The 56,280-nt window shown below is 71.1% G+C and carries 54 protein-coding genes (1 of these 54 cut by a window edge); 18 read left to right on the top strand and 36 right to left on the bottom strand.

Annotated elements, in window-relative coordinates; translation table 11 throughout:
• Positions 1-79: 79 nt before the first annotated feature.
• A complete protein-coding gene (locus AB0C16_RS02415) occupies positions 80-910 on the top strand; it encodes a neutral zinc metallopeptidase (protein ID WP_357678031.1) in 831 nt (276 codons plus the stop codon).
• A 135-nt stretch (positions 911-1,045) separates the two neighbouring features.
• Positions 1,046-1,831 (top strand): neutral zinc metallopeptidase, encoded by a 786-nt coding sequence (locus AB0C16_RS02410; protein ID WP_357678029.1) that lies wholly within the window; start codon positions 1,046-1,048, stop codon positions 1,829-1,831.
• A gap of 3 nt (positions 1,832-1,834) precedes the next feature.
• Here the strand turns inward: AB0C16_RS02410 and AB0C16_RS02405 are convergent, their stop codons facing one another.
• From AB0C16_RS02405 to AB0C16_RS02385, 5 genes are all read right to left on the bottom strand, one after another.
• Complete coding sequence (locus AB0C16_RS02405) at positions 1,835-3,040, bottom strand: ROK family transcriptional regulator (RefSeq protein WP_357678027.1); 1,206 nt, start codon at positions 3,038-3,040, stop codon at positions 1,835-1,837.
• A 35-nt stretch (positions 3,041-3,075) separates the two neighbouring features.
• On the bottom strand, positions 3,076-4,338 hold the full coding sequence (locus AB0C16_RS02400) for an ABC transporter permease (protein WP_357678026.1): 1,263 nt from the start codon (positions 4,336-4,338) through the stop codon (positions 3,076-3,078).
• Positions 4,335-5,099, bottom strand: coding sequence for an ATP-binding cassette domain-containing protein (locus tag AB0C16_RS02395; protein WP_357678025.1), 765 nt, complete (start codon positions 5,097-5,099; stop codon positions 4,335-4,337). The genes AB0C16_RS02400 and AB0C16_RS02395 overlap by 4 nt, the downstream gene beginning before the upstream one ends.
• A gap of 63 nt (positions 5,100-5,162) precedes the next feature.
• A complete protein-coding gene (locus AB0C16_RS02390; RefSeq protein WP_357678023.1) occupies positions 5,163-6,269 on the bottom strand; it encodes a substrate-binding domain-containing protein in 1,107 nt (368 codons plus the stop codon).
• A 191-nt stretch (positions 6,270-6,460) separates the two neighbouring features.
• Complete coding sequence (locus AB0C16_RS02385; RefSeq protein WP_357678021.1) at positions 6,461-7,186, bottom strand: sulfite exporter TauE/SafE family protein; 726 nt, start codon at positions 7,184-7,186, stop codon at positions 6,461-6,463.
• Positions 7,187-7,286: 100 nt separating this feature from the next.
• Here AB0C16_RS02385 and AB0C16_RS02380 point away from each other — a divergent pair, with 100 nt between their 5' ends.
• The 3 genes from AB0C16_RS02380 to AB0C16_RS02370 all read left to right on the top strand — a co-directional run bounded on the left by AB0C16_RS02380 (position 7,287) and on the right by AB0C16_RS02370 (position 9,074).
• A complete protein-coding gene (locus AB0C16_RS02380; protein ID WP_357678019.1) occupies positions 7,287-7,607 on the top strand; it encodes a hypothetical protein in 321 nt (106 codons plus the stop codon).
• A complete protein-coding gene (locus tag AB0C16_RS02375) occupies positions 7,588-7,920 on the top strand; it encodes a type II toxin-antitoxin system PemK/MazF family toxin (protein WP_357678017.1) in 333 nt (110 codons plus the stop codon). Before AB0C16_RS02380 ends, AB0C16_RS02375 begins: the two co-directional genes overlap by 20 nt.
• Positions 7,921-8,093: 173 nt before the next feature.
• Complete coding sequence (locus AB0C16_RS02370) at positions 8,094-9,074, top strand: neutral zinc metallopeptidase (RefSeq protein WP_357678015.1); 981 nt, start codon at positions 8,094-8,096, stop codon at positions 9,072-9,074.
• 284 nt (positions 9,075-9,358) lie between these two features.
• Here AB0C16_RS02370 and AB0C16_RS02365 read toward each other — a convergent pair whose 3' ends face one another.
• Complete coding sequence (locus tag AB0C16_RS02365; RefSeq protein ID WP_357678013.1) at positions 9,359-12,127, bottom strand: aconitate hydratase; 2,769 nt, start codon at positions 12,125-12,127, stop codon at positions 9,359-9,361.
• A 145-nt stretch (positions 12,128-12,272) separates the two neighbouring features.
• A complete protein-coding gene (locus AB0C16_RS02360) occupies positions 12,273-13,001 on the bottom strand; it encodes a metal-dependent hydrolase (protein ID WP_357678011.1) in 729 nt (242 codons plus the stop codon).
• 395 nt (positions 13,002-13,396) lie between these two features.
• Here AB0C16_RS02360 and AB0C16_RS02355 point away from each other — a divergent pair, with 395 nt between their 5' ends.
• Positions 13,397-14,104 carry a PadR family transcriptional regulator gene (locus AB0C16_RS02355; protein WP_357678009.1) on the top strand — a complete coding sequence of 236 codons (708 nt, stop codon included), beginning with the start codon at positions 13,397-13,399 and terminating at the stop codon, positions 14,102-14,104.
• A gap of 55 nt (positions 14,105-14,159) precedes the next feature.
• On the top strand, positions 14,160-14,651 hold the full coding sequence (locus AB0C16_RS02350; protein ID WP_357678007.1) for a DUF1707 domain-containing protein: 492 nt from the start codon (positions 14,160-14,162) through the stop codon (positions 14,649-14,651).
• Between the two features lie 21 nt (positions 14,652-14,672).
• On the opposite strand, the gene AB0C16_RS02345 is transcribed toward AB0C16_RS02350, so the two are convergent.
• The 5 genes from AB0C16_RS02345 to AB0C16_RS02325 all read right to left on the bottom strand — a co-directional run bounded on the left by AB0C16_RS02345 (position 14,673) and on the right by AB0C16_RS02325 (position 20,023).
• Positions 14,673-16,073, bottom strand: coding sequence for a sugar porter family MFS transporter (locus tag AB0C16_RS02345; protein ID WP_357678005.1), 1,401 nt, complete (start codon positions 16,071-16,073; stop codon positions 14,673-14,675).
• 80 nt (positions 16,074-16,153) lie between these two features.
• The gene (locus AB0C16_RS02340; RefSeq protein WP_357678003.1) at positions 16,154-16,753 is read right to left on the bottom strand and encodes a response regulator transcription factor; all 600 of its coding nucleotides are present in this window, start codon (positions 16,751-16,753) and stop codon (positions 16,154-16,156) included.
• A complete protein-coding gene (locus AB0C16_RS02335; protein ID WP_357678001.1) occupies positions 16,750-17,829 on the bottom strand; it encodes a histidine kinase in 1,080 nt (359 codons plus the stop codon). Before AB0C16_RS02335 ends, AB0C16_RS02340 begins: the two co-directional genes overlap by 4 nt.
• 8 nt (positions 17,830-17,837) lie before the next feature.
• Positions 17,838-18,962 (bottom strand): histidine kinase, encoded by a 1,125-nt coding sequence (locus AB0C16_RS02330; protein WP_357677999.1) that lies wholly within the window; start codon positions 18,960-18,962, stop codon positions 17,838-17,840.
• 50 nt (positions 18,963-19,012) lie between these two features.
• Positions 19,013-20,023, bottom strand: a complete 1,011-nt coding sequence (locus AB0C16_RS02325; RefSeq protein ID WP_357677998.1) for a hypothetical protein — start codon at positions 20,021-20,023, stop codon at positions 19,013-19,015.
• Between the two features lie 97 nt (positions 20,024-20,120).
• On the opposite strand from AB0C16_RS02325, the gene AB0C16_RS02320 reads away from it, so the two are divergent.
• The 3 genes from AB0C16_RS02320 to AB0C16_RS02310 are packed head-to-tail and all read left to right on the top strand — an operon-like array spanning position 20,121 to position 25,092.
• Positions 20,121-21,035 (top strand): LLM class F420-dependent oxidoreductase, encoded by a 915-nt coding sequence (locus AB0C16_RS02320; RefSeq protein WP_357677996.1) that lies wholly within the window; start codon positions 20,121-20,123, stop codon positions 21,033-21,035.
• A 45-nt stretch (positions 21,036-21,080) separates the two neighbouring features.
• A complete protein-coding gene (locus tag AB0C16_RS02315) occupies positions 21,081-22,622 on the top strand; it encodes a 3' terminal RNA ribose 2'-O-methyltransferase Hen1 (RefSeq protein WP_357677995.1) in 1,542 nt (513 codons plus the stop codon).
• Complete coding sequence (locus AB0C16_RS02310) at positions 22,606-25,092, top strand: polynucleotide kinase-phosphatase (RefSeq protein ID WP_357677993.1); 2,487 nt, start codon at positions 22,606-22,608, stop codon at positions 25,090-25,092. Before AB0C16_RS02315 ends, AB0C16_RS02310 begins: the two co-directional genes overlap by 17 nt.
• Before the next feature lie 110 nt (positions 25,093-25,202).
• On the opposite strand, the gene AB0C16_RS02305 is transcribed toward AB0C16_RS02310, so the two are convergent.
• The 4 genes from AB0C16_RS02305 to AB0C16_RS02290 all read right to left on the bottom strand — a co-directional run bounded on the left by AB0C16_RS02305 (position 25,203) and on the right by AB0C16_RS02290 (position 28,859).
• Positions 25,203-25,661 (bottom strand): DUF732 domain-containing protein, encoded by a 459-nt coding sequence (locus AB0C16_RS02305; RefSeq protein WP_357677991.1) that lies wholly within the window; start codon positions 25,659-25,661, stop codon positions 25,203-25,205.
• A 231-nt stretch (positions 25,662-25,892) separates the two neighbouring features.
• Positions 25,893-26,780: a phosphotransferase gene (locus AB0C16_RS02300; RefSeq protein ID WP_357677989.1), complete on the bottom strand. Its 888-nt coding sequence runs from the start codon at positions 26,778-26,780 to the stop codon at positions 25,893-25,895.
• A 388-nt stretch (positions 26,781-27,168) separates the two neighbouring features.
• Positions 27,169-27,417 (bottom strand): hypothetical protein, encoded by a 249-nt coding sequence (locus AB0C16_RS02295; protein WP_357677987.1) that lies wholly within the window; start codon positions 27,415-27,417, stop codon positions 27,169-27,171.
• Between the two features lie 185 nt (positions 27,418-27,602).
• Entirely contained in the window at positions 27,603-28,859 is a 1,257-nt protein-coding gene (locus AB0C16_RS02290) for a class I SAM-dependent RNA methyltransferase (protein ID WP_357677985.1), read from the bottom strand.
• Positions 28,860-28,916: 57 nt separating this feature from the next.
• Here AB0C16_RS02290 and AB0C16_RS02285 point away from each other — a divergent pair, with 57 nt between their 5' ends.
• Complete coding sequence (locus tag AB0C16_RS02285; protein ID WP_357677983.1) at positions 28,917-30,551, top strand: alpha/beta hydrolase; 1,635 nt, start codon at positions 28,917-28,919, stop codon at positions 30,549-30,551.
• On the opposite strand, the gene AB0C16_RS02280 is transcribed toward AB0C16_RS02285, so the two are convergent.
• On the bottom strand, positions 30,523-32,565 hold the full coding sequence (locus tag AB0C16_RS02280) for an APC family permease (RefSeq protein WP_357677981.1): 2,043 nt from the start codon (positions 32,563-32,565) through the stop codon (positions 30,523-30,525). The genes AB0C16_RS02285 and AB0C16_RS02280 overlap by 29 nt on opposite strands.
• Positions 32,566-32,668: 103 nt before the next feature.
• On the opposite strand from AB0C16_RS02280, the gene AB0C16_RS02275 reads away from it, so the two are divergent.
• Positions 32,669-33,334, top strand: coding sequence for a TrkA family potassium uptake protein (locus AB0C16_RS02275; protein ID WP_357677979.1), 666 nt, complete (start codon positions 32,669-32,671; stop codon positions 33,332-33,334).
• Positions 33,334-33,993, top strand: coding sequence for a TrkA family potassium uptake protein (locus AB0C16_RS02270; RefSeq protein WP_357677977.1), 660 nt, complete (start codon positions 33,334-33,336; stop codon positions 33,991-33,993). The genes AB0C16_RS02275 and AB0C16_RS02270 overlap by 1 nt, the downstream gene beginning before the upstream one ends.
• Positions 33,994-34,089: 96 nt before the next feature.
• Here the strand turns inward: AB0C16_RS02270 and AB0C16_RS02265 are convergent, their stop codons facing one another.
• The 6 genes from AB0C16_RS02265 to AB0C16_RS02240 are packed head-to-tail and all read right to left on the bottom strand — an operon-like array spanning position 34,090 to position 38,049.
• Positions 34,090-34,761: a DUF3159 domain-containing protein gene (locus AB0C16_RS02265; protein ID WP_357677975.1), complete on the bottom strand. Its 672-nt coding sequence runs from the start codon at positions 34,759-34,761 to the stop codon at positions 34,090-34,092.
• Positions 34,762-34,765: 4 nt separating this feature from the next.
• Positions 34,766-35,152, bottom strand: coding sequence for an OB-fold nucleic acid binding domain-containing protein (locus tag AB0C16_RS02260; RefSeq protein ID WP_357677973.1), 387 nt, complete (start codon positions 35,150-35,152; stop codon positions 34,766-34,768).
• Between the two features lie 27 nt (positions 35,153-35,179).
• Positions 35,180-35,773: a DUF3710 domain-containing protein gene (locus AB0C16_RS02255; protein WP_357677971.1), complete on the bottom strand. Its 594-nt coding sequence runs from the start codon at positions 35,771-35,773 to the stop codon at positions 35,180-35,182.
• A gap of 58 nt (positions 35,774-35,831) precedes the next feature.
• Positions 35,832-36,263 carry a dUTP diphosphatase gene (gene dut / locus AB0C16_RS02250; protein ID WP_357678222.1) on the bottom strand — a complete coding sequence of 144 codons (432 nt, stop codon included), beginning with the start codon at positions 36,261-36,263 and terminating at the stop codon, positions 35,832-35,834.
• A gap of 38 nt (positions 36,264-36,301) precedes the next feature.
• Positions 36,302-36,856 carry a PaaI family thioesterase gene (locus AB0C16_RS02245; protein ID WP_357677969.1) on the bottom strand — a complete coding sequence of 185 codons (555 nt, stop codon included), beginning with the start codon at positions 36,854-36,856 and terminating at the stop codon, positions 36,302-36,304.
• Between the two features lie 11 nt (positions 36,857-36,867).
• On the bottom strand, positions 36,868-38,049 hold the full coding sequence (locus AB0C16_RS02240) for an AI-2E family transporter (protein ID WP_357677967.1): 1,182 nt from the start codon (positions 38,047-38,049) through the stop codon (positions 36,868-36,870).
• A 91-nt stretch (positions 38,050-38,140) separates the two neighbouring features.
• Between AB0C16_RS02240 and AB0C16_RS02235 the strand changes: the two genes are divergently transcribed.
• Positions 38,141-40,339, top strand: coding sequence for a DUF6351 family protein (locus AB0C16_RS02235; protein ID WP_357677965.1), 2,199 nt, complete (start codon positions 38,141-38,143; stop codon positions 40,337-40,339).
• Here the strand turns inward: AB0C16_RS02235 and valS are convergent.
• On the bottom strand, positions 40,333-42,819 hold the full coding sequence (valS, locus tag AB0C16_RS02230; RefSeq protein WP_357677963.1) for a valine--tRNA ligase: 2,487 nt from the start codon (positions 42,817-42,819) through the stop codon (positions 40,333-40,335). The two genes, AB0C16_RS02235 and valS, sit on opposite strands and share 7 nt — an antisense overlap.
• Positions 42,820-42,927: 108 nt before the next feature.
• On the opposite strand from valS, the gene AB0C16_RS02225 reads away from it, so the two are divergent.
• Complete coding sequence (locus AB0C16_RS02225) at positions 42,928-43,212, top strand: DUF4235 domain-containing protein (RefSeq protein WP_357677961.1); 285 nt, start codon at positions 42,928-42,930, stop codon at positions 43,210-43,212.
• Here the strand turns inward: AB0C16_RS02225 and AB0C16_RS02220 are convergent.
• From AB0C16_RS02220 to paaA, 8 genes are read right to left on the bottom strand one after another with little or no spacing between them, the layout of a single operon-like run.
• Positions 43,145-44,578 carry a trehalose-6-phosphate synthase gene (locus AB0C16_RS02220; RefSeq protein ID WP_357677959.1) on the bottom strand — a complete coding sequence of 478 codons (1,434 nt, stop codon included), beginning with the start codon at positions 44,576-44,578 and terminating at the stop codon, positions 43,145-43,147. The two genes, AB0C16_RS02225 and AB0C16_RS02220, sit on opposite strands and share 68 nt — an antisense overlap.
• Positions 44,575-46,161, bottom strand: a complete 1,587-nt coding sequence (locus tag AB0C16_RS02215) for an FAD-dependent monooxygenase (RefSeq protein ID WP_357678220.1) — start codon at positions 46,159-46,161, stop codon at positions 44,575-44,577. The genes AB0C16_RS02220 and AB0C16_RS02215 overlap by 4 nt, the downstream gene beginning before the upstream one ends.
• Before the next feature lie 41 nt (positions 46,162-46,202).
• Entirely contained in the window at positions 46,203-47,162 is a 960-nt protein-coding gene (locus AB0C16_RS02210) for an MBL fold metallo-hydrolase (protein WP_357677958.1), read from the bottom strand.
• An 8-nt stretch (positions 47,163-47,170) separates the two neighbouring features.
• Complete coding sequence (locus AB0C16_RS02205) at positions 47,171-48,184, bottom strand: 2Fe-2S iron-sulfur cluster-binding protein (protein ID WP_357677956.1); 1,014 nt, start codon at positions 48,182-48,184, stop codon at positions 47,171-47,173.
• Position 48,185: 1 nt separating this feature from the next.
• Positions 48,186-48,644, bottom strand: a complete 459-nt coding sequence (gene paaD / locus AB0C16_RS02200) for a 1,2-phenylacetyl-CoA epoxidase subunit PaaD (protein WP_357677955.1) — start codon at positions 48,642-48,644, stop codon at positions 48,186-48,188.
• Entirely contained in the window at positions 48,641-49,306 is a 666-nt protein-coding gene (paaC, locus tag AB0C16_RS02195) for a 1,2-phenylacetyl-CoA epoxidase subunit PaaC (protein WP_357677954.1), read from the bottom strand. Before paaC ends, paaD begins: the two co-directional genes overlap by 4 nt.
• Complete coding sequence (gene paaB, locus AB0C16_RS02190; RefSeq protein WP_357677953.1) at positions 49,303-49,575, bottom strand: 1,2-phenylacetyl-CoA epoxidase subunit PaaB; 273 nt, start codon at positions 49,573-49,575, stop codon at positions 49,303-49,305. The genes paaC and paaB overlap by 4 nt, the downstream gene beginning before the upstream one ends.
• Entirely contained in the window at positions 49,572-50,444 is an 873-nt protein-coding gene (gene paaA, locus AB0C16_RS02185; RefSeq protein WP_357678218.1) for a 1,2-phenylacetyl-CoA epoxidase subunit PaaA, read from the bottom strand. Before paaA ends, paaB begins: the two co-directional genes overlap by 4 nt.
• Before the next feature lie 198 nt (positions 50,445-50,642).
• Between paaA and paaI the strand changes: the two genes are divergently transcribed.
• Genes paaI through AB0C16_RS02170 form a run of 3 tightly spaced genes read left to right on the top strand, consistent with a single transcriptional unit; the run spans position 50,643 to position 52,907 of the window.
• Positions 50,643-51,011 carry a hydroxyphenylacetyl-CoA thioesterase PaaI gene (gene paaI, locus AB0C16_RS02180; RefSeq protein ID WP_357678216.1) on the top strand — a complete coding sequence of 123 codons (369 nt, stop codon included), beginning with the start codon at positions 50,643-50,645 and terminating at the stop codon, positions 51,009-51,011.
• Positions 51,008-52,312, top strand: a complete 1,305-nt coding sequence (paaK, locus tag AB0C16_RS02175) for a phenylacetate--CoA ligase PaaK (protein ID WP_357677952.1) — start codon at positions 51,008-51,010, stop codon at positions 52,310-52,312. The genes paaI and paaK overlap by 4 nt, the downstream gene beginning before the upstream one ends.
• Before the next feature lie 4 nt (positions 52,313-52,316).
• The gene (locus AB0C16_RS02170; RefSeq protein WP_357677950.1) at positions 52,317-52,907 is read left to right on the top strand and encodes a TetR/AcrR family transcriptional regulator; all 591 of its coding nucleotides are present in this window, start codon (positions 52,317-52,319) and stop codon (positions 52,905-52,907) included.
• Here AB0C16_RS02170 and AB0C16_RS02165 read toward each other — a convergent pair.
• The 4 genes from AB0C16_RS02165 to AB0C16_RS02150 form a co-directional block, all read right to left on the bottom strand.
• Positions 52,896-53,717, bottom strand: a complete 822-nt coding sequence (locus AB0C16_RS02165) for a hypothetical protein (RefSeq protein WP_357677948.1) — start codon at positions 53,715-53,717, stop codon at positions 52,896-52,898. The genes AB0C16_RS02170 and AB0C16_RS02165 overlap by 12 nt on opposite strands.
• 71 nt (positions 53,718-53,788) lie before the next feature.
• On the bottom strand, positions 53,789-54,088 hold the full coding sequence (locus AB0C16_RS02160; protein WP_189125196.1) for a DUF4193 domain-containing protein: 300 nt from the start codon (positions 54,086-54,088) through the stop codon (positions 53,789-53,791).
• A 286-nt stretch (positions 54,089-54,374) separates the two neighbouring features.
• Entirely contained in the window at positions 54,375-55,676 is a 1,302-nt protein-coding gene (locus tag AB0C16_RS02155) for a HAMP domain-containing sensor histidine kinase (protein ID WP_357677946.1), read from the bottom strand.
• A protein-coding gene (locus AB0C16_RS02150) for a response regulator transcription factor (protein WP_357677944.1) crosses the window boundary here: on the bottom strand, positions 55,673-56,280 show its 3' portion. It continues 46 nt past the right edge of the window; 608 of the gene's 654 nt are visible here — the last part of the coding sequence; its start codon lies beyond the right edge, outside the window; it ends in the stop codon at positions 55,673-55,675. Before AB0C16_RS02150 ends, AB0C16_RS02155 begins: the two co-directional genes overlap by 4 nt.

Below are 56,280 nucleotides of genomic sequence, written 5' to 3'. Positions count from 1 at the left end.
CGCTGACTCCATCGAGTCAAATACGCCCACATTTGCACGATCTTGACCTAGTCTTTCACTCATTATGAACACTCTCCCCATGAAGACTCTGACGACTCTCGTGGCTGCCGGCGCGGTGATCGGGCTGGCGGGCACGGGCACGGCGTCAGCCGCTACAAAGGGCGTTACGACGACCGTCAGTCAGGCTCAACAGCAGGTCACCGCCCCGCCCCGGGGCAAGGCGGCGGCGACCGCCAACCCCTTGTACAAAACCGGCCGGCTGGCCGGGTCCAACTGCGCTCCCGGCTCGCTGCCGCGCGGCAGCACCGCCGCCTACAAGCGCTTCCTGACTCGGGTGACCAGTTGCCTGAACCGGTCCTGGGCCACCCAGTTCCGCAAGGCGGGCCTGTCGTTCAGCAAGCCGCGGCTGCGCATCATCACCAAGAAGGTGCGCACGCCCTGCGGTCCCTGGAGCGCGGGCGCCGACGGCGTCTACTGCTCCGCCGACCGCACGATGTACATGCTCATCACCAAGACGCAGCTGCGTAACCCGTACCCGCTGGGCATCACCCGCCTGATGGCCCACGAGTACGGTCACCACGTCCAGCAGATGTCCGGCATCTGGAACTACTACTGGACCGCCAGGAACAGCACCGGCCGGTCGGGCCAGCTGCAGCTCTCACGCCGTTCCGAGCTCCAGGCCGAGTGCTTCTCCGCGGTCTTCATGAACACGATCACGAACACGCTCCCGATCGACCCGGTCGAGTGGGACCGCACGGTCGACTGGTTCCGCGAGAACGGCGGCAAGGCCTGGGCGCAGAACGACCACGGCAAGGGCCCGACGCAGGCCTTCTGGATGAACCGCGGCTACAACTCCGGCTCTCCCGGCTCCTGCAACACCTGGAGCGTCTCCGCGCGCTACGTCGCCTAGTCATGATCCGGTGTGGCCGCGTCACACACGGCGCATACCCGGATGTGCCACCCGGGCGCGGCCACACTGTGCATTCCATGTGAAAGCAAAGGACTGACCAACAAATCACCACGAACTGGTCTAGTATCCGCGATCGTGCGTATTCCCCTTGTCGCAGCGTCCGTCTGCATGATCGTGGGCCTGGCCTTGTCCGGTACGGCCAGCGCGGAGACCGCCAAACCCTCCGCCGTGGCCAAGAGCGCCGCACCGCCCGCCGTACTGACCAAGAACAAGATCTATCGTTCCGGCACGCCCTCACCCCAGTCATGCGCGGTCCCGGACATCACCCGGGGCAGCACCGCCTCCCTCAAGACCTTCCACCGGGCGATGGCCCGGTGCGCCGACCGCTTCTGGGCCGCCCGGTTCAAGGCCGCGGGAATGCGGTACAGCTCCCCCAAGATCGCCATCACGACCGGCAGCAACTCGGTCTGCGGCAAGATCACCAACAACGGCGCCCAGTACTGCCCCGTACAGCGGACGGTCGTGATCCGCATCATGAAGCGCGACCTGCGTGACCCGTTCCGGATGAACATCGCGCACTCCGTCGCCCATGAGTGGGGCCACCACGTGCAGGAGCTCACCGGCATCCTGGACGCGCAGAACAGGCTCTACTGGCGCGCCCGCGGCCAGGCCCGCTCCATCCTCAGCCACCGCCTCGAGATGCAGGCCGAGTGCTTCGCCGGCGTCTTCTACGGCACCACGCTCGACTCGATCAACCCCGGCATCACCTGGGACCAGTGGACCGACGCGGTGTCCAGGGCCAGCGAGAGCAAGGTCCACGGCAAGCCGCGCAACCTCGCCTACTGGCAGAACCGCGGCTACAGCGGCGGCTCGGCCCGCTACTGCAACACCTGGACCGCCTCCAACGCGCGCGTCGCCTGACGCTCAGCCGGTCACCCGGGCCAGCACCTCGAGAGGATCCGCGAGCACGTGGGCGAAGGCCAGCTCGGCCGCGCCCACGAGCGTCGCGTCGTCGGCCAGCGCGGAGGTGCGCAGCCGGAGCCGCTCCCGCTGGGGAGCCATGGCGTTGACCGCCATCCGGCTGCGCACCTGGGCCGCCGAACCCAGGTAGACCTCCCTGAGCATGCCGCCGAAGATGACCATCTCGGGATTGAAGATGTTGACCAGGTTGGCGACGCCCAGCCCGAGCCAGTCGCCGACCCTTTTCAGCGCCTCCTGGGCGACGATGTCGCCCCTGTCGGCGGCGTCCACCACGGCCCGCACCGCGTCGCGGCCGTGCCGGCCGCCGCCGAGCCCGCCCGCCTCCTCCAGCAGCGCCCGCTCGCCCACCTCGGCCTCCAGGCAGCCGTGCGAGCCACAGCCGCAGGCCCGGCCGCCGGGGTTGACGACCATGTGGCCGACCTCGCCGCCGTAGCCCTCGTGGCCGCCCAGCAGGTGGCCGCCCGCGATGATGCCGCCGCCGATGCCGACGTCGCCGTGCAGGTAGATCAGGTCACGTACGGCGACTCCGACGCCCCGGCTGTGCTCGGCCAGCGCCGCCAGGTTGGCGTCGTTGCCCACGCTGACCGGCAGCCCCAGGCCCAGCCGGCGGCCCAGCTCCTCGCCGAACGGGATCTCCTCGGCCTGCAGGTTGGGGCCGAACCTGATCACGCCGTCGCCCTTGCGCACCCCGCCCGAGACGGCCGCGGCGGCGCCCACGCACACCGTGTCGGCCCGGGTCTTGCGCCGCATCTGCCTGGCGAACCCGGCCAGCATCCCGGCCAGCTCCTCCAGCTCGAACGGGCCGCGCCGGCGTACGGCCTCTCTGCGGTCGAGGATCGTCCCGCCGAGCCCGACCCGGGCCACCGCGAGCCGGTCGGGCCCCACGTCGAAGGCGAACACGTAGACCCGCGACGACTCCGGGCGCACCACCAGCGAGGGACGCCCGGCCCGGCCGGTCTCGCGCGGCAGCTCCTCGCGCACCAGCCCGGCGGCGGTGAGATCGGAGGTGAGAGCCATGATCGTGCTGCGGTTGAGGCCCATCTTGGAGGTGAGCTCGGCCCGCGACGTCGGGCCGCCGAGGTGGACATGGCGCAGCAGCGCGCCGAGGTTGTGGCGCCTGATGTCCTCCTGCGAGGGGCCGGCACGCATCGTCTGGGAATCCTTATGAGGGTGGAAGTCGCTGATCACCTTAGACCAGCGGCAGCCGCCCGCTTACGCGCCAGGGCGTCCACACCTGCGGCGAGCAGCAGGACGAATCCGGTGACCAGGTATTTCACGCTCGCGCCGTACTGCATCAGGCCCATGCCGTTCTCGATCACGGCGATGACCGCGCCGCCGAGGATCGCGTCGAGGGCCCTGCCCTTGCCCCCGAACAGGCTGGTCCCGCCGATGACGGCCGCGCCGACGGCGTAGAGCAGCACGGAGCTGCCGCCGGTGTTCGGGTCGACCGAGCTGGCCCTGGACGCCGCGATGATGCCGCCGACCGCCGCCATCGAGGAACAGATCACGAACGCGCTGATCCGGATCCGGTCCACCGCGATGCCCGCCCTGCGGGCCGCCTCCGCGTTCCCGCCGACCGCGTACAGGTGCCGGCCGAACGCGGTGCGGCGCAGCACGAACGTCCACACCACCAGCAGCGTGAGGATGACCGGGACCACGATCGGCACGCCGGTGAGCGAGGCGAACTCCGGGTTGAAGCTGCGCTCGAGGTTGAGCACGTACACCGCGGCGCCGCCGATGACGGCCAGGGCGCCCACCCGGGCGGCGATCAGCGAGATCGGCTCGGACACCAGGCCCCGCCGGGCCCGCTTGCGGGACCGCACGATCTGGACGAGCGCGTAGGCCGCGACGCAGGCGGCGTACAGCGCCCAGCCGAGCGCCGGCGGCAGGTTCCGCTGCGCGATCGCCTTGATCACCGGGTCGTTGATCGAGATGTTCGTGCCCTCGTTCACCAGCACCAGGGCGAGCCCCTGGAAGGCGAGGAACGCGGCGAGCGTCACCACGAACGACGGGATGCCCACCTTGGCGACCAAAGTGCCGAGCATGGTGCCGATGACCACGCCGCTGACGATCGCCGCGAGCACGGCCACGTACCACGGCATGCCCATGTCGGTCAGCGTGACCGCGAGGACCGCGGCGCAGACGCCGCTGGTGAACCCGGCCGACAGGTCGATCTCGCCGAGCAGCAGGACGAACACCAGGCCCATCGCGATCACCGTGATCGCCGCGCCCTGGGTGAACAGGTTGGCGAAGTTGATCGCGGTGAGGAAGGAGGGCCGGGCCAGGGCGAAGGCCGTGCAGAGGACGACCAGCCCGAAGACCGCGGGGAGCGCGCCCATGTCGCCACCTCGGATCCGCTCCACGTAGGCGCGCGAGCTGTTGGCGATGGACGGCGAGCTGGCCGCCGTGACGAGGGCCTCGCCCGGAAGTTCCTTGACCTTGCTCATGGGGTGATCCCGTTCTTGAGGCCGAGGTCTCCGCTCCGGCCGGAGGTGATCAGTTCGACGATCTGGGCGTGGGTCACGTCGGCCGTCCTCACCTGGGCGGCCATCCTGCCCAGGTATAGAGCCGCGATCCGGTCGGAGACGGCGAACACGTCGTTCATGTTGTGCGAGATGAGCACGACGGCCAGGCCCTTGTCGGCGAGCCGGCGCACCAGCTCCAGCACCTGCGCGGTCTGCGCGACGCCGAGCGCGGCGGTCGGCTCGTCGAGGATGACGACCCTGCTGTTCCACAGCACGGCCTTGGCGATCGCGACGGTCTGCCGCTGCCCGCCCGACAGGCTGGAGACCTGCTGCCTGATCGACTTCACGGTCCGCACGGACAGGCCGTCGAGCGTCTGGCCGGCGAGCTCCTCCATCGTGGCCTCGTCGAGCACCAGACCGCTCTTGCGCTCCCTGCCGAGGAACATGTTCTGGACGATGTCCAGGTTGTCGCAGAGCGCCAGGTCCTGATAGACGATCTCGATGCCGAGGTCGCCGGCGTCGCGCGGCCCGTGCACCTGCACGGGCCTGCCCTCGAAGACGATCTCACCGGCGTCGATGGGGTAAATGCCGCCGACGCACTTGACCAGGGTCGACTTACCGGCGCCGTTGTCGCCGACCAGCGCGGTCACCTCGCCGGCGTAGGCGGAGAAGGCGACGTCGTGCAGGACCTGCACCGGGCCGAAGCTCTTGTCGATCCCGCGCACTTCGAGCAGGGGGGTCATGGGTCTCCCTAGGGGAAGGGCACGGCCCCGCTCGTGGCGAGGGCCGTACCCCGTTCCGCTCTGTTACTGGATTCCAGCTTCGGTGCACTTGGCGGCGAAGTCACCGGTGCACAGTTCCTCCTTGGTGACGTAACCGTCGGCCACCACGTCCTTGACGTTCTCGAACGTGATGGACTGCGGGTCGAGCAGCTCGGCGGGAACGTCCTGGCCGCTCTCCGGGTCCTTGACGCTGCCGCTCGCCGTCGGCTTCTCGCCCTTGGCCAGCGCGACCGCGAGCTTGGCCGCCGCGTCGGCCTCCTTCTTGACGGCCTTGTAGACGGTCATGCACTGGTCACCCGCGAGAATGTTCTGCAGGCCCTGGACGGTGGCGTCCTGGCCGGTGACCGGCACCTTGCCGTTGAGGTTGTTCTTCTTCAGCACGGTGATGGCGGCGTTGCCGAGCCCGTCGTTGGCGGCCAGCACACCGGCGATCTTGGGCTCGCTGGTGAGCATCTGCTCGAAGATCGTGCCCGCCTGGGTGTTGTCCCACTCGGGGACGGCCTGGTCGGGGCCCTTGACGTACTCGCCGGAGTCGAACTTCGGCTTGAGGACGCCGTCGTAACCGGCCTTGAACAGGGTGGCGTTGTTGTCGGTGGGCGAACCGTTGAGGTAGGCGACGATCGGCTTGTCGGCCTTCTTGTCGGCCAGGCACTTGCTCAGGCCCTCACCCTGCAGGGTGCCGACCTTGGTGTTGTCGAAGCTGACGTAGAAGGCCGCTCCGCCGCCCAGGGTCAGCCGGTCGTAGTCGATGGTCGCCACGCCCTGCGACTTGGCCTTGTCGATCACGGTCTTGCCGGTGCCGCTGTCCAGGTTGACGATCATCAGCACGGTGGCGCCGTTGGTCATCATCTGGTCGGCGATGGTCTGGAACGCGGTCTTGTCGTTCTGCGCGTTCTGGATGTCGTAGGCCACCCCTGCGGCCTTGAACGCCTCTTCCAGGTATTTACGGTCCGCCGTCTCCCAGCGGGCCGAGGACTTGCTGTCGGGCAGGATGACGCCGATCTTCCCGGTCTTCTGCGAGCTCTCCGCCGTCGACGTGGCGCCGGTCTGACCGCTGTCGCCCCCGCAGGCGGTGAGACCGAGGGCGAGCGCGGCGGCTGCGGCGGTCAGGCTGAGGATCCCCATGCGCATGGTGCAGGGTCCTTTCTTCCGGAGGCACCCGGATGAATGTTGTTTGCGGCAACGTATTCCGGTATGGCCTGCTTTGGAAGACCTCAACAAGGGGGAGTTTGTTGTTCCTGGTAACAATCCAGAAACGCGGGATCAACGCCACGGACTCACGGCGCGGGCCCGCACCGGCCCTCGCGCCGGCCCCGCGCCGGTCACGCGGCGAGGCTCTGCACGATGAGGACCACCGCCGAGATCGCGGCCACCAGCAGGATGGCGGCCCGCACCTTGCCCCCGTCGAGATACCTGCGCAGCGGCCCGGAGACCAGAAAGCCGAGGATCATCGGCACGATGAGGGTCGCGCCCGTCGTCAGCGCCCGCACCGGAAGGTGATCGACGATGGCCAGGATGATCAGCGACTGCAGGGCGCTGAGGAAGAAGAACATCGCCAGGGTCGCCCTGATCTCCGGCCCCTTGGCGCTCTGGTAGATCAACGCGATGGGCGGACCGCCGATGCCCGTGGCGGTGCCGGTGATCCCGGACAGGAACCCGGCCGCGGTGACCGTCGCCCCGTTGCGCGGCACGCTCAGCGCCCGCGCCGTCAGCCCCACGGCGATGAGCACCATGACCCCCACGAGGACGCCCAAGGTGTAGACGGATATGTAGACCACGATGACCCCGCCGATGACGCTGCCGGGCAGCCGGCCGAGCATCCCGAAGCCCACTCCGCGCCAGTCGACCCGCCGCCACTCCACGGCCAGCGTGAACACCGGCAGGGTCATGTTGACCACCTGGATCGCGCCGGGCATCACCCCCGGATCGAGCAAGGTCAGCACCGGTGCGGCGACCAGCCCCAGCCCGAACCCCACACTGCCCTGCACGACGGCTCCGACGAACACCGCCAGACCGCCAACGATCACCACTAACAGCTCATGACTCATGAAACAGAGTCAATCATCTTTACTCTAAGTTGCCGTTCATGAACACTCTGCGACCATGACGGTATAGGGTCTCCATAGACGCAGACGTAGCCTCTGGAGTATGAGCATGAAACCGAAAGCAACGACGATACGCGTCAGCGTCGCAACAAGAGATCGCATCGCCCGCATCGCCCGTCAGGAGGGCCGGACCATGACCGAGGTGCTCAACGAAGCCATCCACGACTACGAACGCAAGCGGTTCTGGGAGGAGCTCAACGAGCAGATCGAGCGGACCCAACGAGAGGATCCCGAGTCCTGGGCCGCCTACACCGCCGAACGCGAGCTCTCCATGGGCCCACCATCCCGTTCTCGCCGGATAGCACCCGAGTGGGAGGGGCTGATCACGTTCCCCGAGGAAAACGATGAAAATAACGCAAGGTGAGATCTGGTTCGCCGATTTCGGCGAACCGGCCGGCCGTGAGCAGGGCTTTCCCCGCCCCGCCCTGATCCTCAGCAACGACAACCTCAATCGCTCGAGGCTGGGGCTCGTTCTCGCGGTTCCGTTGACGACCCGAGAACACGGCTATCTCACGCACGTCAGGATCCCCTCTGACGGGACGGGCTTGGCCAAGACGAGCTGGGCGATGGTGGAGCAGCTCCGAGCCATCTCCCCGGAGCGGTTCGACTTCTACATCGGCCAGGCTCCGGATGACGTCATCAAAGACGCGATCATCGTGCTCAACCGGATGATGTGAGGTGTGGCCGCCCGGCGAAGCGGAATTTCGCCGGGCGGTCGTTCACATCGTGCCAGAGTCCGTCGCGTCCTACTGCTCTAAGCTCCTTGACCGTGCTCTTCCGCTCCCCGGCCAGGCCCGTTCCGGCTGCCGCGACCCCCGCCAGGTCCTTCCGTCGCGGGCTCCGTCACCGCATGGCGGTCCCGGCGCGGGTGCTCGCCCTGGGCGCCGCCTGCCTCGTGGCCCTGCCGCCCGGCGCCGCCGGGACGGCGCTCCGGCCTGCGGCCACGACGCCGCCCCACGCCTCCCCCCTCGCGCCGATCGGGCCACCCCGCTCCGTCGCACACTCCGGCCAAGACGACGTGGTCGCACTCACCGCCCCGCCCGGCGCGCTCGTGCCTCCTGGCCGGCCCGGCGCGCCTACCGACCGGCCCAGCACGGTCGCACGCGCCGGCCGACCGGGCCCTAACGCTCTCGCCGGGCGGGCGGGACCGGCCGCGCCCGCCCGGCTGGCTCGGAGCGGAAGGCTGGCGGCCCGGTCGTGTGCCGAGCCGCCGCTCGTGTGGGGGAACGTGCCGAGGACCCGCGAGTACCTCGAGGCGATCACGAAGTGTCTGGAAAAATCATGGTCCGCGCACTTCGCCAGGGCCGGGCTGGCGTTCGAGAAGCCCGTCGTGCGGTTCTACGAGGAGCCGGAGCAGCGGGTGTGCGGGGTCCGGTGGCCCTCCAGCGCCTCGGCCTTCTACTGCACCGAGCGCGGCACCCTGGTCTTCCTGCTCACCGGCGACTGGATCGAGGACCGTACGGACCTCTACCCGCTCAAGGTGGCCGCCCACGAGTACGGTCACCACGTGCAGAGCCTGACCGGGATCAGGCGCCACTACGAGGCCCGGATCCGCGCGGACCACGCGCACCACGCCGAGCTGGGCCGCCGCTACGAGCTCCAGGCCGACTGCCTGTCGGGGGTGTTCATCGGCAGCGTCTGGGGATCGCTGTCGCGGAGCGGAGACGACTGGGCCGCCGTGGTGGAGACGACCCGGGCGACCGGCGACGACGACGAGCGCCGCAGCCATGGCAAGGGGGCCAACCGGGCCTACTGGCTCAAACGCGGCTTCACCGCGGTCTCCCCCGCCGCCTGCGACACCTGGAAGGCGGCACCCTCCCGAGTCTCCTGACGCCCCTGACACCTGACGGACGGGGTCACCTCACAGACCGGACCGGCGTGACACACCGGACACCTGAGGGACCGGGCAACCAGGCGGGGCCGGGCGACCTGTACCGGATGCCCGGAAGCCGCCTCGCGCAAGGGTGCAGCGACGGGCGGCTTCCGGTGGTTCGGGTGGTTCCCCCGAGATGGGCGCGTGAGGATCGCGCCCTCCCGCACCGCCGGTGAGGCGGGCGGGCCCCCGCACCTACCGACCGGCTGATGGCCGGGCGGTGGGAGCGGGAAGTGTTCGGCCTACTTGGCGAGCAGCGAGCGCAGGACGTACTGCATGATGCCGCCGTGCCGGTAGTAGTCGGCCTCGCCGGGCGTGTCGATGCGCACCACCGCGTCGAACTCGACGTCGCCCGCCCTGACGTGCACCGTCCGCGGGATGCCGCCCTTGTTGAGCTCCTCGACTCCGGTGAAGTCGAACGTCTCCTCACCGGTCAGCCCGAGCGACTCGGCCGTGACGCCCTCGGGGTACTGCAGCGGCAGCACGCCCATGCCGATCAGGTTGGAGCGGTGGATGCGCTCGTAGGACTCGGCGATGACGGCGCGGACGCCGAGCAGCGCGGTGCCCTTGGCCGCCCAGTCACGCGACGAGCCCGAGCCGTACTCCTTGCCCGCCAGCACGACCAGCGGCGTGCCCGCCGAGGCGTAGTTGACCGAGGCGTCGTAGATGAACGACACCGGGCCGTCGGGCTGGGTGAAGTCGCGGGTGTAGCCGCCCTCGGTGCCCGGCGCGATCTGGTTGCGCAGGCGAATGTTGGCGAACGTGCCCCGGATCATCACCTCATGGTTGCCGCGCCGCGAGCCGTAGGAGTTGAAGTCGCGGACCTCGACCCCGTGCTCCTGGAGGTACTGGGCGGCGGGAGTGCCGACCTTGATCGAGCCGGCCGGCGAGATGTGGTCGGTGGTGACCGAGTCGCCCACCTTGACCAGCACCCGCGCGCCGGAGATGTCGGACACCGGCTCGGGGGACGACGGCATGCCCTCGAAGTAGGGGGCCTTGCGGACGTAGGTCGAGTCGGGGTCCCACTCGAAGGTGTCGCCGGTCGGGATCGGCAGCGACCGCCAGTGGTCGTCGCCCTTGAACACGTCGGCGTAGTCACGCTCGAACATGTCGCGCCCGATCGAGGAGTTGACCACGGCCGAGATCTCCTCGGGCGCCGGCCAGATGTCGCGCAGGAACACCGGCTCACCGTCGGCGCCGACGCCGAGCGGCTCGGTGTCGAGGTCGAGGTCCATGGTGCCGGCCAGCGCGTAGGCCACCACGAGCGGCGGGGAGGCCAGGTAGTTCATCTTGACGTCGGGGTTGATGCGGCCCTCGAAGTTGCGGTTGCCGGACAGCACGGCGGTGACCGCGAGGTCGTGGGCCTGGATCGCCTCGGAGATCTCCGGGATCAGCGGCCCGGAGTTGCCGATGCAGGTGGTGCAGCCGTAGCCGACGAGGTTGAAGCCGATCTTGTCGAGGTAGGGCTGGAGCCCCGAGCGCTCGAAGTAGCCGGTGACGACCTGCGAGCCGGGCGCCAGCGAGGTCTTGACCCACGGCTTGCGGGTCAGGCCCTTCTCCACGGCGTTGCGGGCCAGCAGGGCGGCGCCGAGCATGACGTACGGGTTGGAGGTGTTGGTGCACGAGGTGATCGCGGCGATGGAGACGATGCCGTGGTCGATCTCGAACGAGGTGCCGTCGGCCAGGGTGACCGGCACCTTCTTGTGCGGGCGCGCGCCGTTGAGGTGGGCGGGGTGCGGCTGGTCGCCGTTGCCGCCGTGGCTGATCGCCGGGGAGTCGGACGCCGGGAAGGACTCGGCGGACGCCTCGTCGGTCGGGCCGAGGACGGTCGGGGCGTAGTCCTTGACGGCCGCGCGCCAGGCCGGCTTGGCGTCGGAGAGCGCGATGCGGTCCTGCGGGCGCTTGGGACCGGCGATCGAGGGGACGACGGTGCCGAGGTCGAGCTCGATGTATTCGGAGAACACCGGCTCGGGCGCCGACGGGTCGAGCCAGAGGCCCTGGGCCTTGGCGTAGGCCTCGACGAGCGCGATCTGCTCCTCGGAGCGGCCGGTCAGGCGCAGGTAGTCGATGGTCTGGCCGTCGATCGGGAAGATGGCGCAGGTGGAGCCGAACTCGGGGCTCATGTTGCCGATCGTGGCCCGGTCGGCCAGCGGCACGGAGGAGACGCCCTCGCCGTAGAACTCGACGAACTTGCCGACCACGCCGTGCTTGCGCAGGATCTCGGTGATCGTCAGCACCAGGTCGGTGGCGGTGGCCCCGGCGGGCAGCTTGCCGTTGAGCTTGAAGCCGACCACGCGCGGGATCAGCATGGAGATCGGCTGGCCGAGCATCGCGGCCTCGGCCTCGATGCCGCCGACGCCCCAGCCGAGGACGCCGATGCCGTTCTCCATCGTGGTGTGGGAGTCGGTGCCGACGCAGGTGTCGGGATAGGCCTTGCCGTCGCGGGTCATCACCACGCGGGCCAGGTGCTCGATGTTGACCTGGTGGACGATGCCGGTGCCGGGCGGCACGACCTTGAACTCGTCGAAGGCCGTCTGGCCCCAGCGCAGGAACTGGTAGCGCTCGCGGTTGCGTTCGTACTCGCGCTCGACGTTGCGCTGGAAGGCGTCGGGGTGACCGAAGTAGTCGACGATGACCGAGTGGTCGATGACCATCTCGGCGGGGGCCAGCGGGTTGATGCGGGCCGGGTCGCCGCCCAGGTCGCGGACGGCCTCGCGCATGGTGGCCAGGTCGACGACGCAGGGGACGCCGGTGAAGTCCTGCATGATGACGCGGGCCGGGGTGAACTGGATCTCCACGCTCGGCGCGGCCTCGGGGTCCCAGCCGCCCACGGCGCGGATGTGGTCGGCGGTGATGTTGGCGCCGTCCTCGGTGCGGAGGAGGTTTTCCAGCAGGATCTTCAGGCTGTACGGGAGGCGGGCAGCGCCCTCGACGGCGTTCAGCCGGAAAATCTCATATGACGCGTCGCCGACGCGCAGCGTGTCACGGCTGCCGAAGCTGTTCGCGGACACGGTGATTCGCCCTCCTCCATAGACGGTTGCTCACTTGAATCCTGCCGCACGGCGGAATCGTTCAGCACGTTAGGTGAGCCTAATCCCACAGGCCGCGGCGGATGTCTCGATATCAAGATATCCCGAAAAGTATCTCGACATCAACTTAAACCGGTCCGAGACGGACGAACAGCAGGCCGACGATGGCGACGGACAACAGCGGAGCCAGGATCTTCTGCTCGAACTTCTTGCCCGTCTTGATGCCGATCTTCCACGGCAGCACGAACCTCGCCGACAGCGGCCAGAGCACCGGGCAGCCACGTTCGGTCAGGCAGTCGCCCACGACGTGGATCAGGCAGCCGATCCCCACCGCCAGGCCCAGCCAGGCGTAGCCCACCCCCTGCGAGAAGAACACCGCGTAGAGCCCGGCCGTGAGCCCGATGTTGACCAGTGCCGACCCCATCTTGTTGCCGGGGATGCCGACGCCGATCGCGCGCAGCGCCAGCCCGATGAGCAGCACGACCATGATGTCGCGGCCGAGAGGATAGGTGCTCGCCAGCCAGTGGGCGCCGAACCCCGTCGCGACCGCGAAGACCAGCGAGTGGGTGGCGCCCCGGTGCCCGCCGCTCAGCCAGTTGACCGCCTTGCTCAGCAGCCAGGTGACGGGGCCGAACGTCTGCGCGATCGTCGCGCTGGGATGGTCGAGGTCGGGCAGCATCGCCGCGCCCGCGCAGATGATCGCCCCGGCGATGAACTCGGAGGGGGTTAACGCCTCCGCCATGATGCCGGTCTCGATGAACCGGCTCGACTCCATCACGATCGGCAGCGCCGCCAGCCCCGGCGCGAGCCCCAGCCAGGCGATGGCTCCCGTCATCGCGTGCGTGTGCCCCATCATGATCCGGACTGTACGGCAAAGCCCTCGGCCACGCGCCGAGCCCCGCTTCCCGCGCCTTGACGATCGCCTGGGCCCGGTCGGCGACGCGCATCTCCAGGATCTTTGGAACCGTTCAGAGCCGTCCAGAGCCGCACGGAAAGCGTCTGGCCATGTCCGGAAAACGTCCGGAAAACGTCCCGGAAACGCAGACGAGGTCGTCTCCGCGGCGACAGCACCCCCCAGCCCTGCCGACGCGAAACGACCTCGTCTGATCTAAACAACGAGCCTGTCCCGGATCCTGTTCCCCAATTCTGCAACTTTTTCGTGATGTGTCTCACTTTGTCCAAGGCGTTGCGAACGACATGTTGGCGATATATCTTTGAAGCATCGAGAACAGTCAGAAAAGAGGAAAAATCATGACTTCTGCACAGGCAGCGGGCGGGCCTTGGCCCGAAGCCCACGAGTTCAAGCGCGCCGCGCGCGAAGCCATCAGGGCGGTGGCCGGCGCGTGGGAGCAGGCGGGGCACCGCCACCATCATCACCACCAGGGGCCGCGCGAGGAGAGACATCGCGGCAGGCGCCCGTTCCCGCCCGAGTTCGGCCGCGGGCCGTGGGGCCCCGGCGGGCCGTGGGGGCACCGGGGCGGCTGGGGCGGCCGTGGCCGCAAGGCCAAGCGGGGCGACGTGCGCGCCGCGATCCTGGCGCTGCTCGCCGAGGAGCCGCGCAACGGCTACCAGATCATCCAGGAGATCGCCGAACGCAGCGAGGGCGGCTGGAAGCCCAGCCCGGGCGCCGTCTACCCGGCGTTGCAGCAGCTCACCGACGAGGGCCTGGTCGTCGCCCAGGAGCACGAGGGCCGCAAGACCTTCCGCCTCACGGACGAGGGCCGCGCCTACATCGACGCGCATCCCGACGAGGTGCGGGCGCCGTGGGACGAGATGCGCCCCGACATCGACGAGAACACCGCGGACATGTGGGACCTCACCCGCCAGTCGGCGTTCGCGCTGATGCAGGTTCTGCAGACCGGAACCGACGCACAGATCCGCGAAGCGCGTAAGACTCTGGTTGAGACCCGGCGCAAGCTCTACCAGATCCTGGCCGACGGCGACCCGGGCGAGGAGTGACCGCATGACCGGCGCCACACCGGGAAGCCGGCTCGGAGAGAAGGAGCCACCTGTCATGGATCCCGACGATCTCCGCATCGGCGACGCCGAACGCGAGCACACCATGGCCGCCCTGCGCGAGCACTTCGCGCAGGGCCGCCTCGACCACGAGGAGCTCGACCAGCGCCTCGACCAGGCCCTGGCCGCCCGCACGGCCGGCGACCTGGCCCGGGTGACGGCCGACCTGCCCGGCTCCCGCCCGCGGCCCCACCGCGACCCCGCCATCCCGGGGCCGGACGACTGGCACGCGGCCATGAAGGCGCAGCGGGCGCAGCTGCGGTCCATGCGGCAGGCCCACAGGGACATGCGGCGTGAGTGGCACCAGCGGCCCCACCGGCCCCACCGCCACCATCACCGCGGGCCGGGGCCTTTCCTGCCGATCCTGTTCGTGGTCGCGATCGTGGGGCTGGTGTTCGGCGGCTGGGGCCTGCTCAAGGTGGTGCTCTTCGTCTGGATCGGGGCCATGATCTTCAGCGCGATCCGCCGGCACGTCCACCGCCGCTCCTGACCCCGCCGCGTCGACCTGCCGTCAGCCCATCTCCTCCAGCCTGCGGCCCTTCGTCTCCTTGACCTTCGTCGCGACGAACACGAAGGACAGCACGGCGAAGAAGGCGTACATGGCGTAGGTGAACGGCAGGTTCCACTGCGACAGCGCCGGGAACGACACGGTGATCGCCCAGTTGGCGAGCCACTGGGCGGCGGCGGCCACGCCGAGCGCGGCGGCGCGGATCCGGTTGGGGAACATCTCGCCCAGCAGCACCCAGACCACCACGCCCCAGGACAGGGCGAAGAACAGCACGAACACGTTCGCGGCCACGAGCGCGATCGCGCCCTCCGGCTGGGGCAGGGTGACCGTGCCGCCGATCTTCCGGGCGGTGCTGAACGCCCAGGCCGCGGTGCCCAGCGAGAGCGCCATGCCGGTCGAGCCGATGAGCAGCAGCGGCCTGCGCCCGATCTTGTCGACCAGCGAGATCGCGATGAACGTGCCGACGATGTTGATGACCGAGCTGGAGAAGCTGATCAGCAGCGAGGCGCTCTGCGTGATGCCCACCGACTGCCAGAGGACGGACGAGTAGTAGAAGATCACGTTGATGCCGACGAACTGCTGGAACACCGACAGGGTGATGCCGATCCACACGATCGACCGCAGGCCCAGCGTCGGGCCGCGCAGGTCCCTCATCGTCGGCCGGCGCTCGGTCTTGAGCACGTGCCGGATCTCGGCGACGCGGGTGTCCAGGTCCACACCGGCGCCCTCGACCTCGGCCAGCACCTTGCGCGCCTGCCTGGGCCGGCCCGCCATGATCAGGTATCGGGGCGACTCGGGAATCGTCGAGGCGAACAGCAGGTAGAGCAGGGCCGGCACCACGCACGCGCCCAGCATCCACTGCCAGGCCTGCAGTCCCCACAGATGGTTGTTCACGTTCCCGCCGGCCAGCCGCGCGATCGCGTAGTTGACCAGTTGCGAGACGGCGATGCCGAGCACGATCGCCAGTTGCTGGAACGAGCCGAGCCGCCCGCGGTAGGCGGGCGGCGAGACCTCGGCGATGTAGGTGGGCCCGAGCACCGAGGCCATGCCGATCGCCACGCCGGCGACGAAACGCCAGAAACCGAGGTCCCAGATGGCGAACGGCAGCATCTGCCCGATGGAGCTGACGGCGAACACCACCGCCGCCACCTGCATCGTCCTGGTGCGCCCCCACCGGTCGGCCAGCCCGCCGCCCGCCCAGGCGCCGGCGGCGGAGCCGAGCAGCGCGATGGCGACCACGATCCCGATCTCAACGGCCCCCACCGCGAAGTACTTCTGGATGCCGACGACGGCGCCGTTGATCACCGCGCTGTCATAGCCGAACAGGAACCCGCCGATCGCCGCAGCCGCCGTGATGAAGACCACGTGCCCGAGGTGCTCTTGATCGGCGCGCTGAGTTGCCATGCCGGCCCCCCTTCAGACGGGGGACGTACCCGCAGGTCAGAGAGGTACGGCCGGACTTACGCAAACTTGGCGCAACCGGGTCAAAGCCAGCCCATGCGTTGGGCGGTCCGGATGGCCTCCAGCCGGTTCTGGGCGCCCAGCTTGGTCATCGCGCTGGACAGGTAGTTGCGCACGGTGCCCTCCGTCAGGTGCAGCTCCGCCGCGATCCTGGCGATCGTGGCCCCGTCGCCGGCCAGCCGCAGGGCGTCGCGCTCCCGCTCGGTGAGCGGGCTGTCGCCGGCCGCCATGGCCGCGGCGGCCAGCTCCGCGTCGAGGTAGCGGCCGCCCGCCTGGACCTTGCGGATCGCCATGGCCAGCTCCTCGGCCGAGGCGTCCTTGCCGAGGAACCCGCTCACGCCCGCGGCCATCGCCCGGCGCAGGTAACCGGGGCGGCCGAGACTGGTCAGGATCACGATCTTGCACTGGGAGCTGATCTGCTCGGCCGCGCTCAGCCCGTCCATGCCGGGCATCTCGATGTCGAGGACCGCCACGTCGGGGCGGTGCTCGAGCACCGCGGCCAGCACCTCGTCGCCCCGGCCCACCTGGGCCACCACGTCGATGCCGTCCTCCAGGTTGAGGAGGGCGGCGAGGGCGCCGCGGATCAGGTGCTCGTCGTCGGCCAGCAGCACGCGCGTCGTCATGCCGGCACCGCCGCTCTGAGCAGGTAGGCGCCCTCCGGGGTGGGCGCGGCGGAGAGTGTGCCGCCCGCGGCGCGGACCCGCCGGGCCAGGCCGTCGAGCCCGTTGGGCGCGTGGTCGCCCACCGGGCCGGTCACCCCGTCGTTGGACATCTCCAGCACCCCATCCTTGATCGTTATCGTGCAGTGCCCGGCCTCGCTGTGCTTGAGCACGTTGGTCGCCCCCTCGCGCACGACGGTGGCCAGCAGCGTGCGGGTCCCGGCGCTCAGCGCGGCCGTGTCGGCACGCACGGTGCAGCGCACGTCCGCCGCCTCCAGAACCGCACGCACGCTGGACAGGACCTCGTCGAGATCCAGCGCCCGATAGCTCTGCACGACGGCGCGCACCTCGCGCAGCGCCTGCCTGGTCAGGTCACGGACCTCGAACATCTCGCGCTCGGCGGCCGAGGGATCGGCCTTCAGCGCCTCCCGCGCGCCCGCGGTCCTGGCGGAGATGTCCGTGAGGCTCTGCCCGAGCAGGTCGTTGAGGTCGCGGGCGAACCGCAGCCGCTCCTCCGACACGGCCAGCCTGGCCTTGGCCTCCTGACCGTCGTGCGCCTCCTTGGCCACCCGCCACAGCCACAGGTTGGCCAGGACGCCGCCCACGGTGAGCGCCGTCAGCAGGACCTGGAGCCCGAAGAGCTCCCACGACCAGCCGCTGAACAGCGCGACGTGACCGTTGACCGCCAGGATCGACGCGATCGAGGCGAGGACGGCGGTGCGCCTGCGCACGAACGGCGCCAGCATCCCCATCCACAGCGAGACCGCCCAGATGACCGGGATCACGGCGAGCACCAGCGTGATCGCACCGGAGACGGCCAGCAGGACCGTGGGACGCGGGCCGCCCCTGACCGCGATCCGGAACGGCCGGGTGGACAGCACGATGAGGGCGGCCAGCAGCAGGGCCGCGCCGCCGGCCGCCCACCCGGGGATCCCCAGGCCCCACCGGACGTACAGCTCGGCGAAGCCGAGCAGGGCCAGCAGGTGGATGAAGTCGGTGGAGTAGACGATGAGCCACCGGATCTTGTCCAGTTTGGTCACGCGCCTTCTCATCCGGGCACCGCCGCCCTCAGCAGGAACTCACCGGTCGGTGTGGGCCCCGCCGACAGCGAACCGCCCGCGGTGGCCATCCGCTCGGCCAGCCCGCGCAGCCCGGTGCCGCCCCCGGCCCCGACGCCGCGCACGCCGTCGTTGCGCATCTCCAGCACGCCACCGTCGATGGTGATCGCGCACCGGGTGGCCGCGCTGTGCTTGAGCACGTTGGTGGCGCCCTCGCGCACCGCCCACGCGAGCAGGGCACGGGTGCCGGGCGACAGGTCGTCGGCCCTGGCCTCGACCGTGCAGCGGGTGCCCGCCGCCTCGAGCGCGGCGCGCACCCCGTCGAGCTCCTCGTTCAGGTCGATCCCCTGGTAGCCGTCGACGGCCAGCTGGACCTCGGCGAGCGACTCCCCGGCCAGGCGGCGCACGTCGGCCATCTCGCGGGCCGCCCGGTCCGCGTCCTTCGTGGCGAGCTTGGCGGCCAGCTCGCTCTTCAGCGTGATGACCGACAGGCTGTGCCCGAGCAGGTCGTGCAGGTCGCGGGCGAAGCGCAGCCGCTCCTCCGCGACGGCCAGGCCCGCCTTGGCCTCCTGGCTCTCGTGCGCGTCCCTGATCGTCCACCACAGCCAGCGCCACAGCCACATGGCGAGGACCATCGTCACGGCGGTGAACGCCTGGACGGGCAGGACGACCTGCCACGGCTGCCCGGTGATCACGGTGACGACGGCGCTGGTGAGCACGATCACGACGACGCCCGTGCACACCGCCGCCCACATCGGCTGGAAGAGGACCACGGCCGACAGCCACAGGAACGCGACCATCGACCACGAGCTCTCCCCCAGGGCCTCATTCGGCGAGGAGGGCACGAGCAGCACCGCTCCGAGCGCCGCCACGCCGGACACGACCAGCCGCACGGTCGGCCGCGGCCGGTTGTCGAAGGCGGCTCTGAGCAGGAAGGGAAAAAGGCAGAAGCCGCCCAGCAGGCAGGCCTCCGCGGCCAGGGCGTGCGGCACGGAGATGCGTCCCTCGGCGACGAGGACCGCGACGAAGACGCTCAAGGAGAGCGCCAGCAGGACGATCACGCCGTCCATCCAGTAGACGAGGATCTTTCTCGCCGTCTCCGGGCGGGCCGCCACGGTCCCTCCCCCTCACCGCGATGAGCTTGTCGCTCCAGGAATCCTATAGTTCAGCCGGAAGTACGCCAGAGAGTCCGGGTCACCCCGGAGCCGGGGTCGACCCCGCGCAGGGAGAGCCAGGCCAGCTCCTGGCGGACGGCGAAGGCGGCCAGCTTGCGCGCGTCGGTCTCGCTCAGGTCGCCGTCGCCGGCCAGCACGGAAGTCAGCGCGACGCCGGGGGACTCCTGGCGCGCCGGCCCCAGCGCCCGCGCGATCTGGCCCTGCGCCGCCCGGACGGCCGCCGCGACCCGGGGCATCCTGCCCTCGGGCGCGTCCTGCGGCTCGATCGTGACCAGCAGGTTGATCGTGCCGACGCGCACGCCCTGCTCGCGGGTGAGCCGCAGCATCGCCAGGTCTCGCGCGGCCAGCCCGTACGGCCGGAGCGGGAGCGTGAAGCCGGCCCGCAGCGCGCTCTCCCGCTGCAGGGCGTGGACGGCCCGCGCCCGGCGCAGCACGGTGGCCCGGTCGGCGCCGTCGCGGACCTCGAAGTCGATGGCGCGGACGCCCAGCGCTCCGACGACCTCGCGGTAGGCGGAGGCGAGACCGCCCGGCCTGACGCAGGTGGCGGCGAGCTCCCGCCCGCCGGGACCGCCGAAGACCACGGTCGCGTCGGCCCCCGCGGCCCGCAGGCGGCCGATCGGATCGGCCGCCGGGTCGAGCCGTCCCGACCACGCGGGCGTGCACTCCTCGGCGCCCGCGACCAGGTGTCCGAGGGCGTACCAGCGCAGGCCGGTGCGGCGCGCGTCGGCGGGCAGGTCGAGGCCCGGCTCGCGGGCGGTGTCGACGAACCTCACGAACCCGGACGGCCCGTCATGACCGGCCTGCGGGACGGGCGGCGTGGCCGGCGTGGCCGGTGTGGCCTGGGCGAGAGCCTCGGGCGGGGCGGGCGAGGGACGCGGGGCGGCGTCGGCGGGGAGCAGGCTGATCGCGGCCCCGGTCGCGCCGGCCAGGGTCAGTGCCACGAGGACGGCCAGGGGGCGCGGGAGCGTGCCCGGCTCCCGCCTGTGCCGCTGACCCGACATGTGCCACTCCGAGTGCTTGACCGGCTACAAGCCGTGAAGGCTAGCAGGGGATCACGCGTCCGCGGGTGCGTTTCACCGATACCGGATAATGGGCGGTATGAAGTTGCGGATCTTCACCGAGCCCCAGCAGGGCGCCACCTACGACGACCTGCTGGCCGTCGCCCAGGCCACTGAGCGGCTGGGGTTCGACGCGTTCTTCCGGTCCGACCACTACCAGCGCATCGGGCCGGGCGACCCCGGGCCCGGCTCCACCGACGCCTGGATCACGCTGGCCGGGCTGGCCAGAGAGACCTCCACGATCAGGCTGGGCACGCTCGTGACGCCGGCCACGTTCCGGCTGCCCGGCCCGCTGGCGATCAGCGTCGCCCAGGTCGACCAGATGAGCGGCGGCCGGGTGGAGCTGGGGTTCGGCACGGGCTGGTTCGACGCCGAGCACACCGCGTACGGCATCCCCTTCCCTCCGGCGCGCGAGCGGTTCGCCCGGTTCGAGGAGCAGCTGGAGATCATCCTCGGGCTCTGGACGGCCGCCGAGCCCTACTCGTTCGAGGGCGCCCACTACCGCCTGACCGACTCGCCCGCGCTGCCCAAGCCGGTCCAGCGGCCGCACCCGCCGATCATCATCGGCGGCGTCGGCGCCAAGCGCACGCCCCGCCTCGCGGCGGCCTACGCCGACGAGTACAACGTGCCGTTCCGCACCCTGTCCGACACGGGCGAGGCTTTCGAGCGGGTCCGCCGGGCGGCCCAGGCCGAGGGCCGCCCGCTGGTGTTCTCCGCGGCCCAGACCGTCTGCGTGGGCGTCGACCAGGCCGAGCTCGAGCGCCGGGCGGCCGCCGCCGGCGCCGGGCTCGCCGATCTGCGGGCCGCCGGGCTGGCGGGCACGCCCGCGGAGGTGCTGGAGAAGATCGGCGCGCTGGCCAAGCTGGGCGCCGAGCGGGTCTACCTCCAGGTGCTGGACCTGACCGACCTCGACCATCTGGAGCTGATCGCGGCCGAGGTGCTGCCGCACGTGTGACTAATCGAGTAGCACCGCTTTGTCCTACTGGGTCACACTTGGGCCGTGCTGCTGACGATCTCCACCACCGCTCGTCCGGCGACGGACCTGGGCTTCCTCCTGCACAAGCATCCCGACCGGGTCCAGGAGTTCGGCCAGTCGTTCGGCACGGCCACGGTGTTCTACCCCGAGGCGGGCGAGCGGCGCTGCACGGCGGCGCTGCTGCTCGACGTCGACCCGATCGCCCTGGCCAGGTCGCGCGGCAAGGGTTCCCCCGACTTCAGCCTGTCGCAGTACGTCAACGACCGGCCCTACGCCGCCTCCTCACTGCTGGCGGTGGCACTGGCCGACGTGTTCCGGACGGCCCGCGCGGGCCGGTGCCAGGCCAGGCCGGACCTGCCGGACACGCCGCTGCCGCTGGAGATCGGGCTGCCCGCGCTGCCCTGCCGTGGTGGGCCCGAGCTGGCCGGACGGCTGTTCGAGCCGCTCGGCTGGACGGTGTCCGCGCAGGCCGTACCCCTCGACGAGGGGTTTCCCGAGTGGGGCGACTCGCGGTACGTCCGCCTGTCGCTCAGCGGGACCGTCCGGCTGGCCGACGCGCTCAACCACCTGTACGTGCTGCTGCCGGTGCTCGACGACGCCAAGCACTACTGGATCGCGCCCGACGAGGTCGACAAGCTGATCCGGGCGGGCGAGGGGTGGCTCTACGGGCATCCCGAGCGCGGCCTGATCAGCCGTCGCTACCTGGGCCGCCGGTGGGCGCTGGCCCGCACGGCGCTGGCCCGGCTCGCCGAGCTGGGCGACGAGCCCGAGGAGCGGCTGGAGCCCGCGGTCGCCGAGGAACCCGCCGCCGGCGAGACCGCGGCCGACGAGATGGCCGCGGCCGAGGCCGGCGCCCAGGACGGCCCGCCCGCCGGGACACCGGACGGCGCCCCTCGGCACGACGAGACGCCGGGCGGCGGGCCCGGCGACGGGCGGGAGGGCGCGACCGAGCCCAAGGCGCGCCCACTCGCCGTCCAGCGGCGCGAGGCCGTGCTGCGGACGCTGGAGGAGCTCGGCGCGGCGAGCGTGATCGACCTGGGCTGCGGGCAGGGCGCGCTGGTCGGCGCGCTGCTGGCCAAGCCCAGGTTCGCCCGGGTGGCCGGGATGGACGTGTCGGCGATGGCGCTGACCATCGCGGCCCGCAGGCTGAGGCTGGAGCGGATGCCCGACAGCAAGCGGGCCAGGCTGACCCTGTTCCAGGGCGCGCTCACCTACACCGACAAGCGGCTGTCCGGCTACGACGCGGCCGTGCTCATGGAGGTCGTCGAGCATGTCGACCCGCCGCGGCTGGCCGCGCTGGAGCGGGTCGTGTTCGGGCAGGCCAGACCGGAGCACGTGATCGTCACCACGCCCAACATCGAGTACAACCCGCGCTACGAGTTCCTGACCGGGCTGCGCCACCCCGACCACCGCTTCGAGTGGACCCGCGCCGAGTTCGCCGGCTGGGCCACGCGGGTGGCCGGCGACCACGGCTACCGCGTCACCGTCCAGCCCGTGGGCGAGGAGGACCCCGAGGTCGGCCCGCCCACCCAGATGGGAGTGTTCACCCGTGATCAGCGTCCCTGAGCTCTCCCTCGTGGTGCTCGTCGGCGTCTCGGGCAGCGGGAAGTCGACGTTCGCCGCCAAGCACTTCACGCCGACCCAGGTCATCTCCTCCGACTTCTGCCGCGGCCTGGTGTCCGACGACGTGAACGACCAGTCGGCCACCCCCGCGGCGTTCGAGCTGCTCCACCACATCGTCGGCACCCGCCTGGCACGCGGCCTGCTCACCGTGGTCGACGCCACGAACGTGCAGTATCCCGCCCGCAAGGCCCTGATCGACCTGGCCAGGCGGCACGACGTGCTGGCCGACGCCATCGTGCTCGACACGCCGGAGGAGGTGGCGATCCGGCGCAACGCCTCGCGTCCCGACCGCGACTTCGGGCCGGGCGTGGTGATCCGGCAGCGCAAGGACCTGCGCCGCTCGCTGGGGAAGATGTCCCGCGACGGGTTCCGCAAGGTCCACGTGCTGCGCGGTCTCGACGCGATCGAGAACGCCACCGTCTCCTACGAGAAGGCGTGGACCGACAAGCGTGACCTGACCGGCCCGTTCGACGTCATCGGCGACGTCCACGGCTGCCGCGCCGAGCTGGAGTCGCTGCTGGAGCGGCTCGGCTGGGCCGTCGAGCGCCCCGGCGGCGACGCGGTGTCCGCCCGCCACCCCGAGGGCAGGACGGCGGTGTTCGTCGGCGACCTGGTCGACCGCGGCCCCGACACCCCGGGCGTGCTGCGGCTGGTCATGGGCATGGTCGAGGCGGGCACCGCGATCTGCGTGGCGGGCAACCACGAGCAGAAGCTGGTGCGCGCGCTGAACGGCCGCGATGTCCGGGCCACCCACGGCCTGCGGGAGTCGCTCGACCAGCTGGGCGCCGGGCCGCCGGAGTTCGCCGAGCGGGCCCGCGCGTTCATGGACGGCCTCATCAGCCACTATCAGCTCGACGGCGGCCGGCTGGTCGTCGCGCACGCCGGGCTCAAGGAGGCCTACCACGGGCGCGCCTCCGGCCGGGTCCGCGCCTTCGCCCTGTACGGCGACACCACCGGCGAGACCGACGAGTACGGCCTGCCGGTCCGCTACCCCTGGGCCGAGGAGTACCGTGGCCGGGCCATGGTCGTCTACGGCCACACCCCCACGGTCCGCCCCGAATGGGTCAACAACACGATCTGCCTGGACACCGGCTGCGTGTTCGGCGGCTCGCTGACCGCGCTGCGCTACCCCGAGCGGGAGCTCGTCCAGGTGCCGGCCGAGAAGGTCTGGTACGAGTCGGTCAAGCCGCTCGGCGGCCCCGGCCGCGACCCCGCCATGCTGGACATCGACGACGTACGGGGTACCAGGCACGTCGAGACCCGTTTCGGCACGCGGGTCAAGGTGATGGAGGAGAACGCGGCCGCCGCGCTGGAGGTGATGAGCCGGTTCGCGGTGGACCCGCGCTGGCTCGTCTACCTGCCGCCGACCATGGCCCCGCCGGAGACGTCCCGGCTGGACGGCTACCTGGAGCACCCGTACGAGGCGTTCGAGGAGTTCGCCGCCGCGGGCGTGACCGAGGTCGTGTGCGAGGAGAAGCACATGGGCTCGCGGGCCGTGGCCGTGCTGGCCCGCGACCCGGAGGTCGCAGCGGCCCGGTTCGGCGTCACCGACGGCAGCTCGGGCACCGTCTACACGCGCACCGGGCGGCCGTTCTTCGACCACCTGGCGCCGCTGGTCGACGGGCTGCGGGAGGCGTGCAAGCCGCTGTGGGCCGAGCTCGGCTCCGACTGGGTGGCGCTCGACTGCGAGCTGCTGCCCTGGTCGGCCAAGGCGGGCGAGCTGATCAAGGCCCAGTACGCGTCGGTGGGCGCGGCGGCGCGGGCGGCGCTGCCCGAGGCGGTGTCCGCCCTGGAGGCGGCGGCCGGGCGCGGGCTGGACGTGGGCGAGCTGCTCACCCGCACCCGCCGCCGCGCCGGCAACGCGGCCCTGTTCCGCGACGCCTACGCGCGCTACTGCTGGCCGGTCGACGGTCTCGACGGCGTGCGGCTGGCTCCGTTCCAGATCCTGGCCTGCGAGGGGCGGGCGACGGCGCTGGAGCCGCACGCCTGGCACCTGTCGACGCTGGCCCTGCTGGACTCGCCGCTGATCACCCGGACCCGTCACGTGTTCGTCTCGCTGGACTCCCCGGAGTCCCGGGCCGAGGCGGTCGCCTGGTGGGAGGCGCTGACCGCGGCCGGCGGCGAGGGCATGGTGGTCAAGCCCGCCGCCCACACCCCGGGCCGCGTGCAGCCGGGCGTCAAGGTTCGGGGCCGCGAATACCTGCGCATCATCTACGGGCCCGACTACACCGAGTCGCTGGACGTGCTGCGCGGGCGTTTCCTCGGCAAGAAGCGGTCGATGGCGTTACGTGAGCACGCGCTGGGGCTGGAGGCCCTGTCCCGGCTGGCCGACGGCGACCCGGGCTGGCGCGTCCACGAGCCGGTCTTCGCGGTGCTCGCCCTGGAGTCCGAGCCGGTCGACCCCCGGCTCTGACCCCCTCCTTCCACCGGCCCGGCCGGCCCCCCTCCCTCCACCGGCCCGGCCGGTCGCCACTTCGCACCCGCCGGCCCGGCGAAGCACTCCGCAGCCGCCGGCGCGGCGCGTCAGCTTCCCCCGGCGCACCAGGCCCGGACGGCGATGACGATCTGGCCGGCCTGGTGGCGGGTCACGTCGGTGAAGCGCTCCTGGGCGTTGCTGACCACCTGGGTCTCCGGCTGCCCCTGGACGATCTCCAGGCAGGTGGCGCGGGCTCGGGTGAACGTGCGCTCCTCCTCGGCCACCAGCCACGGGGCGATGCCGTCCAGCCGGGCCAGGAACTCCGACCGCTGCTCCCCGCTCGGGTCGGGCGTCCCGCCCACCACTCCGGACGCGGCCCCCCGCGGCGACGCGGCGGGCGGCGAGCCTCCCGTCTCCGGGGACGGCCGCGAGACGTCCACAGCCAGGATCAGGGCGGCGGCCACCCCGGCCACCAGGACGCCCGCGAGGGACGCCCACACCAGCGGGCCCGGCCCGCGCCGCGGGCTCGGAGACGGGTGGTTCTCCTGCGATCGCTGGGGACACATGCTGCGCACCGTACGCCGTCATGGGCGAATCATCCGGTTCTCCCGGAGTAGGGATGCCCGAAACAACCCCATTCAGGCCAGAACTAACCTTCCTGACCCGCGCGACCGTTGATCGAGGAAGCGGTCGCGGTGGCGGCCGGTGGCCACCGCCCCTTCGGGCACCGCCCTCACATGTGTCGCCAGGGCCGGCCACGTCATGTCCACCGGACGCGCCTCTTCGCCGTGTCCGGGTCAGGCCCGGTACTCGACCCAGGCGCGGCCGGCGGCGGCCGCCCGAGCCCGCGACGCCCGGATTCCCGCGGGGCCGTTGCGGGCGACGAACTCACGGAACAGCGACCACACCGCGGCGAGGCCGGTCACCGCGTCGTCCGGGGCGCTCTTCCACACCGGCACCTCGGCGGCGAGAGCCTCGGCCCGCTCTGGAGTGTGCCCGGCCATGATCAGCCGGGGGATGAACAACGCGGTCTCGACCCATGCGGGGCCATGACAGGCGAGCCCCCAGTCGAGGGCCCGCAGCCCGTCCGCTGTGGCGAGCAGGTTGCCCTCGTGCAGGTCGGCGTGCAGCAGCGTGTCCCCCGCGAGGGCGTCGAACTCGAGCCTCGCGCGAGCGTGCCGGTAGGCGGCGACAGCTTCCAGGTCGGCGGGCGGATCGGCCAGCAGGGCGTCCGCCCGCCTCCGCAGGAACTCCACGTTGTCGTTCACAGGTGGCACATCCGCCCCAGGGTTCGGAGCGAGCGTCTCGCCCAGCACCCGCACCAGGCCGAGCGCGTCGGCCGCGTCCCGGGAACCGGGACCGAGGTCCACGCCGCGGGCGGCGGCGACGTAGTCGAAGACCAGGCAGATCCAGCCGGCGGTGTGCCCGCTCCACAAGAGTCGCGGGGCGGGCACGCTGTCAGGTAGGACGGCGCCGACGAGACGCTCACGGTGGTAGAGCCGAGCGGACGGCGACGAGTCGGGCAGCGCCTTCACGAACACCGGCCCGAACTCGGTCTCCACCCGGACGGCAAGCCCCGCGGTGAGACCTTTCGGCACAGGAATCACCTGCCGGATCGGACCGCACACCGCCGCGATGGCGTCGCGGGCGGCCGCAGGAAGATCATTCCACCGGTGCTCGGTCATGTTCCGCACCATACGCCGCTCCTGCCCGGCCATCAGGGCTCTCAGGTGCTGTCGACGCAGCCTTCGTGGCACTGGCTGCACTTCTGGTTGCACTTAGCCCCACGAGGCCACAGGTCCGGCTCGATCCGGTAGCCGGCCCTCTTCATAGCGATGATGGTGGCGGCGAGACCGCCGCTACCGCGCGCCAGGAGATGGATACCGACCCCCGGCACATGACAGCGACCACGAACGTGCTTGCGATCGGCGACTTGTTGTCCCCCACGGTTGGTTCGTCGGCGAGGTCGAGCTGGTTCACCCTCAGTGCTCCCGGTTGTGCTCGCGCTCGGCGTTGCTCCAGTCGATGTGCTCGACGGCGGCCAGGCGCTGCCGGATGTCTTCGTGGCTCAGCTCATGGCGTCGTCCGCTCGAAGGTGACGCGGCCAGCTGTGAGGTTCGGCCGGGCGACGTAGCCCGCGTCAAGCCAGACGGCCTGCGTGTGCTTGGGGTCGCTCCCCCACCAGGCGGCATGGCGGCTCGCGCTGGCCGGAAGGTCCTCGCCGACCACGCGGGCGACTCCGGCGAACGTCATCTCGATGCGGTCACGGCCGTCGTCCTGGAGGTGTCGGGCGAGCCGCTCGTACTGCTCTCGGGTGATCATCGGCCGCACCTCGGGCACTCCCGAAGTTCGCGCACTGCTCTGGCTTGGGCTCGACGATCAGCGAGCCCGACTCGGCGGCGACCTCGTGGGCGGACCATTGCACGCACCCAGTTTGGGATTCCCTGAGACATACCGAGACCCAGTGAGACGCATGCGGTTGTCCACCTGCTGGTCAAAGCCTTGACCTACTCCCTGACCAGCAGCGCGACGCATTCCACGTGGTGGGTCATGGGGAAGGCGTCGAAGGCGCGCAGATCGTCGAGCCGGTAGCCGCGCTCGGCCAGCCAGGCCAGGTCGCGGGCCAGGGTCGCCGGGTCGCAGGAGACGTAGACGAGGCGCAGGGCCTCCAGCGAGGCGACGCGGGCCACCACGTCGCGCCCCAGCCCGGCGCGCGGCGGATCGACCACCACCAGGTCGGCCCGCTCGATCTGGAAACGGTCGAGCGCCTCCTCCACCCGGCCACGCTCCACCCGCGCCTGCGGGAGGTCGCGCAGGTTGGCGCGGGCGTCGCGGACGGCCGCGGCGTCGGACTCCAGGCCGAAGACGGCACCCTGCGGGCCCACCGCCTCGGCCAGCCCGGCGGCGAACAGGCCGACCCCGCAGTAGAGGTCGAGCGCCCACTCCCCCGGCTCGGGGGCGGCATAGGCCAGGACCGCGTCGAGCAGCGTCTCGGCGGCACCTGGATGCACCTGCCAGAACCCGCTGCCCGACACCCGGAACTCGCGGTCGCCCACCCGCTCGCGCAGGACACCCGAGCCCCGGCGCGGCACCGTGTGGCCCTTGCCCTGGTCGAGCAGGATCGAGGCCGGCGCGTCGAGATCGGGCACGGCCACGCCACGCCGCGACCGGGGCCTGACCACCACGGCGCGATCCCCGCCGGAGGAGGCGATCACCTCGACCCCGGCGGCGCCCGGCCACTCGCGCAGCTCCGCGCCGACCGCCTCCACCTCGGGGTGGGCGATCAGGCAGGCGTCGACCGGCTGGATGTCGTGCGAACGGTGCTTGCGGAAACCCAGCTCGCCACCAGGGCGGGCGGCGAACTGCACACGGGTGCGCCAGCCGAGCCCGTCGGCGGCGCCGGGCACCTCCTCGACGACGATCTTCCTGTCGATGCCCGCCAGCCGGTGCAGCTGCTCGGCGACGACGTCGGCCTTGAGCCCGCGCTGCGCCTCGAGCGTGGCGTGCTGCCAGTCGCACCCACCGCAACGGCCGGGGCCCGCGAAGGGGCAGGGCGGCACCACGCGGTCGGGTGACGGCTCCAGGATCTCCACGGCGTCGGCCCGCAGGAACCGGGTCGTCTCCTCGGTGACCTCGGCGACGACCCGCTCACCCGGCAACGCGTGCCGGACGAAGACCACGCGGCCCTCGTGGCGTGCCACACACCAGCCGCCGTGCGCGACCGGACCCACTGTCAACTCCAGAGATGCCTGTTCCACACGCATACCCTATGCCCTGCCCCTACTGATCACTTTCGAGATCCGATCAACTACTGTGTGCATGTGACCAGGCGGCTCGGGTTCGGGGGCACACTGCTCGCCACACTCTTCTTCTGTGCCTCCCTGACCCCCTCGCTGTTGCCCCGCACCTGGCAGTTGCAGGGGCTGATGGGCGCGGTCACCGCGATCCTGGGCTACGCCGTGGGCGCCGGGGTGGGGGCGGTGGGCCGGGCCGTCATCGTCTACCGGCCGCCGGAGCGGGTCCGGCGCCTGGCCTGGCGGATCATGCTGGCCGGCTGCGGGCTGCTCGCCGCGGCGGCGTTGTGGTACAGCCACGACTGGCAGCGCGACCTGCGCGCCCTCATGGGCATGAGCACGCAGATCACCTGGTTCTCCCCGCTGATCCTGGTCATGAGCATCGCGCTGTTCGCGTTGTCCCTGCTCCTCGCCCGGCTCGTCCGCCTCGGGGGACGCAAGCTCGTCGACTGGCTCGACCGCTTCGTCCCCGCCTACGTGGGCCGCACCGTCGGCGTGCTGCTCGTCGCCCTGCTCGTCCTGGTCTTCGCCAACGACGTGCTGTTCTCCGCCTTCATCGCCAGGATGAACGACATCTCCTCGATCACCAACGACGCGACCCCGGCCGGCCTGCACCGCCCCGAGTCCCCCGAGCTCTCCGGCGGCCCGGGTTCGCTGGTGAGCTGGCAGTCGCTGGGCAACGAGGGACGCCGCTTCACCGGCAACGCCTCCACGGCGACCGAGTTGGAGTCGTTCTCCGGCCGGCCCGCCGCGCGGCCGATCAGGGTCTACGTGGGCCTCGACGCCGCCTCCTCACCCCGCGAGCAGGCGGCGCTGGCCGTGCGCGAGCTCGAACGGACCGGCGCCTTCGACCGCCCGGTGCTGGCGGTGCTGGGCACCACCGGCACCGGCTGGGTCGACCCGACCATCGCCGACACCCTGGAGCTCATGTACAACGGCGACTCGGCCATGGTCGCGATGCAGTATTCGTACCTGCCGAGCTGGGTGTCGTTCCTCGTCGACAAGGACAAGGCGGCGAGGGCCGGTGTCGCGCTGGCCGACGCCGTGCGAGCCCGCTGGGAGCGGCTGCCCGCCGGGCGGCGGCCCCGGCTGGTGGTCGCGGGCGAGAGCCTGGGCTCCTACGAGCTGGAGGCGGCCTTCTCCGGCCTGCCCGCCCTGGCCGCCGAGACCGAGGGGGCGCTGTTCGTCGGCCCGCCCCGCGCCAACCACATCCACAGCGCGCTCACCGCGGGTCGCGATCCCGGCTCTCCCGTGTGGCGGCCCGTCTACCAGGAGGGCGAGACGGCGCGTTTCGCGCAGTTCCCCGCCGATCTGACCCGGCCGCCGGGGCCGTGGCGGCAGCCCCGGGTGGTCTACCTGCAGAACGCCTCCGACCCGATCGTCTGGTGGTCGCCCCACCTCATCTACGACAAGCCCGACTGGCTCGACGGGCCGCGCGGGCCGGGCGTCAACCCGCAGATGAACTGGTTCCCCCTGGTGACGTTCTGGCAGGTGCTGGTCGACATGTCGGAGGCGCTGGACGTGCCGCCCGGCCACGGCCACCGCTACGGCGCGATCATCGTCGACGGCTGGGCGGCGGTCGCCGCGCCGCGGGGCTGGACGGCGGACGACACCGCGCGGCTGGCGAAGCTGGTCAGCGAATCGGGGACTGGTCGTCCTTGACGTTGCGGCGCGGGGGCCGGCGGGCCGATCCGGGAGCGGCGGGCTCGGGACGGCCCAGCAGCCGGTCGGAGGAGTGCAGCTGCCACGGCACGCTCGTCACCATCACCCCCGGCTTGAACAGCAGCCGCGCCTTCAGCCTGAGCGCGCTCTGGTTGTGCAGCAGGTGCTCCCACCAGTGGCCGACCACGTACTCGGGGATGAAGACGGTCACGACGTCGCGGGGCGAGCGGCGGCGCAGGGTCTTGACGTAGTCGAGGATCGGCTGGGTTATCTCCCGGTAGGGCGAGTCGAGCATCTTGAGCGGCACCGGGATGCCCAGCCGCTCCCAATCCTCCTGCAACTGCCGCGCCTCGGCGCCCTCGACGCCCACGGTGACCGCCTCCAGGGTGGACGGCCGGGTGGCGCGGGCGTAGGCGAGCGCGCGCATGGTCGGTTTGTGGATCTTGGAGACGAGCACGATCGCGTGGTTGCGCGCCGGCAGCGTCGCCTCGTCGTACTCCTCGGTGATCTCCAGCTCGGCCGCCACGTTGTCGTAGTGGCGCCTGATGGCCTTCATCATGAGGAACAACACGGGCATCGCGATGCACACGATCCAGGCCCCGACCAGGAACTTGGTGAGCAGCACGACCGCGAGCACCAGCCCGGTCATCACGCCGCCGAAGAAGTTGATCACCCGGGAGCGGTGCATCTGGTGGCGGATCCGCGGATCGCTCTCGGTCTTGAGGTTGCGGGTCCAGTGGATGACCATGCCGGTCTGGCTGAGCGTGAACGAGACGAAGACGCCGACGATGTAGAGGTTGAGCAGGCGGCTGACGTCGGCGTTGAAGCCCCACAGCAGCAGGCACGCCCCGAGGGCCAGGAGGACGATGCCGTTGGAGAAGGCCAGCCGGTCGCCGCGGGTGTGCAGCTGGCGCGGCAGGTAGCGGTCCTGGGCCAGGATCGAGCCGAGCACGGGGAAACCGTTGAAGGCGGTGTTGGCGGCCAGGAACAGGATGAGCGCGGTGACCGCGGAGATGATCACGAACAGCAGCGATCCGCTGCCGAAGACCGCGTCGGCCACCTGCGAGATGATCGGCTGCTGGTAGTAGCCGGGGCCGACCGGGGTGCCGTCCGGCCGGAGCAGGTCGGTGGCGACCACGGCCGGGTCGGCCACCTTCACCCCCGAGGCCAGGCCCAGCGCTATGATGCCGCTGAACATCGTGATCGCGATCAGGCCCATCAGGAGCAGCGTGTTGGCGGCGTTGCGGCTCTTGGGCTTGCGGAAGGCGGGCACGCCGTTGCTGATCGCCTCGACCCCGGTCAGCGCCGCGCAGCCGGTGGAGAAGGCCCGCAGGATCAGGAACGCGGCGGCGAAGGAGGTCAGGTTGGTCTGCTCGGGCACGATGCCGAAGTCGGCGCTGGGCGCCCGGAGCTCGTCGCCGAAGACCAGCAACCGGAAAACGCCCCAGGTGATCAGCCCGAGCACCGCGATCATGAACGCGTAGGTGGGCAGGGCGAACGCGGCGCCCGACTCGCGCAGGCCGCGCAGGTTGACCACGGTGAGCAGGATGACGATGCCGATGGCGACGGCGGGCTTGTGCTCGGCGACGAACGGGATCGTGGCTCCCACGTAGTCGACGCCGTTGGCCACCGACACCGCCACGGTCAGCACGTAGTCGACCATGAGCGCGCTGGCCACGGTGAGCCCGGCGTTCTTGCCCAGGTTGGTGGTGGCCACCTCGTAGTCGCCGCCGCCGCTGGGGTAGGCGTGGACGTTCTGCCGGTAGGACGCGACGACCGTGATCATCACGATCACGACGGCGAGCGCCACCCAGGGGCTGTAGGTGTAGAAAGAAACTCCGGCGAGCGACAGGATGACCAGGATCTCCTGCGGCGCGTAGGCGACGGAGGAGAGCGCGTCGCTGGCGAACACCGGCAGGGCGAGGCGTTTGGGCAGCAACTGCTCGTGCAGCTGCCCGCTGCGCAGCGCACGCCCCACGAGGACGCGTTTAAAGAGATCCGTTCCCTTCGCCACGTAACGAGATGCTAGTCCTATCTTCCGGGGGCGCAGCCAGGACGCTCCCGGATCGGGCCATACTGGTGTCGAGCAACCGGCCGACCGCGAATTGCGGGGGAGAATGCATATAGTGATCATGGGATGTGGCCGGGTCGGCTCGACTCTGGCGCACATCCTCGAGGACAACGGCCATTCCATCGCGATCATCGATCGGGATCCGCAGGCGTTCCGCCGCCTGCGTGCCGGGTTTCGCGGTCGCCGGGTCACCGGGATCGGCTTCGATCGCGACGTGCTCACCGAGGCGGGCATCGAGTCCGCGACCGCCTATGTCGCGGTCTCCAGCGGCGACAACTCCAACATCATCTCCGCCCGGGTGGCGCGCGAGACGTTCGGCGTCGACAACGTGGTCGCCCGCATCTACGACCCTCGCCGCGCCGAGGTCTACCAGCGGCTCGGCATCCCCACGGTGGCGACCGTGCGCTGGACCGCCGACCAGATCCTGCGCCGCATCCTGCCCGAGGGCGCCGAGCCGCTCTGGCGCGACCCGACCGGCACCGTGGTCCTGGCCGAGGTCACCGTGCATCCCTCCTGGATCGGCACTCAGGTGCACGTGCTGGAGCAGCAGGGCCGGTGCCGGGCCGCCTTCATCAACCGGATGGGCGAGGCGCTGGTCATCACCCACGACACCGTGGTGCAGGAGGACGACATCCTGCACGTCATCGCCGCCGAGAGCGACATGGACCGGATCAACAAGGTGCTCGCCGCCGCACCCGAGGAGGAGCACTGATGCGCATCGCCATCGCCGGCGCCGGGGCCGTCGGCCGGTCCATCGCCTCCGAGCTCCTGGAGAACGGCCACGAGGTCCTGCTCGTCGACATCGATCCCAAGGCCATCAAGATCGACACCGTGCCGCGGGCCGAGTGGCTGCTGGCCGACGCCTGTGAGATCGCCTCGCTGGACGAGGCGGGGTTCAACGACTGCCACGTCGTCGTCGCCTCCACCGGCGACGACAAGGTCAACCTGGTCGTGTCGCTGCTGGCCAAGACCGAGTACGGCGTGCCGCGCGTGGTGGCCCGCATCAACCACCCCAACAACGAGTGGTTGTTCAACGAGTCGTGGGGCGTCGACGTCGCGGTCTCGACCCCGCGCCTGCTGAGCGCGCTGGTCGAGGAGGCGGTGAGCGTCGGCGACCTGGTGCGGCTGATGACGTTCCGCCAGGGCCAGGCCAACCTCGTGGAGCTCACGCTGGCCGACGACGCGCCCGTGGTGGGCCAGCGGGCCGGCTCGGTGCCGTGGCCGGTCGACTCGGCGCTGGTGGCCATCCTGCGCGAGGGCCGCGTGCTGGTGCCCAGCGACGACGACCCACTGGAGGCGGGCGACGAGTTGCTGTTCGTCGCCAACCAGGAGGTCGAGCAGGAGCTCGCGCACCTGCTGTCCCAGCACTGACCTCCCAGCACTGACCTCTCGTAGCGCGGACCTCCCGTAGCGCGGACCTCTCAGCGCGCACCTCTCCGCCCGGACGGTGAGGTGCGGACGGTGAGGTCAGGTGGAGGCGACGGGCGGTTTGATCGGGGTACGGCCCCTGCCGAGCAGCCAGACCATGGCGGCCAGCGCCGCGATCTGCAGCGGCCAGCCCATCGCGATCTTGGCCAGGCCCAGCGCGGCCACGGCCTGGTCACCGCCGCCGAACAGGTAGACGGGCAGCTGCACGGCCACCCTGACCACGCACGGGAGCATGAGCAGCCAGGTCAGCTTGGTGCAGAGCCGGACGATGCCCGCGTCCTTGTGCCAGCCGGTCGGATCGCCGGTGACCGAGCCGATCAGGAACCCGACGACCGGCCAGCGGGCCACGATCGAGATGAGCATGCCGATCGAGTAGGCGCCGTTCCACAGGATGCCGGGCAGGAAGTAGTCTTTGGCCTCGCCGGTGCGGCTGGCGAAGAACGCGCCGATGGCGATGCCGATCAGGCTGTTGATCACGAACTGCGGCGTCGACCGCTGCACCAGCCGGACCACGAGCAGGAGCACCGACAGCGCGATGCTGATGATGAGCGACAGCTTCAGCTCTTCGGTGGTGATCCAGGACAGCGTGAACGCGATCGTGGGCACCGCGGCCTCGACGATGCCGCGCATGCCGCCGAACGCCCTGGCGAGCTGGGCTCGCACCGCGGCCTCCACGGTGTCGTGGGCGACCTCTCCCGCCTCAGCACTCACCTGATCAACTCCCTGGGCGCAGCTCGTATCGCGGATTGAACATCACCTTGCGCCCGTCCTGCATGCTGACCAGGCCCTCGGCCTTGACGATGCGGCCGGGCTCGATCCCCGCGATCTTGCGACGGCCGAGCCAGACCAGGTCGATCACGTCCGACCCATCGTAGAGCTCGGCCTCCAGGGCGGGCGCACCGCCCCGTGGACGCAGTGTGACGGTACGTAGCGTACCGGCCACGCAGAACCGGCGGCGTCCGCCACACGCGGCGATCGGGGTCGCGCCGGTCTGCTCGGCGTCTTCGCGCAGCTCCTGAGCCTCGATCTCGGACTGAGGCGAGGCCAGGCGGCTGAAGAACCCGCGCAGGCCCCCACGTTTGGGGGGCGGTGCCGTACTCATGGTGACCCAGCCTACGTGATGGGGCGGTCAGCGAATCTCGCTGATCTCGGGGCCGCGTTTGAACGGGTTGGGGGCCGGCCCTTCGTCGGGCTCGGCCGTCTGCTCGCTGGGCCTGCGCAGGGTGATCGGCTCCTCGCGGGCCATCGGCTCGGCGCCGCGGACGACCACGATGTCCCTGATGAAGGCGACGAACGGCGCTGCGGCCTCCTCGTCGGTGGCGGCGGTGCCGTTGACCACGGCGAGCAGGAACCAGCGCGGGCCGTCGACGCCGAGATAGCGAGCCGGACGGGTGGTGCCCTCGGTGGTGACCTGGCCGCTCAGCTCGACGCCGAACGGGCCCTGGCGCTCCTCCAGCGACGGGGTGTGCTGCAGGATCTTGGTCTTGACCTCGTCCCACAGGCTCATGGACCTGGGCGCGGCCAGCGCCTGCAGCTGGAGCGAGCTGTCGTCGTGGAGCACGACCACGCCGATGTGCTGATCTCCCACCGAAGCCAGCCTGATGTCGAAGTCGGGGTTGTGCGGCAGCCTCAGGCCGCCGAGATCGATGCGGTCATGGTCGGGGTGGGGCTCGTCGGCGTCCCACGGGCCGGAGGCGCGCATGGGGGCGGAGGTCTCCGCCACGACTTGGTCCGGCTGCTCACGACGGCGACGTCGGAACACTGGTCTCACACTCCCTGGATTAACGTCCTGTTGAACCGAAACCGCCGGCGCCGCGCGCCGAGCCGGGCAGGCCTCCCACCTCGCGGAAGGCGGCCCGCTCCACGCGCTGCAGCACGAGCTGCGCCACGCGGTCGCCGCGGCGCAGGCGGAACGGCTCCTTGGCATCGGTGTTGATCAGCGTCACCCTGATCTCGCCCCGGTAGCCCGCGTCGACGGTGCCGGGCGCGTTGACCATGGTGACACCGTGGCGGGCCGCCAGACCCGAGCGCGGGTGCACGAAGGCGGCGTAGCCCTCGGGCAACGCGATCGCGATCCCCGTCCGCACCACGGCCCGCTCGCCCGGCGACAGCTCGACGTCCTCGGCCGTGTAGAGGTCGGCCCCCGCGTCGCCCGGATGGGCGTAGGAGGGCACGGGCAGCTCGGGATCGAGCCGGTGGAGGAGGACCTCCATCGTGCCCTCGGAGGGCGCGTGCCCGTGCGGGCTGCCGGTCAAGGGTTCACCTCGTAGTCGTGGTGCTCGGCGGCGATGGCCGCGGCGTCGCCGTGGCGGGCGAAGTGCTCCATCTCCACCTCGATGAAGAGCGCCGCCGCCCGGACGGCGACCGGGCCGTCAGGGGCGCCGATGCGCCCCTCAGCCTCAAGGTACGCCTTCCGGCCCGAGATCCCGTTGCACCAGGCACGCAGGTGGAGTGTCGTGCCGACGGGAACGGGGCGAACGAAGTCGGTCTCGAGGCGGCCGGTGACGTAGGGCTTGTGGAACAGCCACACCGACATGCCGATGATCTCGTCCATCGCCGTGGCCAGCACCCCGCCGTGCGCGAGCATCGGCGCGCCCTGGTGCGCCTCCCCCACCGTGAACTCCGCCTCGACGGTGACGCCGTCGGGCGTGGAGGCCGAGATGTGCAGGCCGGTGGGGTGGTCGGTGCCACAGCCGAAGCAGCGGCTGTAGTGGACGCCGAGCGCACTGCCCGGGGGCGGTGCGTCGGGGTGCGCCTTCGGGGGTTCGGCGCCCGGAGGCGGAGTGGTCACGGGAGAACGAGTCACGGATGACGAGGTTACTCGGTGTCGGCCGGACGTGCGTCGCGACCTGGTAGGACGGGCCGGGCGGGGGGACGCTCGGACGGCCGGTCGGGGGGACGGTCGGGTGCCTGCTCCGGCTCGGCGGCCGCCGCCGAGGGCAGCTCGGGCGGGGCGTGCCGCAGCTCGGGCAGCGCCCGGTAGATCACCGCCGCGACCGGGACGGCCACGGCCGCTCCGGCGATGCCGCCGAGGATGCCTCCGACGGCCAGCACGAGGATGATGGCCAGCGGGTGGAAGTTGAGCGCCCGGCCCACGATCAGCGGCTGGAGCACATGGTTTTCGAGCTGCTGCTCGACGACCAGGATGCCGACGAAGATCAGCGCGTAGACGGGCCCGTTGGCGCCGAGCGTGACGAGGGTGGCGATCGTGCCGGCGAAGAAGATGCCGACGATCGGGATGAAGCTGGCGAAGAAGATCAGCACGGCCAGCGGCGCCCAGAGCGGCACTCCCATGCCCGCCAGCACGATGCCCATGATGACGCCGTGCACGGCGGCCACGGCCACGGTGCCCTGCACGTAGTGGGAGAGCGTGGTCCACGCGGCCCGGCCGGCCCGGTCGACCCGCGGCGACATCGCGCCGAACCCGCGCAGGAACCACGACCAGATCCGCTCGCCGTCCTTGAGCAGGAAGAACGTGACGAACAGCAGCAGCACGATGGACGCGAGCACCTCGAAGGCGACGGCTCCCGCGCTCAGCACGGTGCCGGTGATGGCCGTGCGCTGGGTGTTGACCATGTTCGCGACTTCGTCGACGTAGCCGGTGATCTGCGCCTGCTGGAGGTGCAGCGGGCCGGTGATCAGCCAGTTCTGGACGTCGCGGGCGGTCGACTGGACCTGCTGGACCAGGTTGGGGAACTCCTCGGTGGCCCGCGCGCCGACCAGCCACCCGGTGCCGATCAGCACCGCGAGCGCGACCAGCATGGTGATCCAGGTGGCGTAGATGGGCCGCATCCCGGCCTGGCGCAGGCTGTTGGTCAGCGGGAACAGCAGCGCGGTCAGCAACAGGGCGATGGCCACGGGCAGCGCGACGAAGCTGAGCCGCCCGATGCCCAGGACGAAGAAGTAGACGACCACGCCGACGAGGATCAGACACGCAGCCCACGCGGCCATCCTGGCCAGCACGGGTGGCACGAGCTTGGTGGGTCGGTCGGTCAGCACGTCCTCCAGACTGGCACGTCGCGGGCCGCGATGCGCGTGGTTAAAAGATCGGGTCTGGGCAAGGTCACCGAGGCGTGTCACCGTCATGGTCATGAAGGCTGTGGCAGTGCTTCTCAGCGTGCTCCTGACCCTGGTCCTCACCGCCGTCGCGGCCCCTCCGGCCGTCGCGGCCCCTCCGGCCGTCGCGGGCCCCGCGCGCGCCTCGGGCGGCGGCCTCGCGCTGGAGGTGCTGTCCGGCCGCGCCGACCAGGTGAGCGGCGGCGACGCCCTGATCGGGGTACGGCTGGAGCGCGGCGGTCCGGTGCGGGTGCTGCGCAACGGCGAGGACGTCACCGCGGCGTTCCGGGCCGAGCCCGGAGGGCGCTCGCTCACGGGCCTGGTGACCGGGCTGAGGCCCGGCGACAACACGATCACGGCCGTGGCCCCGCCGTTCCGGGAGACGTTGAAGGTGCGCGACCACCCGATCTCGGGACCGATCTTCTCCGGGCCGCACCAGTACCCGTTCGTGTGCAAGACCGAACGCAGCGGGCTCGGCCCGCCGGTGGTGGACAACCAGGACGGGCAGGGCATGCGGGTGCCGGGCGGCTGGAGCAGGGACTGCTTCGCGCCGACCGTGAGCGACCGGATCTACCGGGCGGCCGACGGCGCCTTCAAGCCGATGCCCGCCGAGCGGCCGGCCGACATGACGACCACCACGCTGCTCGACGGGCGCACGGTGGACTTCGTGGTGACGCGCGAGCGCGGCGTGATCAACCGGTTCCTCTACTCGATCGCGATGATCGAGGGCGGCTGGAACGGCCGGGCGATCTACCGCTTCGACGGCGGCGTGGCGATCGGCCACGACCAGGGCACGCTGGGCGGCGGCGCGCTCGACCCGTACGGGCTGGGCAAGGGCTACGCGATCCTGCACTCGTCGGGCACCCGCACCTCGACGCACTACAACCTGATCCTGGGCGGCGAGACGGCGCTGATGGTGAAGGAGAGGTTCATCGAGCGGCACGGCCGGCCGCTCTACACGGTGGGGGTGGGCGCCTCCGGCGGCGCCATCCAGCAGTACGTCTACGGCCAGAACTACGCCGACCGGGTGATCGACGCGGCCATCCCGCAGTATTCGTATCCGGACATGGTCACCCAGACCATCCACGTGGGCGACTGCGAGCTGCTCGAACGTTACATGGACCACAACCCGCGCTGGGCGAACTGGGACTCGCGGACCGCGCTCATCGGGATGAACGCCAGCGACACCGTGGCCAACCCCTACACCGGCAGGGCCGGCTCCGACGAGTGCGTCGAGGGCTGGCGCGGGCTGACCCCGCTGACCATGAACCCCCTCTGGACCTCCAACAACTCGCCCGAGTGGCAGCAGATGGACCCGCCGGGCGTCAAGGACACGGTCCAGTGGACGCACTGGGACGACCTGCGCACGGTCTACGGCGTCGGCCCCGACGGCTACGCCCGCTCCACCTGGGACAACGTCGGCGTCCAGTACGGGCTGAAGGCGCTGGTCGACGGCACCATCACGGCCGAGGAGTTCCTCGACGTCAACGCCAGGGCGGGCTCGTGGAAGGAGGCCCGGGACATGGTCCAGGAGGGCTGCCCGTTCACGCCCTCGCTCTGCCCGGCCGAGTTCGACCCGTGGAGCTCGCGCAACATGCGCCTGGGCGACCCGGCGCCGCGGCGATCCGGCGATCCGGTGGCGATCAGGAACGTCGAGCGCAGCGGGCTGGTCTTCCGGGGCGACATCGACATCCCGGTCATCGACTGGCGCCACTACCTGGAAGACGAGCTCGACATGCACAACTCGCACCAGTCGTTCGCCTCGCGGAAGCGGATGCTGGACCACGACGGCGACGCCGGCAACCAGGTCATCTGGTTCACCGACGCCCGCCCCGACGGCCCGCGGTTCGACCAGACGCCCGAGGCGCTCCAGGTGATGGACGCGTGGATGGCGAACCTCCGGGAGCACCCGCGGCGCGGGGTGGCGGGCAACAGGCCCGCGGCGGCGGTGGACCGCTGCTTCGCGACGGACGGCACCCAGATCGCCGCCGGCCCGCGCGTCTGGGACGGCATCCTGAACCGGCGCGCCGCCGGGGCCTGCACGGAGAGGTTCCCGCTCTACTCGACCTCGCGCGTCGTCGCGGGCGGGCCGATCGAGGGCGGGGTGTACAAGTGCCGGTTGCAGCCGGTGGCCCGCGCCATCGCACGCGGGCTCTACGGCGGCTGGCGCCCCTCCCCCGCCGAGCGGAGCCGCCTGGAGGCGATCTTCCCGACGGGGGTGTGCGACTACTGACCTTCGACCAGTGAGACCTCGACGGCCTGCTCGGGGCCGTCGAGGAGGACGAACTCCTCGACGTTGCCGGCGCCGCACAGGTCGTCCTGGGCGAGACGTACGAGCTCGATCTCGGGGCCGGTGACGGTCAGGCGGGAGACCTCGGCGCGCATCGACAGCCTCGCCTCGGACTTGGCCTTGCGGACCTGCCGGAGCACCTCGGAGGCGACCGCCAGCACGGCGGGGTCGCCGGTGCCGCGCTCGGCCACGGGCCAGGGGGCGAGGTGCACGCTGCCCTCGCGCCACCACGACCAGACCTCCTCCGTGACGAACGGCAGGAAGGGGGCGAACAGCCGCAGCTGCACGTCGAGAGCCCGGCGCAGCGCCGTGTGGGCCGAGGCCGCCGCCGCGCCGGACTCGTAGGCCCGCGCCTTCACCAGCTCCAGGTAGTCGTCGCAGAACGACCAGAAGAACCGCTCGACGGCCTCCAGCGCCCGGGTGTGCTCGTAGCCGTCGAACGCCTCGGTCGCCTCGCGGACCACGTCGGCGAGGGCGGCCAGCATCGACAGGTCGATCGGCTCGGTGACGTCGCCGCCGCCCTCGCCCAGGCCGAGCACGAACCTGGAGGCGTTGAGGATCTTGATCGCGAGCCGCCGCCCGACCTTGAGCTGACCGGCGTCGAAGGCGGTGTCGACGCCGTAGCGGCCGCCCGCCGCCCAGTAGCGGACCGCGTCGGAGCCGTGCCGCTCCAACAGGTCCATCGGGGTGACCACGTTGCCCTTGGACTTGGACATCTTCTTGCGGTCGGGGTCGAGGATCCAGCCCGAGATCGCGACGTCGCTCCACGGGGCGCCGCCGAACTCCAGGTGCGATCTGACCACGGTGGCGAACAGCCAGGTGCGGATGATCTCGTGGGACTGCGGGCGCAGGTCGGCCGGGAAGACCCGCCGGAACAGGTCGTCGTCGGTCTCCCAGCGGCCCGCGATCTGCGGCGTGAGCGACGAGGTGGCCCAGGTGTCCATCACGTCGGGATCGGCCGTGAACCCGCCGGGCACGCCCCGCCGGTCCGCTGAGTAGCCGGGCGGCGTGTCGGAGGACGGGTCGATCGGCAGCAGCTCCTCGGGCGGCGTGATCGGCTCGTCGTAGACCGGCCGGCCGGACTCGTCGAGCGGATACCACACCGGGAACGGCACGCCGAAGAACCGCTGCCGGGAGATCAGCCAGTCACCGGCCAGCCCCTGCACCCAGTTGTCGTATCTCACCCGCATGTGCGGCGGGTGCCACCTCAGCTCGGCGCCCCGCTCCAGCAGCCGCTCGCGCAGCGCCGCGTCGCGCCCGCCGTTGCGGATGTACCACTGCCGGGTGGTGACGATCTCCAGCGGCTTGTCGCCGCGTTCGTAGAACTTCACCGTGCGCTGGACCGGCCGCGGCTCGCCGTCGAGGTCGCCGGACTCGCGCAGCAGCTCCACGATCCGCTCGCGGGCGCTGTGGACGGTCTTGCCCGCCAGCTCTTTGTACGGCTCCTCGTCGACGCCCGCCGGCGGCTCGGGCAGCAGCCGGCCGTCCCAGCCGATGACCGGTCGCGTCTCCAGGTCGAGCTCGCGCCACCACGTCACGTCGGTGATGTCGCCGAACGTACAGATCATGGCGATGCCGGAGCCCTTGTCCGGCTCGGCCAGGTGGTGGGGCAGGACCGGCACCTCGACGCCGAACAGCGGCGTGAGCACCGACGTGCCGAACAGCGGCCGGTAGCGCTCGTCGTCGGGGTGGGCGACCAGGGCCACGCAGGCCGGGATCAGCTCGGGCCGGGTGGTCTCGATCCAGACCGGACCGTCCTGGCCGTAGAACGAGATCCGGTGGAACGCCCCGGGCCACTCGCGGTCCTCCAGCTCGGCCTGGGCGACGGCCGTGCGGTAGGTGACGTCCCACAGCGTCGGCGCCTCGGCCAGGTAGGCCTCTCCGCGCCTGAGGTTGCGCAGGAACGCGCGCTGCGACACCCGGCGGGAGTCGTCGCTGATCGTGGTGTAGAGCAGGGACCAGTCGACCGACAGGCCGACCCGGCGCCACATGTCCTCGAACGCCCGCTCGTCGATGGCCGTCAGCTTGTGGCAGAGCTCCACGAAGTTGCGCCGTGAAATGGAGATCTCACGTTTGCCGGGCTTCTCCGGTGGCACGAACCCGGGGTCATAGGGCAGCGACGGATCGCAGCGCACGCCGTAGACGCTCTGCACGCGCCGCTCGGTGGGCAGGCCGTTGTCGTCCCAGCCGATCGGGTAGAACACCGACTTGCCCAGCATGCGCTGGTAGCGGGCCATGATGTCGGTGTGGGTGAAGGAGAAGACGTGACCCACGTGGAGAGAGCCGGAGACGGTGGGGGGCGGGGTGTCGATCGAGTAGATCTGCTCACGTGTCCGGGACCGGTCGAACCGGTAGGTGCCCTCGCTCTCCCAGCGGCCTACCCATACCTGCTCCAAGCCGTCGAGAGTGGGTTTCTCCGGCATAGGCGCATGGCGTGGTCGCTGTTGAGTCATGCCTCCTTATGGTACGGCTTCGCGGGCGAGGGCAGCGTTAGAGACTAGGGTTCGTTATCTAGGGGAAGGAGACGCCGAATGGCAGAGGATAAGCCGGATCTGGCCTGGCGGGTCATCGGCGGACTGGTCGGTCTGGCGACCGCGTGGGCGGCCCGCAAGCTCCTCGGGTTCGCCTGGGTGAAGGCGACCGGGAAGGAGCCGCCCATCGACGCGGACTCACCCGAGGTCAGCATGGGTGAGGCGATCGGTTACGCGGTCGTGATGGGTGTGGGCATGTCCGTGGCGCAGATCGTGGTCAACCGGACCGCCAAGAAGCGGTATGAGGCGTGGAAGTCTGTGAAACAGGTGACTCCAGGGCATTGAGAAACTCGTTCGCCCATCGGTCCACGTCGTAGGTGGTGATCCGGCGGCGCATCGTGCGCATGCGCCGGGTCAGCTCGTGCGGCGTGGCCCGCATCGCCGCCAGGATCTGGCGCTTGACGTCCTCTATGTCATACGGGTTGACCAGATACGACTGCCGGAGCTCGTCGGCCGCCCCGGCGAACTCACTGAGCACGAGCGCCCCGTCGAGGGCGTGGCGGCAGGAGACGTACTCCTTGGCGACCAGGTTCATCCCGTCCCGCAGCGGCGTCACGACCATCACGTCGGCGGCCAGGTAGAGCGCGGCCAGCTCCCTGCGGCCGTATGACTGGTGGAAATACTGGATCGGCTGCAGCCCGAGCATCGCGTGCTCGCCGTTGATCCGGCCGACCTGCAGCTCGATGTCGTCACGCAGCCGGCGATACTCGTCCACCCGTTCCCGGCTGGGCGTGGCGATCTGCACGAACACCGCCTCGTTGGGCGCGAGGCTGCCGTCCTTGAGCAGCTCGCCGAAGGCCTCCAGCCGCTGCCCGATGCCCTTGGTGTAGTCGAGCCGGTCGACGCCGAGCAGCAGGTGGGCGGGGTCGCCCAGCTCCGACCTGATCTCCTTGGCCCGCGTGATGACCTGCGGTTCGCGCACCAGGGTGTCGAGCTCGCCGAAGTCGACGGAGATCGGGAAGGCCTGCGTGGTGACGATCCGGTCGTCGAGGAAGATCTCGTTCCCCTTGTACGGCAGGCCGAGCAGCCTGCGGCAGAGCCGGCGGAAGTTGGAGGCGCCGCCGGACAGCTGGAACCCGACCAGGTCGGCCCCGAGCAGCCCCTCGACCAGCTCCTTGCGCCACGGCAGCCGCCAGAACAGCTCGACCGGCGGGAACGGGATGTGCAGGAAGAACCCGATGCGCAGGTCGGGCCGGAGCTTGCGGAGCATGGCGGGCACCAGTTGCAGCTGGTAGTCCTGCACCCAGACGACGGCCCCGTGCTCGGCCACCTCGGCCGCGGCGTTGGCGAAGCGCTGGTTGACGAGGCGGTAGGCGTCCCACATGTCCCGCTCGAACACGGGCGGCGCGACCACGTCGTGATAGAGCGGCCAGAGCGTGGCGTTGGAGAACCCCTCGTAGTAGAGCTCCACCTCCTCGGCGGACAGCGGCACCGAGATGAGGCTCATGCCGTCCTGCTCGAACGGCTCCAGCTTCTCGTCGGCGGCGCCGTGCCAGCCGAGCCAGGCGCCGTGGCGGCGCTGCATGACCGGTGCGATGGCGGTGACGAGCCCACCCGGGCTCCTGCGCCATGAGGCCGTTCCGTCCGGCTCGACCGTCCGATCCACCGGCAAGCGGTTGGCAACGATCAGAAACGAGCTACGGCCACTCACTCAAGTCCTCCTACGACTCCGTCCAGCGTGAACCGCGACGCGCGGCTCACGGCAGCCGCCACCGACTCCGGCCCCGCTTGGGGAATGATCGCGGCGATATGAGCGTCGGGCCTGATCAGCCACACTTCGTCCGGCCTGGCGCCGAGTTCGTCGGCGAGGCCACCGGTGCCATCCATCGTCGCGAACTCGCGAACGGCGAGCGGCGCCTTAGTGACCTTGCCCAAGACCTGGGCAAACAAACGCGAATCGCTCATATCGCCCACAAGTAGCAGGAAGCCGTCCCGGCAGTGCTCACGCAGCCGTCCGCCGGGCAGGGGCACGTCGGGGACGATCACGCCGGGCGCGGGCGGCGGGCTCGTGCCCTTCGGCGGCCGGCCGGTGAACGGCCGGCCCGGCTCCGGCGTGGTGAGCGGGGAGTCGACATACCAGTACGGCTCCGCGAACCGGCCCGAGTCGACCTCGGCCACGTCACCCCGCTCCAGCACGGCCCGCCTGCGCTCCCGATCGGCCTCGGTCGACGGGGCGAGGAAGCGCATGGTGGCCATGGTGACCTCCAGGTTCTCCAGCGCGGCCGCGTGACGTTCGGCGTGGTAGGTCTCCAGGAGCTCCTCGGGGGCCCAGCCGCGCAGCACGAAGGCCAGTTTCCAGGCCGCGTTCTCCGCGTCGGGCACGCCGGAGTTGAGGCCCCGGGCGCCGAACGGCGCCATCAGGTGGGCGAAGTCCCCGGCGAGCAGCACCCGGCCGACGCGCATGCGCGAGACGACGCGGGAGTGGAAACGGTAGGTCGTCCGCCAGATCAGCTCGTAGTCGCGGTCGCCGACGACCTGCCTGATCCGGCGCGCGACGTCGTCCGCCGCGGGGACGCCGTCGGGCGGGAGCTGCCAGTCGATGCGGAACGTCGAGCCGGGGCAGGGGTGGATGAGCACCTGCCTGCCGGGGTTCCAGGCCGGATCGAAGTAGAAGCGCCGCTCGTGCTCCCAGCCGGGCAGGTCGGCGCGGATGTCGCAGATGAGGAACCGGTCGTCGAACGTGCTCCCGTCGAAGCCGACGCCGAGCGCCTCCCGCAGCCGCCGCTCCCGCGCTCCGGCGCAGGCCAGCACATAGGAGGCGCGCAGCGACCGCTCGCCGCAACGGACGGTGACGCCGTCGTCGTCCTGCTCCAGGCCGGTCACCTCGTGCTCCCAGCGGACCTCGATGAGCGGCTGGGCGGCGATGGCGTCGTCGAGGATCTCCTCGGTGCGCGACTGCGAGATGTTCACGAACGGCGGCAGCGGGCCGCCGGCCTCGAACCGCCAGGAGGACAGCTCCCGGTCACGGTGGTAGGTGCGGGCGGTCGTCCAGGTCAGGCCCTCCTCGGCGATCCGGCCCGCGCCGAGCGCCGACCAGACGTCCAGCACGTCGCGTTGCTGGCAGATGGACCTCGACCCCACCGGCTCGCGCCCGCTCCGCCGGTCGAGGACGAGCACGGGCACGCCCCAGCGGGCCAGCAGCAGCGCCGCGGTCTGCCCGACCGGGCCCGCGCCGACCACGACGACCCGCGCCCCCGTGCTCAAAGGCGCCGTGGTCGAAGGCGCCGTGGTCATGGCCGCTTTGGGCATGGCCGCTTTGGGCAGGGGCGTCCCGGTCATGACTGGAGCTGGTCCCAGACCTCGCGGTCGCGTTCGGCCGTCCAGATCCGGGGCCGCTCGATGCCGTCGAGCTCGTCCCACAGGCGGGAGACGTTGAACGGCAGGCAGTGCTCGAAGATGGGCCAGCCGCCGTAGCGGGGTTCGAGCGCCCGGTGGGTGCTCTCGAACGCCTGCCTGAGCGTGCCGCCCCGCTCGCGGGTCCGGCCCACCTCGGTGAGCATCACGGTCAGGAAGTCGCGGGTCTGGGCGATGGCCGCGGCGGCCTCCGCCCCGCCCCTGGCCACCGCTCCCCTGCCGCCGACCAGGGTCTCCGCGCCGAAGGCGGCCACCCGGTCGAGGGTGTCGGTGGCCCAGTCGCGGTGGAAGGCGTCGCCGGTGTAGAGGGCGGCCCGCGACTCGACCAGGTCGCCAGCGAACATGATCTTCTGCTTGGGCAGCCAGGCGACCAGGTCGCCCTCGGTGTGGCCGCGCCCGCAGTGGGCCAGCACCAGGTCGCCGCGCCCCCCGCCGAGGTCGATCGTGAACCTGTCGCCGAACGTCGCGGTGGGCCAGGTCAGGCCGGGGATGGAGGCGGGCTCCTTGAACAGGCGGGGCATCCGGGCGTACTCGCTGGCCCAGTCCTGCTCGCCGCGCTCGGCGATCAGCTCGCGGGTCCGCTCGTGCGTGACGATGACGTCGGCGCCGAACGCCGAGGCGCCGAGCACCCTGACCGCGTGGTAGTGCGACAGGACCAGGTATCTGATCGGCTTGTCCGTGTGCTCCCTGAGCCGGGCCAGCCATTCGCGGGCGGCCACGGGGGTGGCCAGGGCCTCGAAGCAGACCAGGAAGTCCTCGCCCTCGATCGCGCCGACGTTGGGGTCGCCCTCCGCCGTGAGCGCGTAGACGCCGTCGGCCAGCACCTCCAGGGACTGCCGCTTGGCGTCGAGATCGGCGGACGAGGCGAACGGCTTGGCCATCGTTCCTCCTAAGCGTCGAAGTCGATCGTCACCCGGGCCGAGACCGGACGACTCTGGCAGGCAAGGACATACCCCGCGGCGACCTCGTCCGGTTCCAGCGCGTGGTTGCGGTCCATGGCGACCTCGCCGGTGACCAGTCTGGCCCGGCAGGTGCCGCACACCCCGCCCCGGCACGCGTAGGGCGCGTCGGGGCGCACGCCGAGCGCGGCGCCGAGCAGGCTCTCGCCGCCGTCCAGCGCCACCTCGGTGGTGCGGCCGTCGAGCCGGAAGGTCAGCGACGCCCCCGGCGGCGCCTGCCCTGGCCGGGAGACCGGCTCGCCCGCGTAGAACAGCTCGTGGTGCAGGCGCTGCCGGCCGACGCCGCGCAGCACCTCGCGGGCCGCCTCGACCAGCCCGGCCGGGCCGCACAGGTAGTAGTGGGCGGCCTCGCCCAGCAGGGGCAGCAGCGTGCGCAGCCGGGCGGCGTCGATCCGGCCCGAGGCGATCGGGGCCTCCAGGGGCTCACGGCTGAGGACGTGCAGCAGGTTGAGCCGCGGCCCGTAGCGGTCCTTGAGGTCGGCCAGCTCCTCGGCGAACATCACCTCGCGCGCGGTCCGGTTGCCGTAGACGAGCGAGAACCTGCTGCGCGGCTCGGCGGCCAGGGTGGTGGCCAGCAGGGACAGGACCGGGGTGATGCCGCTGCCCGCGGCGATCGCCACGTGGTGCCTCGGTCTGTCCGGGCGGAGCGGGGTGTTGAAGCGGCCGGCGGGCGCCATCGCCTCCAGGACGTCGCCGGGCCTGAGGGCGTTGTTGGCGTACTCGCTGAACGCGCCGCCGGGGAGCCGCTTCACGCCGATCCGCAGCGGGCCGCCCGCCGGGGAGCAGATCGAGTAGCTCCGGCGCACCTCGATCCCGTCGAGGCGGGTCCGCACGGTGAGGTGCTGGCCCTGGACGAACGGGACGCGCTCGGCGAACGTCACGGCCACCGCGTCGTCGGTCAGCCGGTCCACGGCCGCGACCGTCAGCGGCTGGAAGCGGCTCACGCTAGATCTCCTTGACGTGGTCGAACGGTTCGAGGCAGTCGGAGCACGCGTACATCGCCTTGCAGGCCGTGGAGCCGTACCCGCTGACCAGGCGGGTGCGGGGCGAGCGGCAGCGCGGGCAGCGGACGCCCAGCGTGACCGGCACCGGGCCGGTCCGCCGCGCGGGCGGGGAGATGCCGTGTTCGAGGAGTTTCGCGCGGCCCTCGTCGGTGATCCAGTCGGTGGTCCAGGGGGGCGCGAGCACGGTCGTGACCGTGACGCCGGGCAGGGCGCGCCGGAGGTCGTCGCGGATCACGTCCATGGCCGGGCAGCCGGAGTAGGTCGGGGTGATCACCACCTCCAGGCCGCCGTCGGCGCGCCGCCGCACGTCGCGCAGGATGCCGAGGTCGCCCAGCGTCACCAGGGGCAGCTCGGGGTCGGGCACGGCCGCCGCCACCGCGCGGGCCTCGTCGAGCGTCACCACCTCGCCCCCTCGTGCGCGCGGTGCAGCTCCTGCAGCTCGGCGAGGAGCGGGGCGAGGTGCTCGCTGTGCCTGCCCCGGCGACCGCCCGTCCACCGCGTCGCGGGCGCGGGCGGGACGCGGGGCACGGCCAGCTCCGCCTCCCGCAGGACCCCGCCCACGAACGTGTCCCAGGGCTCGCGCAGGTCCGGCTCGGTCTCGAACAGCTCGCCGGTGTACGGCCACAGCGCGCCGAGGGCGGCGGTCGTGCGGCGGCGGCTCTCCTCGGTGCCCCGGCCGAGCCGGACCGCCCAGATCCGGGCGTAGTCACGGTGGTAGGCGAGCTCCTTGACGCCCTTGGCCGCCACCTCGTCCTCGGGATGCGCGGCGTACAGCTCGTACAGGAAGCCCGTGTAGAGCAGGTGGCGCACGACGGTGGCGGCGAAGTCGCCGTTCGGCTGCTCGACGAGCAGGCAGTTGCGGAACTCGGCCGGATCGCGCAGGTAGGCCAGCCGGTCCTCGTCACCGGCTCTGGACAGCAGCGCGCGGGCCTGGCCGAGCAGGTCGAGGCTCAGGTTGGCCAGGGCGACGTCCTCTTCCAGCGTGGGGGCGCGGGTGATCCAGCCGGCCAGGCGCTGGGCCAGCACGAGGCAGTCGTCGCCGATCTCCAGGGGGTCGATCACAGGTGCTCCACCCCGTCGGGCAGCTCGTAGAACGTGGGGTGGCGGTAGGGCTTGCCGCCGGCCGGGTCGAAGAAGGCGTCCTTCTCGTCCGGGGAGGAGGCGGTGATCGCGGTCGCCGGGACGACCCAGATGCTGACGCCCTCCTGGCGGCGGGTGTAGAGGTCACGCGCGTGGCGCAGGGCCAGCTCGGCGTCGGCGGCGTGCAGGCTGCCGGCGTGCACGTGGGAGAGGCCGCGCCTGGGCCGGACGAACACTTCCCACAAAGTCACGAGATTTCCCCCTGTTCTCCGGCGTGCTCCCTGGCCGCGTACGCGGCGGCCGCCTCGCGGACCCAGGCGCCCTCCTCGTGGGCGGCGCGGCGGCGCGCCAGGCGCTCGGCGTTGCACGGGCCGTCTCCGGCCAGCACCCGCCTGAACTCCTCCCAGTCGATCTCGCCGTGGTCGTAGTGGCCCCGCTCGGCGTTCCAGCGCAGCCCGGGGTCGGGCAGGGTGAGGCCGAGGATCTCGGCCTGGGGCACGATCATGCCGACGAACCTGCGGCGCAGCTCGTCGTTGGAGTGCCGCTTGATCTTCCAGGCCATCGACCGGGCCGAGTGGGTCGACTCGGCGTCGGGCGGGCCGAACATCATCAGCGACGGCCAGTACCACCGGTCGACGGCGTCCTGGGCCATCCGCCGCTGCGCGGGAGTGCCGTGGGCCAGGGTGTGCAGCAGCTCGTAGCCCTGGCGCTGGTGGAAGCTCTCCTCCTTGCAGATGCGGACCATCGCCCTGGCGTACGGGCCGTAGGAGCAGCGGCAGAGCGGCACCTGGTTGACGATCGCCGCGCCGTCGACCAGCCAGCCGATGGCGCCGATGTCGGCCCAGGTGGGGGTGGGGTAGTTGAAGATCGAGGAGTAGCGCTGGCGGCCCTCGTGCAGCGCGTCGAGCAGCTCGGCGCGGTCCACGCCGAGCGTCTCGGCCGCCCCGTAGAGGTAGAGCCCGTGGCCCGCTTCGTCCTGCACCTTGGCGAGCAGGATCGCCTTACGCCTGAGGCTGGGCGCCCTGGTGATCCAGCCGCCCTCCGGCTGCATGCCGATGATCTCGGAGTGGGCGTGCTGGGCGATCTGCCTGATCAGCGTCCGGCGGTAGGCGTCGGGCATCTCGTCGCGCGGCTCGATCTTCTCGTCGGCGTCGATGATCTGCTGGAACGCCGGGCTCACCGGCTGCCGCCGGGGCTCTCACGGCAGGGCTCGGGCATGTTCTTCCCTCTCTTGACACGGATCGGGGCAGACGGTGAAGTGTTTACCGAACATTCGGTCAGTTGACAAGGGAGAGTTCCGTTGGAGAGCGCCCGTCGCATGATGGCCTCCGACACGGCCTCCGCGGCCCTCGGCATCGAGCTGGTCGAGCTCGGCCCGGGCCGGGCGGCGTGCCGCATGACGGTGACCCGCCAGATGATCAACGGGCACGAGCTCTGCCACGGCGGCTACGTGTTCCTGCTCGCCGACACCGCCTTCGCGTGCGCCTGCAACACCCACGGCCCGGTCACGGTCGCGGCGGGAGCGGAGATCACGTTCGTCGCCCCGGCCCGCGAGTCCGACGTGCTGGTGGCCGAGGCGGTCGAGCGCACCCGCTACGGGCGCAGCGGGATCTACGACATCACGGTAAGGAAGTCCGACGGTCAGGTGGTCGCGGAGTTCCGCGGCCGCAGCAGGGAGATGCGATGAGGCTCGGCGACCGCCCCGCTCCAGGGGAGCTCGACCCGATCGAACGGGTGTCGCGTGACGAACTGGCCGCGCTCCAGCTGGAGCGGCTCCAGTGGACGCTCCACCACGCCTACGAGAACGTCCCGTTATACCGGCGCAAGTTCGACGAGCACGGTGTCCACCCCGGCGACTGCAAGGCGCTCGACGACCTCGCCGGGTTCCCGTTCACCACCAAGGAGGACCTGCGCGAGGGCTACCCGTTCGGCATGTTCGCGGTGCCGCGCGAGCGGGTGGCGCGGGTGCACGCCTCCAGCGGCACGACCGGCCGGCCCACGGTGGTCGGCTACACGCGGGGCGACCTCGACACCTGGGCCGGCCTCATGGCCAGGTCGATCCGCGCCTCCGGCGGCCGGCCCGGCGACATCGTGCACGTGGCCTACGGCTACGGCCTGTTCACCGGCGGTCTGGGCGCCCACTACGGGGCCGAGCGACTGGGGTGCACCGTGGTGCCGGTCTCCGGTGGCATGACGCCCCGTCAGGTGCGGCTCATCGACGACTTCCGGCCCGGCGTCATCATGGTCACGCCGTCGTACATGCTGGCGCTCCTCGACGAGTTCGAGGCGCAGGGGCTCGATCCCCGCGCGTGCTCGCTGCGCATCGGGATCTTCGGCGCCGAGCCGTGGACCGAGGAGATGCGCCGCGAGATCGAGGACCGCTTCGACCTGCACGCCGTCGACATCTACGGCCTGTCGGAGGTGATGGGACCGGGCGTGGCCAACGAGTGCGTGGAGTCCAAGGACGGCCTGCACGTCTGGGAGGACCACTTCTATCCCGAGACCGTCGACCCGTTCACCGGGGCGCCGTCCGACGGGGGCGAGCTGGTCTTCACCAGCCTCACCAAGGAGGCGATGCCGGTCGTCCGCTACCGCACCCGCGACCTGAGCCGGCTGCTGCCCGGCACCGCCCGGCCCGCGTTCCGCCGCATGGAGAAGGTCACCGGCCGCGCCGACGACATGATCATCCTGCGTGGGGTGAACATCTTCCCGACCCGGATCGAGGAGCTCGTGCTGCGCACGCCGGGCCTGTCGCCGCACTTCCAGGTGCACCTGACCAGGCCGGGACGGCTCGACGTGATGACCGTGAAGGTCGAGGCCCGGCCGGGCGTCGAGGGACGCGAGATCCGCGACGAGGCCGCCGCGTCGCTGCGCCGATCGGTCAAGGACCACGTGGGCGTGAGCGTGGACGTCGAGGTGGTGGACCCGGAGACGCTGGAGCGCTCGGTGGGCAAGCTCAAGCGCGTCATCGACAGGCGGGATACTTGACCATATGGCCACCCAGCCCCGTCAGCGCAAGCGCGGGCACGACCCCGAGTCCGTGCTCGCCGCCGCCGTGGGCGTCTTCAACGAGCGCGGCTACGACGGGACCAGCATGGAGGACCTGGCCAGGGCGCTCGGGGTCACCAAGTCGGCCATCTACTACCACGTCCCGGGCAAGGAGCAACTGCTCGCGCGGGCCCTCGACCGGGCGCTGGACGGGCTGTTCGAGATGATCGCCGACGAGCGCGCCACCTCGGGCCGGGCGATCGAACGCCTGGAATGGGTGGTGCGCCAGAGCGTGCGCATCCTGGTCGACCGGCTGCCGTACGTGACGCTGCTGCTGCGGGTGCGGGGCAACAGCCCGACCGAGCAGCACGCGCTGGACCGGCGGCGGGAGTTCGACAGGTTCGTCAGCCACCTGGTCAAGGAGGCCGCGGCCGAGGGGAGCATCCGGCCCGACGTGGAGCCGGCGCTGGTGACACGGCTGTTGTTCGGCACCGTCAACTCGATCACCGAGTGGTACCAACCGGCGCGCGGGGGCTCGGCCGAGGAGTTGGCGGGCGCGCTGCTGAAGATGACGTTCGACGGGCTAAGGGTCTGACCGGTCTCGCTCGGGAGGGTCTAACCGGCCGCGCTCGGGAGGCGCGGGCAGCTTGAGGCGCAGGTCGTCGCGGATGGTCTGGCCGAGCTTCTTGGTCGCCATCCGGTTGAGCGCGCCGCCGGCGACGGCGCCGGTCAGGAACGGGCCGAGCGTGGTCAGGTGGCGGCCCAGGGTGCGCATGAGGCGGTTGCGCAGGGCGGTCTTGGTGGCGGCGCCGAGCGCGAGCGACACCGAGGCGGGGGCCAGCGGGTCGATGCCGCGCTGCCTGGCCCAGGCCGCGGTGAACGCGGCCGCGCGCTGGGCGCCGGTGCCCTCGACGCGCACGCCGTAGACCTCGTGCAGCTCCGCGAGGAGCTTGACCTCGATGGCGGCGACCACGATGGTCTCGGCGACGAGCTGCGCGGGGGCGGAGAGCAGAAGAGGGGGCGCGGCGAACTCGGCCGCGGCGAGCGCGCCGCCGATGGCGCCGACCGTCATGGTCGCCTTCTGGGCGGTGCGCACCAGGTCGTCGGCGAGCTGCTCGCCGGTCAGGCCGTGGTGGTGCTCGGAGAGGGTGTGCAGGTCACGGATGGGGATGCGCGGTGCGATGTTGATGAACACGTCGGCCAGCCATCGGCCTCGGCCGGTGCCGCTATCACGGGCCCGCTTCGAGCCGGCCGACAGGGATCGGGCTAGGCGGCCGAGCAGCTTGCGCCGCTCGGCCGGCTCCAGCTCACCGGGCTCGGTGAGCCTGCCCACGAGCTCGCCGACCTCCCTATCGGGGTCGGCCTCCTCACTGCCCGTTTGCTGATCCTTCTCGGGTACGGCCACGCGAAGCCTCCGTCCGGTGGTGGCGACCGCTCAGGGCCGGCCGGCATCGCCGCTCGCCCTGAGCCACGGCGTCAGGCAGCGCACTCCCGGCAGACCTGCTGGCCGTTCCTCTCGGACGCCAGCTGGCTGCGGTGGTGCACGAGGAAGCATCGCGAACAGGTGAACTCGTCAGCCTGGCGGGGGATGACCCGCAGGCTGAGCTCTTCGTTCGACAGGTCCGCGCCGGGCAGCTCGAGCGACTCGGCGAGATCCGTCTCGTCGATGTCGATGCTGCCGGACGACTTGTCGGTGCGTCGGGCCTGCAGCTCCTGCAGGCTGTCCTCGCTGAGATCGTCGTCGGTCTTGCGCGGGCTGTCGTAGTCGGTAGCCATCGTGCTAACTCCATCCCCCTCATCTATATGTCTTCACGCTCATCGCGCGTCTTCTAACGTCCGGGACGCCCATCTTGTGCCCGATCCCGGCGGGGAGATTGTGCATCGGTACCCCGGGAGAACGGCCATCGAACCTCCCAACACGTCAGGGCCTGCTGCCGACGGCAATGGTTAGCCAAATATGGCGAAACCCACAGCCTTGGCATCACGCACTACCGTGTTCGACGGCACATCCAACCACATGTGCGGCGAGAACGAGACGCCCCCACTCGACCAACACGCCGGATCAGCGTCTTGGAAGCCGAATGGTCACGACAAGTCCGCCGCCGTCACGTGGCACGGCGGTCACATTTCCCCCATGGGCCTGGACCACCGCCCGCACGATGGACAGCCCCAGACCCGCTCCCTTGGCGGATTCCACGCGGTCGGCGTGGAGCCTCCTGAACGGTTCGAACAGGCTGTTGACCTCGTACGCCGGAACGTGCTGTCCGGTGTTGGCCACCTGAACAACCAACGCACCGTCCACCATTCCCGTACGGATCCATACTTTTCCGTTTTCAGGAATGTTGTACTTGACCGCGTTCTCGAGCAGGTTACTCACGGACCGTTCCAGAAGCACCGGATCGCCCACGGTAGGCGCGCTGACCAGTTCGGTGACAACGGTTACCCCGTGCTCGGCGGCGAACGCCGTGACCTGTTCGACCGCGGTCCGCGCGACGTCCTCGACGTCCAGGGGCTTGCGCACGGCCAGCTCTCGCTCGCTCCGCGCGAGCAGCAGCAGGCCCTCGATCAGCTTCTCGTTCCGGGCGTTGACTTCGAGCAGGGTGCGGCCGAGCGCCTTGAGGTCCTGTGACGCCTCGGGATCGGACAGGGCGATCTCCAGGACCGTCCTGTTGATGGTCAAAGGGGTGCGCAGCTCGTGCGAGGCGTTGGCGACGAACCGCCGCTGGGTGTCGAAGGCGATGTTGAGCCGGGTGAGCATGGCGTCGAAGGTGTCGGCCAGCTCCTTCAGCTCGTCGTTCGGGCCCTGGAGGTCGATCCGCTGGTGCGCCAGGTTACTCTCGGAGAGCTTCCTGGCCGTGGCGTTCATCTGCGCCACCGGGCGCATCGCCCGGTCGGCGACGAAGTAGCCGAGGATGACCGCGAGCAGGCCGACGCCCAGCAGGGCGAGGAACGAGCTGCTCAGCAGGGCGTCGCGCGCGGTCTGCACCGCCTGCTGCTGGGCCGCGCGCCATCGGCCCTGCATGATGGCCGCGTCGATGGCGTCCACGCCGGTGAGGTCGAGGGGCAGCCATGCCTCGTCGATCGCCCTGCCGACGATCGCGTAGATCGAGAACAGCAGCACGGCGGCGGCCATGAAGAACAGCGCGCTGTAGGTCAGGGTCAGCCGCCAGCGGATGCTCACCCGGCCGGGGATCTCCCTGACCCGGTCCAGCGCGGTCCGCTGGACCGGGGCGTAGGAGGGCGGTGGCGGGCCGTCCCAGGCCGGCGGCCCGCTCGGCGGCGGCGGCTGCCTCTTCCGGTCCGAAGACGGGCTGCTCATGGGGTGCGTCTGCGCCCCCTCGCGCCGTTCTGGACGTTCGCTCACAACTTGTATCCCACCCCGGGCACCGTCTCGATCACCTGAGGGTCGCCCAGCTTCTTGCGCAACGTCATCATCGTCACGCGCACCACGTTGGTGAACGGATCGATGTTCTCGTCCCATGCCTTGTCCAGCAGGTCCTCCTGGCTGACCACGGCGCCCTCGGCGCGCATCAGCTCCTCCAGGACCGCGAACTCCTTCTTGGTCAGCACGATCTCCCGCCCGTCGCGCTCGACCAGCCGCTTGCCGGGGTCGAGCCGGATCCCGCTGCGCTGCAGGACGGGCGGCAGCGCGGGGGCCGAGCGGCGGCCGAGCGCGCGGACCCGGGCGACCAGCTCGACGAAGACGAACGGCTTGGCGAGGTAGTCGTCGGCGCCCAGGCCGAGCCCCTCCACCTTGTCGTCCACGTCGCCCGAGGCGGTCAGCATCAGGATCCGCGAGGCCGAGCGCTGCTCCACCAGGCGGCGGCAGACCTCGTCGCCGTGCACCACCGGCAGGTCGCGGTCGAGGACGATCACGTCGTAGTCGATGTAGGACGTGCGCTCCAGCGCGCCGCCCCCGTCGTAGGCCACGTCGACGGCCATGGCCTCGCGCCGCAACCCGGTCGCGA

Origin of the sequence: Nonomuraea sp. NPDC048916 (assembly GCF_040649575.1) — a bacterium.
Lineage (GTDB): Bacteria > Actinomycetota > Actinomycetes > Streptosporangiales > Streptosporangiaceae > Nonomuraea.
This window is presented reverse-complemented; position numbering and strand designations above follow the sequence as displayed.

Excerpts from the sequence above, each read along its gene's own strand:
- AB0C16_RS02415 (WP_357678031.1), top strand. The coding sequence starts at position 80 with ATGAAGACTCTGACGACTCTCGTGGCTGCCGGCGCGGTGATCGGGCTG.
- AB0C16_RS02405 (WP_357678027.1), bottom strand. The coding sequence starts at position 3,040 with ATGCGTGCCGGCCCCTCGCAGGAGGACATCAGGCGCCACAACCTCGGC.
- AB0C16_RS02400 (WP_357678026.1), bottom strand. The coding sequence starts at position 4,338 with ATGAGCAAGGTCAAGGAACTTCCGGGCGAGGCCCTCGTCACGGCGGCC.
- AB0C16_RS02395 (WP_357678025.1), bottom strand. The coding sequence starts at position 5,099 with ATGACCCCCCTGCTCGAAGTGCGCGGGATCGACAAGAGCTTCGGCCCG.
- AB0C16_RS02390 (WP_357678023.1), bottom strand. The coding sequence starts at position 6,269 with ATGCGCATGGGGATCCTCAGCCTGACCGCCGCAGCCGCCGCGCTCGCC.
- AB0C16_RS02385 (WP_357678021.1), bottom strand. The coding sequence starts at position 7,186 with ATGAGTCATGAGCTGTTAGTGGTGATCGTTGGCGGTCTGGCGGTGTTC.
- AB0C16_RS02380 (WP_357678019.1), top strand. The coding sequence starts at position 7,287 with ATGAGCATGAAACCGAAAGCAACGACGATACGCGTCAGCGTCGCAACA.
- AB0C16_RS02375 (WP_357678017.1), top strand. The coding sequence starts at position 7,588 with ATGAAAATAACGCAAGGTGAGATCTGGTTCGCCGATTTCGGCGAACCG.
- AB0C16_RS02370 (WP_357678015.1), top strand. The coding sequence starts at position 8,094 with ATGGCGGTCCCGGCGCGGGTGCTCGCCCTGGGCGCCGCCTGCCTCGTG.
- AB0C16_RS02360 (WP_357678011.1), bottom strand. The coding sequence starts at position 13,001 with ATGATGGGGCACACGCACGCGATGACGGGAGCCATCGCCTGGCTGGGG.
- AB0C16_RS02355 (WP_357678009.1), top strand. The coding sequence starts at position 13,397 with ATGACTTCTGCACAGGCAGCGGGCGGGCCTTGGCCCGAAGCCCACGAG.
- AB0C16_RS02350 (WP_357678007.1), top strand. The coding sequence starts at position 14,160 with ATGGATCCCGACGATCTCCGCATCGGCGACGCCGAACGCGAGCACACC.
- AB0C16_RS02345 (WP_357678005.1), bottom strand. The coding sequence starts at position 16,073 with ATGGCAACTCAGCGCGCCGATCAAGAGCACCTCGGGCACGTGGTCTTC.
- AB0C16_RS02340 (WP_357678003.1), bottom strand. The coding sequence starts at position 16,753 with ATGACGACGCGCGTGCTGCTGGCCGACGACGAGCACCTGATCCGCGGC.
- AB0C16_RS02325 (WP_357677998.1), bottom strand. The coding sequence starts at position 20,023 with ATGTCGGGTCAGCGGCACAGGCGGGAGCCGGGCACGCTCCCGCGCCCC.
- AB0C16_RS02320 (WP_357677996.1), top strand. The coding sequence starts at position 20,121 with ATGAAGTTGCGGATCTTCACCGAGCCCCAGCAGGGCGCCACCTACGAC.
- AB0C16_RS02305 (WP_357677991.1), bottom strand. The coding sequence starts at position 25,661 with ATGTGTCCCCAGCGATCGCAGGAGAACCACCCGTCTCCGAGCCCGCGG.
- AB0C16_RS02300 (WP_357677989.1), bottom strand. The coding sequence starts at position 26,780 with ATGACCGAGCACCGGTGGAATGATCTTCCTGCGGCCGCCCGCGACGCC.
- AB0C16_RS02295 (WP_357677987.1), bottom strand. The coding sequence starts at position 27,417 with ATGATCACCCGAGAGCAGTACGAGCGGCTCGCCCGACACCTCCAGGAC.
- AB0C16_RS02290 (WP_357677985.1), bottom strand. The coding sequence starts at position 28,859 with ATGCGTGTGGAACAGGCATCTCTGGAGTTGACAGTGGGTCCGGTCGCG.
- AB0C16_RS02275 (WP_357677979.1), top strand. The coding sequence starts at position 32,669 with ATGCATATAGTGATCATGGGATGTGGCCGGGTCGGCTCGACTCTGGCG.
- AB0C16_RS02270 (WP_357677977.1), top strand. The coding sequence starts at position 33,334 with ATGCGCATCGCCATCGCCGGCGCCGGGGCCGTCGGCCGGTCCATCGCC.
- AB0C16_RS02260 (WP_357677973.1), bottom strand. The coding sequence starts at position 35,152 with ATGAGTACGGCACCGCCCCCCAAACGTGGGGGCCTGCGCGGGTTCTTC.
- dut (WP_357678222.1), bottom strand. The coding sequence starts at position 36,263 with ATGGAGGTCCTCCTCCACCGGCTCGATCCCGAGCTGCCCGTGCCCTCC.
- AB0C16_RS02235 (WP_357677965.1), top strand. The coding sequence starts at position 38,141 with ATGAAGGCTGTGGCAGTGCTTCTCAGCGTGCTCCTGACCCTGGTCCTC.
- valS (WP_357677963.1), bottom strand. The coding sequence starts at position 42,819 with ATGCCGGAGAAACCCACTCTCGACGGCTTGGAGCAGGTATGGGTAGGC.
- AB0C16_RS02225 (WP_357677961.1), top strand. The coding sequence starts at position 42,928 with ATGGCAGAGGATAAGCCGGATCTGGCCTGGCGGGTCATCGGCGGACTG.
- AB0C16_RS02215 (WP_357678220.1), bottom strand. The coding sequence starts at position 46,161 with ATGACCACGGCGCCTTCGACCACGGCGCCTTTGAGCACGGGGGCGCGG.
- AB0C16_RS02210 (WP_357677958.1), bottom strand. The coding sequence starts at position 47,162 with ATGGCCAAGCCGTTCGCCTCGTCCGCCGATCTCGACGCCAAGCGGCAG.
- paaA (WP_357678218.1), bottom strand. The coding sequence starts at position 50,444 with ATGCCCGACGCCTACCGCCGGACGCTGATCAGGCAGATCGCCCAGCAC.
- paaI (WP_357678216.1), top strand. The coding sequence starts at position 50,643 with ATGATGGCCTCCGACACGGCCTCCGCGGCCCTCGGCATCGAGCTGGTC.
- paaK (WP_357677952.1), top strand. The coding sequence starts at position 51,008 with ATGAGGCTCGGCGACCGCCCCGCTCCAGGGGAGCTCGACCCGATCGAA.
- AB0C16_RS02170 (WP_357677950.1), top strand. The coding sequence starts at position 52,317 with ATGGCCACCCAGCCCCGTCAGCGCAAGCGCGGGCACGACCCCGAGTCC.
- AB0C16_RS02160 (WP_189125196.1), bottom strand. The coding sequence starts at position 54,088 with ATGGCTACCGACTACGACAGCCCGCGCAAGACCGACGACGATCTCAGC.